This is a genomic window from Aliivibrio sifiae (assembly GCF_002954715.1).
GTDB lineage: Bacteria > Pseudomonadota > Gammaproteobacteria > Enterobacterales > Vibrionaceae > Aliivibrio > Aliivibrio sifiae.
Genome location: NZ_MSCP01000001.1, coordinates 2,354,620 through 2,412,290, shown reverse-complemented (window position 1 = coordinate 2,412,290; position 57,671 = coordinate 2,354,620). Strand labels below are relative to the sequence as shown.

Annotated in this window: 51 protein-coding genes (2 of these 51 only partly in view); 35 read left to right on the top strand and 16 right to left on the bottom strand. The window is 40.0% G+C overall.

What is annotated here, in order from left to right; genetic code table 11:
• The 8 genes from nsrR to metF all read left to right on the top strand — a co-directional run.
• A protein-coding gene (gene nsrR, locus BTO23_RS10820) for a nitric oxide-sensing transcriptional repressor NsrR (protein WP_061004794.1) crosses the window boundary here: on the top strand, nt 1–90 show its end. The gene continues 336 nt to the left of window position 1, outside the view; the window shows 90 of its 426 coding nt (coding positions 337–426); its start codon lies beyond the left edge, outside the window; its stop codon occupies nt 88–90.
• Nucleotides 91–177: 87 nt separating this feature from the next.
• On the top strand, nt 178–2,694 hold the full coding sequence (gene rnr / locus BTO23_RS10815) for a ribonuclease R (protein WP_061012895.1): 2,517 nt from the start codon (nt 178–180) through the stop codon (nt 2,692–2,694).
• 70 nt (nt 2,695–2,764) lie between these two features.
• On the top strand, nt 2,765–3,508 hold the full coding sequence (rlmB, locus tag BTO23_RS10810; RefSeq protein ID WP_061012893.1) for a 23S rRNA (guanosine(2251)-2'-O)-methyltransferase RlmB: 744 nt from the start codon (nt 2,765–2,767) through the stop codon (nt 3,506–3,508).
• A 233-nt stretch (nt 3,509–3,741) separates the two neighbouring features.
• The gene (rpsF, locus tag BTO23_RS10805) at nt 3,742–4,122 is read left to right on the top strand and encodes a 30S ribosomal protein S6 (RefSeq protein ID WP_045101091.1); all 381 of its coding nucleotides are present in this window, start codon (nt 3,742–3,744) and stop codon (nt 4,120–4,122) included.
• Nucleotides 4,123–4,130: 8 nt separating this feature from the next.
• Nucleotides 4,131–4,433, top strand: coding sequence for a primosomal replication protein N (priB, locus tag BTO23_RS10800; RefSeq protein ID WP_045101092.1), 303 nt, complete (start codon nt 4,131–4,133; stop codon nt 4,431–4,433).
• 15 nt (nt 4,434–4,448) lie between these two features.
• The gene (gene rpsR, locus BTO23_RS10795; protein WP_005421136.1) at nt 4,449–4,676 is read left to right on the top strand and encodes a 30S ribosomal protein S18; all 228 of its coding nucleotides are present in this window, start codon (nt 4,449–4,451) and stop codon (nt 4,674–4,676) included.
• Nucleotides 4,677–4,716: 40 nt separating this feature from the next.
• Nucleotides 4,717–5,166 (top strand): 50S ribosomal protein L9, encoded by a 450-nt coding sequence (gene rplI, locus BTO23_RS10790; protein WP_060992649.1) that lies wholly within the window; start codon nt 4,717–4,719, stop codon nt 5,164–5,166.
• Between the two features lie 294 nt (nt 5,167–5,460).
• The gene (gene metF / locus BTO23_RS10785; RefSeq protein WP_061012891.1) at nt 5,461–6,351 is read left to right on the top strand and encodes a methylenetetrahydrofolate reductase; all 891 of its coding nucleotides are present in this window, start codon (nt 5,461–5,463) and stop codon (nt 6,349–6,351) included.
• Between the two features lie 155 nt (nt 6,352–6,506).
• On the opposite strand, the gene ppc is transcribed toward metF, so the two are convergent.
• Together ppc and argE are read right to left on the bottom strand one after the other, a co-directional pair.
• On the bottom strand, nt 6,507–9,137 hold the full coding sequence (gene ppc, locus BTO23_RS10780; protein WP_060992647.1) for a phosphoenolpyruvate carboxylase: 2,631 nt from the start codon (nt 9,135–9,137) through the stop codon (nt 6,507–6,509).
• 178 nt (nt 9,138–9,315) lie between these two features.
• Entirely contained in the window at nt 9,316–10,452 is a 1,137-nt protein-coding gene (gene argE, locus BTO23_RS10775) for an acetylornithine deacetylase (protein ID WP_105063479.1), read from the bottom strand.
• A gap of 207 nt (nt 10,453–10,659) precedes the next feature.
• Between argE and argC the strand changes: the two genes are divergently transcribed.
• The 4 genes from argC to argH all read left to right on the top strand — a co-directional run bounded on the left by argC (nt 10,660) and on the right by argH (nt 15,919).
• Entirely contained in the window at nt 10,660–11,664 is a 1,005-nt protein-coding gene (argC, locus tag BTO23_RS10770; RefSeq protein ID WP_061004782.1) for an N-acetyl-gamma-glutamyl-phosphate reductase, read from the top strand.
• Nucleotides 11,665–11,679: 15 nt separating this feature from the next.
• Nucleotides 11,680–12,462 carry an acetylglutamate kinase gene (gene argB, locus BTO23_RS10765; RefSeq protein ID WP_060992644.1) on the top strand — a complete coding sequence of 261 codons (783 nt, stop codon included), beginning with the start codon at nt 11,680–11,682 and terminating at the stop codon, nt 12,460–12,462.
• 69 nt (nt 12,463–12,531) lie between these two features.
• Complete coding sequence (locus BTO23_RS10760) at nt 12,532–13,743, top strand: argininosuccinate synthase (RefSeq protein ID WP_061004777.1); 1,212 nt, start codon at nt 12,532–12,534, stop codon at nt 13,741–13,743.
• A 301-nt stretch (nt 13,744–14,044) separates the two neighbouring features.
• Nucleotides 14,045–15,919: an argininosuccinate lyase gene (gene argH / locus BTO23_RS10755; RefSeq protein ID WP_061004775.1), complete on the top strand. Its 1,875-nt coding sequence runs from the start codon at nt 14,045–14,047 to the stop codon at nt 15,917–15,919.
• A 149-nt stretch (nt 15,920–16,068) separates the two neighbouring features.
• Here argH and BTO23_RS10750 read toward each other — a convergent pair whose 3' ends face one another.
• The 3 genes from BTO23_RS10750 to BTO23_RS10740 form a co-directional block, all read right to left on the bottom strand.
• A complete protein-coding gene (locus tag BTO23_RS10750; protein ID WP_061004773.1) occupies nt 16,069–16,332 on the bottom strand; it encodes a DUF3624 domain-containing protein in 264 nt (87 codons plus the stop codon).
• Nucleotides 16,333–16,455: 123 nt separating this feature from the next.
• Nucleotides 16,456–17,922, bottom strand: coding sequence for a dihydrolipoyl dehydrogenase (locus BTO23_RS10745; RefSeq protein ID WP_105063478.1), 1,467 nt, complete (start codon nt 17,920–17,922; stop codon nt 16,456–16,458).
• Nucleotides 17,923–18,004: 82 nt separating this feature from the next.
• Nucleotides 18,005–18,733 (bottom strand): glutathione peroxidase, encoded by a 729-nt coding sequence (locus BTO23_RS10740; RefSeq protein ID WP_105063477.1) that lies wholly within the window; start codon nt 18,731–18,733, stop codon nt 18,005–18,007.
• 179 nt (nt 18,734–18,912) lie between these two features.
• On the opposite strand from BTO23_RS10740, the gene oxyR reads away from it, so the two are divergent.
• Nucleotides 18,913–19,809, top strand: a complete 897-nt coding sequence (gene oxyR, locus BTO23_RS10735) for a DNA-binding transcriptional regulator OxyR (RefSeq protein ID WP_061012887.1) — start codon at nt 18,913–18,915, stop codon at nt 19,807–19,809.
• Between the two features lie 76 nt (nt 19,810–19,885).
• On the opposite strand, the gene BTO23_RS10730 is transcribed toward oxyR, so the two are convergent.
• A complete protein-coding gene (locus BTO23_RS10730) occupies nt 19,886–22,384 on the bottom strand; it encodes a penicillin-binding protein 1A (RefSeq protein WP_060992638.1) in 2,499 nt (832 codons plus the stop codon).
• A 138-nt stretch (nt 22,385–22,522) separates the two neighbouring features.
• On the opposite strand from BTO23_RS10730, the gene pilM reads away from it, so the two are divergent.
• The 17 genes from pilM (at nt 22,523) to BTO23_RS10645 (ending at nt 39,473) form a co-directional block, all read left to right on the top strand.
• Nucleotides 22,523–23,521: a type IV pilus biogenesis protein PilM gene (gene pilM / locus BTO23_RS10725; RefSeq protein ID WP_105063476.1), complete on the top strand. Its 999-nt coding sequence runs from the start codon at nt 22,523–22,525 to the stop codon at nt 23,519–23,521.
• On the top strand, nt 23,506–24,072 hold the full coding sequence (locus BTO23_RS10720; RefSeq protein WP_060992636.1) for a PilN domain-containing protein: 567 nt from the start codon (nt 23,506–23,508) through the stop codon (nt 24,070–24,072). The genes pilM and BTO23_RS10720 overlap by 16 nt, the downstream gene beginning before the upstream one ends.
• Nucleotides 24,069–24,650: a type IV pilus inner membrane component PilO gene (locus tag BTO23_RS10715; RefSeq protein WP_060992635.1), complete on the top strand. Its 582-nt coding sequence runs from the start codon at nt 24,069–24,071 to the stop codon at nt 24,648–24,650. The genes BTO23_RS10720 and BTO23_RS10715 overlap by 4 nt, the downstream gene beginning before the upstream one ends.
• Nucleotides 24,643–25,161 carry a pilus assembly protein PilP gene (locus tag BTO23_RS10710; RefSeq protein WP_060992634.1) on the top strand — a complete coding sequence of 173 codons (519 nt, stop codon included), beginning with the start codon at nt 24,643–24,645 and terminating at the stop codon, nt 25,159–25,161. Before BTO23_RS10715 ends, BTO23_RS10710 begins: the two co-directional genes overlap by 8 nt.
• A 25-nt stretch (nt 25,162–25,186) precedes the next feature.
• Nucleotides 25,187–26,920 (top strand): type IV pilus secretin PilQ, encoded by a 1,734-nt coding sequence (locus BTO23_RS10705; RefSeq protein ID WP_105063475.1) that lies wholly within the window; start codon nt 25,187–25,189, stop codon nt 26,918–26,920.
• A gap of 224 nt (nt 26,921–27,144) precedes the next feature.
• Nucleotides 27,145–27,663, top strand: coding sequence for a shikimate kinase AroK (aroK, locus tag BTO23_RS10700; protein WP_012551169.1), 519 nt, complete (start codon nt 27,145–27,147; stop codon nt 27,661–27,663).
• 38 nt (nt 27,664–27,701) lie between these two features.
• Complete coding sequence (gene aroB, locus BTO23_RS10695; RefSeq protein ID WP_060992633.1) at nt 27,702–28,790, top strand: 3-dehydroquinate synthase; 1,089 nt, start codon at nt 27,702–27,704, stop codon at nt 28,788–28,790.
• Between the two features lie 3 nt (nt 28,791–28,793).
• Entirely contained in the window at nt 28,794–30,272 is a 1,479-nt protein-coding gene (locus tag BTO23_RS10690; RefSeq protein WP_105063474.1) for an SPOR domain-containing protein, read from the top strand.
• Between the two features lie 83 nt (nt 30,273–30,355).
• Nucleotides 30,356–31,186, top strand: a complete 831-nt coding sequence (gene dam, locus BTO23_RS10685) for an adenine-specific DNA-methyltransferase (RefSeq protein ID WP_060992631.1) — start codon at nt 30,356–30,358, stop codon at nt 31,184–31,186.
• A 154-nt stretch (nt 31,187–31,340) separates the two neighbouring features.
• Complete coding sequence (rpe, locus tag BTO23_RS10680) at nt 31,341–32,018, top strand: ribulose-phosphate 3-epimerase (protein ID WP_105063473.1); 678 nt, start codon at nt 31,341–31,343, stop codon at nt 32,016–32,018.
• A 5-nt stretch (nt 32,019–32,023) separates the two neighbouring features.
• A complete protein-coding gene (locus BTO23_RS10675) occupies nt 32,024–32,707 on the top strand; it encodes a phosphoglycolate phosphatase (RefSeq protein WP_060992629.1) in 684 nt (227 codons plus the stop codon).
• A 106-nt stretch (nt 32,708–32,813) separates the two neighbouring features.
• Nucleotides 32,814–33,830, top strand: a complete 1,017-nt coding sequence (gene trpS / locus BTO23_RS10670; RefSeq protein ID WP_060992628.1) for a tryptophan--tRNA ligase — start codon at nt 32,814–32,816, stop codon at nt 33,828–33,830.
• Between the two features lie 85 nt (nt 33,831–33,915).
• Nucleotides 33,916–34,494: an aminodeoxychorismate/anthranilate synthase component II gene (locus BTO23_RS10665; protein WP_105063472.1), complete on the top strand. Its 579-nt coding sequence runs from the start codon at nt 33,916–33,918 to the stop codon at nt 34,492–34,494.
• Nucleotides 34,495–34,802: 308 nt separating this feature from the next.
• On the top strand, nt 34,803–36,017 hold the full coding sequence (locus BTO23_RS10660) for an aspartate aminotransferase family protein (protein WP_061012883.1): 1,215 nt from the start codon (nt 34,803–34,805) through the stop codon (nt 36,015–36,017).
• Nucleotides 36,018–36,180: 163 nt separating this feature from the next.
• Nucleotides 36,181–37,197, top strand: coding sequence for an arginine N-succinyltransferase (gene astA / locus BTO23_RS10655; RefSeq protein WP_061004754.1), 1,017 nt, complete (start codon nt 36,181–36,183; stop codon nt 37,195–37,197).
• Between the two features lie 11 nt (nt 37,198–37,208).
• A complete protein-coding gene (gene astD, locus BTO23_RS10650; protein WP_105063471.1) occupies nt 37,209–38,666 on the top strand; it encodes a succinylglutamate-semialdehyde dehydrogenase in 1,458 nt (485 codons plus the stop codon).
• A 12-nt stretch (nt 38,667–38,678) separates the two neighbouring features.
• Nucleotides 38,679–39,473, top strand: a complete 795-nt coding sequence (locus BTO23_RS10645) for a DUF1338 domain-containing protein (RefSeq protein WP_060992623.1) — start codon at nt 38,679–38,681, stop codon at nt 39,471–39,473.
• 70 nt (nt 39,474–39,543) lie between these two features.
• Here BTO23_RS10645 and crp read toward each other — a convergent pair whose 3' ends face one another.
• Nucleotides 39,544–40,176, bottom strand: coding sequence for a cAMP-activated global transcriptional regulator CRP (gene crp, locus BTO23_RS10640; RefSeq protein WP_005421074.1), 633 nt, complete (start codon nt 40,174–40,176; stop codon nt 39,544–39,546).
• A gap of 245 nt (nt 40,177–40,421) precedes the next feature.
• Between crp and BTO23_RS10635 the strand changes: the two genes are divergently transcribed.
• Nucleotides 40,422–40,823, top strand: coding sequence for an OsmC family protein (locus tag BTO23_RS10635; RefSeq protein ID WP_060992622.1), 402 nt, complete (start codon nt 40,422–40,424; stop codon nt 40,821–40,823).
• 99 nt (nt 40,824–40,922) lie between these two features.
• On the opposite strand, the gene hslU is transcribed toward BTO23_RS10635, so the two are convergent.
• From hslU to priA, 5 genes are all read right to left on the bottom strand, one after another.
• Nucleotides 40,923–42,257, bottom strand: coding sequence for an ATP-dependent protease ATPase subunit HslU (gene hslU, locus BTO23_RS10630; RefSeq protein WP_061004748.1), 1,335 nt, complete (start codon nt 42,255–42,257; stop codon nt 40,923–40,925).
• 22 nt (nt 42,258–42,279) lie between these two features.
• Nucleotides 42,280–42,804, bottom strand: coding sequence for an ATP-dependent protease subunit HslV (gene hslV, locus BTO23_RS10625; RefSeq protein ID WP_060992620.1), 525 nt, complete (start codon nt 42,802–42,804; stop codon nt 42,280–42,282).
• Nucleotides 42,805–42,985: 181 nt separating this feature from the next.
• Nucleotides 42,986–43,561: an SPOR domain-containing protein gene (locus BTO23_RS10620; RefSeq protein ID WP_061004747.1), complete on the bottom strand. Its 576-nt coding sequence runs from the start codon at nt 43,559–43,561 to the stop codon at nt 42,986–42,988.
• A gap of 177 nt (nt 43,562–43,738) precedes the next feature.
• Nucleotides 43,739–44,746: a DNA-binding transcriptional regulator CytR gene (cytR, locus tag BTO23_RS10615; RefSeq protein ID WP_061004745.1), complete on the bottom strand. Its 1,008-nt coding sequence runs from the start codon at nt 44,744–44,746 to the stop codon at nt 43,739–43,741.
• Between the two features lie 195 nt (nt 44,747–44,941).
• Entirely contained in the window at nt 44,942–47,143 is a 2,202-nt protein-coding gene (gene priA, locus BTO23_RS10610; protein ID WP_170066715.1) for a primosomal protein N', read from the bottom strand.
• Nucleotides 47,144–47,381: 238 nt separating this feature from the next.
• Here priA and rpmE point away from each other — a divergent pair, with 238 nt between their 5' ends.
• Nucleotides 47,382–47,600, top strand: a complete 219-nt coding sequence (gene rpmE, locus BTO23_RS10605) for a 50S ribosomal protein L31 (protein WP_061004742.1) — start codon at nt 47,382–47,384, stop codon at nt 47,598–47,600.
• A gap of 234 nt (nt 47,601–47,834) precedes the next feature.
• Nucleotides 47,835–49,082 (top strand): malic enzyme-like NAD(P)-binding protein, encoded by a 1,248-nt coding sequence (locus BTO23_RS10600; protein ID WP_061012877.1) that lies wholly within the window; start codon nt 47,835–47,837, stop codon nt 49,080–49,082.
• 98 nt (nt 49,083–49,180) lie between these two features.
• Here BTO23_RS10600 and BTO23_RS10595 read toward each other — a convergent pair whose 3' ends face one another.
• The 4 genes from BTO23_RS10595 to metJ all read right to left on the bottom strand — a co-directional run bounded on the left by BTO23_RS10595 (nt 49,181) and on the right by metJ (nt 54,272).
• Nucleotides 49,181–50,005, bottom strand: coding sequence for a MalM family protein (locus BTO23_RS10595; protein WP_105063470.1), 825 nt, complete (start codon nt 50,003–50,005; stop codon nt 49,181–49,183).
• Nucleotides 50,006–50,077: 72 nt separating this feature from the next.
• A complete protein-coding gene (locus tag BTO23_RS10590) occupies nt 50,078–51,421 on the bottom strand; it encodes a carbohydrate porin (RefSeq protein ID WP_060992614.1) in 1,344 nt (447 codons plus the stop codon).
• Nucleotides 51,422–51,811: 390 nt separating this feature from the next.
• Nucleotides 51,812–53,833: an alpha-amylase family glycosyl hydrolase gene (locus tag BTO23_RS10585; protein WP_170066714.1), complete on the bottom strand. Its 2,022-nt coding sequence runs from the start codon at nt 53,831–53,833 to the stop codon at nt 51,812–51,814.
• Nucleotides 53,834–53,951: 118 nt separating this feature from the next.
• Complete coding sequence (gene metJ / locus BTO23_RS10580; RefSeq protein WP_005421050.1) at nt 53,952–54,272, bottom strand: met regulon transcriptional regulator MetJ; 321 nt, start codon at nt 54,270–54,272, stop codon at nt 53,952–53,954.
• 253 nt (nt 54,273–54,525) lie between these two features.
• On the opposite strand from metJ, the gene BTO23_RS10575 reads away from it, so the two are divergent.
• Entirely contained in the window at nt 54,526–55,692 is a 1,167-nt protein-coding gene (locus tag BTO23_RS10575) for an O-succinylhomoserine (thiol)-lyase (protein WP_061004732.1), read from the top strand.
• Nucleotides 55,692–57,671: the 5' portion of a bifunctional aspartate kinase/homoserine dehydrogenase II gene (locus BTO23_RS10570; protein ID WP_105063469.1), read on the top strand. 438 nt of this gene lie beyond the right edge of the window; the window shows 1,980 of its 2,418 coding nt (coding positions 1–1,980); it begins with the start codon at nt 55,692–55,694; the stop codon falls past the right edge of the window. Before BTO23_RS10575 ends, BTO23_RS10570 begins: the two co-directional genes overlap by 1 nt.

Below are 57,671 nucleotides of genomic sequence, written 5' to 3'. Positions count from 1 at the left end.
CAAGCATTTTTAGATGAGTTGGATAATTACAGCATTCAGGATATGTTAACTGACAACAGTGAATTACTGATTTTGTTACAACGAGTTTAGCTTGTAATTCCAGATCCTTTCCTATCTGTTGTTTCTATACTCAGGTACAATTACCTTATTATCTCCTCCGACTAAGCAGGTCAGCCTATGTCTAAGATTATTCAAAACGATCCTTTCAAAGATCGAGAAGCAGAAAAGTACGAGAATCCAATTCCAAGCCGTGAGTTCATTCTTGAATTTTTCCAAAAAGCAGAAGCGCCTTTAAATCGTAATGACTTATTCGAAGCCCTAGGTTTATCTGGTGAAGATAACTATGAAGGCTTACGTCGTCGTTTAAGAGCGATGGAGCGTGATGGACAATTAGTTTTCACTCGTCGCCAGTGTTATGCATTACCAGAGCGCATTGAAGTATTAAAAGGTGTGGTACTTGGGCACCGTGATGGTTTCGGTTGGATCCGTCCTGAAGGCAGTGTAGGTAAAGACAACGATGTACTTTTACCTTTCCACCAAATGAAAAAAGTTATTCATGGTGATGTGGTATTAGTTCAGCCAACAGGTACAGATAAACGAGGCCGTAAAGAGGGTCGCGTAGTACGTGTATTAGAGCCTCATAATGACGGGATTGTTGGTCGATTCTTTATTGAAGATGGCCTAGGTTTTGTTGTTCCTGATGATTCACGTATTAACCAAGACATTTTTATTCCTAATGAGCACAAAATGGGTGCTCGCATGGGTAATGTCGTTGTGATTAATATCACTGATCGTGGTGGCCGAGCTCGTGGTATGTCAGGTCAAGTTATTGAAGTTCTTGGTGAGAATATGGCGCCAGGAATGGAGATCGATATTGCACTGCGTACTCACAATATTCCTCATGTATGGCCTACAGCGGTTGACAAACAAGTTGAAGGCTTAGCAGAAGAAGTACCTGAAGAAGCAAAAGATGGTCGTGTCGATCTTCGTGAGTTGCCATTAGTTACGATTGATGGTGAAGATGCTCGAGATTTCGATGATGCGGTATTCTGTCAAGCGAAAACCTCTGGTGGTTGGCGTTTATGGGTTGCGATTGCTGATGTAAGTTATTATGTTCGCCCTGATAATGCATTAGACAAAGAAGCGATTCAGCGTGGTAACTCGGTTTACTTCCCTGCGCAAGTGGTACCAATGCTGCCAGAAGTATTATCGAATGGCTTATGTTCATTGAACCCACAAGTTGACCGTTTATGTATGGTGTGTGAGATGACAATCTCTGCATCAGGTAAACTGTCAGGCTTTAAGCATTACGAAGCGGTGATGAACTCACACGCTCGTCTTACTTACAACAAAGTAAGTGATATTCTTGATGGTGATGAAGAGCTAAGTCAACGTTACGAACCATTGGTTCCGCATCTTAAAGAATTGCATAACATGTATCAGGTGCTAAAAACAGCACGTGAAGCACGTGGTGCGATTGAATTTGAAACGATTGAAACCAAGTTTATCTTTAATGCTGATCGTAAGATCGACCGTATTGAACCTGTTATTCGTAATGACGCTCATAAGATCATCGAAGAGTGTATGATTTTAGCGAACATCGCGTCGGCTTCTTTTGTTGAAAAAGCCAAAGAGCCAGCACTGTATCGTGTGCATGAATCTCCTGGTGAAGAGCGTCTACAAGGTTTCCGCGATTTCTTAGGTGAGCTTGGTCTAAGCTTATCTGGTGGGTTAACCCCATCACCAACAGATTATGGTCAATTGGTACATTTGATTGCTGATCGCCCAGATAAAGAACTGATTCAAACGATGCTGTTGCGTTCAATGAAGCAAGCCGTTTACAACGCAGATAATCAAGGCCACTTCGGTCTAGCATTGAAGCGTTACGCTCACTTTACATCGCCAATTCGTCGTTACCCAGATCTATTGTTACACCGTGCAATTAAGTATTTAATTGCCAAAGAAAAAGGTCAGAATAACGATCGTTGGACACCAACAGGTGGTTACCATTATTCATTCGATGATATGGATGTATTTGGTGAGCAATGTTCAATGACAGAGCGCAGAGCAGATGATGCGACACGTGATGTTGCTGATTGGTTGAAATGTGAATACATGCAAGATCACATCGGTGAAGAGTTAGAAGGCGTGATTGCTAATGTCACCGGCTTTGGTTTCTTTGTTCGATTGAATGATCTACACATTGATGGTTTGGTTCATATCTCGTCTTTGGCAAATGATTATTACCAATTTGATGCTGCTGGTCAGAGATTAACAGGTGAAAGCTCAGGTCAGATTTTCCGTCTTGGAGATCAAGTTACAGTGAAAGTTGTCGCTGTTAACCTTGATGATCGTAATATTGACTTTGAATGTACCAGTTCGATGCGTAAAGCGCGTGGGCATGGTAAAACAGCCAAAGACAATGCGAAAAAACGCGATGGTAAAAAAGAGCCTCGTCGTGATCCAAGCTTTAAACCAAAAGCAAAAGGGGATAAATCTGAACCAAAAGGACGTGGTCAATTAGGCGATCGTAAATCCAAAGGCAAGGGTAAAGTAAAATCAAAAGCCCAAGCCATGGTTGAGCCAACAAAGCGTCCTGACGGTTCTGCTGAAGAGGTTAAGGCAAAGAGAAAGCCAAAACCAAAGCACAAGAAAAAAGTGCGAGCAAGAAAGCCTAAGCCAAAAGCTGAATAAGCAACGATTCGATAATGAGGTAGATTTACCTCATTAGAACTACTAATTTGTAATAGAAAGAAGCGATAACATGAGTAATGAATTTCTTTTTGGTATCCACGCAACCAAAGCTGTATTAGAGCGTGATCCTGCCCGTTTTATTGAAATATTCGTATTAAAAGGTCGTGAAGACGATCGTTTATTACCAATAATCAAAGAGTTGACTGATTTTGGGTTTAAAATCCAAGAACTTCCACGTAAAACGTTGGATGACAAAGCAAATGGTGCTAATCACCAAGGTATTATTGCTCGTGTTACTCCAGCTAAACAGCTTAATGAGCATGATTTAGATGACATCATGAATAAGACTGAGAACCCATTGTTCTTAGTGCTTGATGGTGTGACGGATCCTCACAACTTAGGTGCTTGTTTGCGTAATGCTGATGGCGCTGGTGTCGCTGCTGTTATCGTACCTAAAGATAAGTCAGCATCAATGACTGCAACGGTAAGTAAAGTAGCTTGTGGTGCCGCTGAAGTTGTTCCTTTAGTTCGTGTGACTAACCTTGCTCGTACGATGCGTGCTCTGCAAGAGAAAGGTGTATGGTTCGTTGGCACTGCAGGTGAAGCGACGCATGATGTTTATCAAGCTAAATTAACTGGTTCATTAGCGATTGTTATGGGAGCAGAAGGTGATGGCATGCGTCGTCTAACTCGCGAGACCTGTGATGACTTAATTAAAATCCCTATGGCAGGTTCTGTAACAAGTTTAAATGTTTCTGTAGCGTCAGGTGTCTGTTTGTTCGAAGCAGTACGTCAGCGCTCATTACAAGGCTAAATAGTCTATAAAAACAAGTGGCTAAGAGTGAAGGTAATGAGTATTTCATTGCCTTCTTTTTTTGAACTAAATTGAAGAAAATATTTTTGTGATTTAGGTATCTTTTTCTTGCCAATAACGCTGTTTTTCTATACTATCCGCCGTTCTTAATTCTCAGTCTTTTTTTTAGTTCCTTGCTTCCCTTGGATGACTGAGCCAATCGTGGAAGCTGAATAATCCGTAAGGAGCAACCAATGCGTCATTATGAAATCGTATTCATGGTGCATCCTGATCAAAGCGAGCAAGTTGCTGGCATGATCGAGCGTTACACAGGTTCAATCACAGAAGCTGGTGGTACTATCCACCGTCTAGAAGATTGGGGTCGTCGTCAAATGGCTTACCCAATCAACAAATTGCATAAAGCACACTACGTTCTTATGAACGTTGAGTCTGAGCAATCTGTTATTGATGAACTAGAAACTGCATTCCGTTACAACGATGCTGTTCTACGTAACATGATCATGCGTACTAAAGCTGCGATCACTGAGCCATCAGTAATGATGAAAGCTAAAGAAGAGCGTTCTGCTAAGCGTGAAGACGCTGCACCACGCGCTGAAGAAGCTGCTGCTGAGTAATTGATTTGATGACCAATCGATTGGAGTTGAGCGGTATTATCGCCAAGGCTCCGGTTCGAAGTCTTAGTCCTGCGGGCATACCTCACTGTCATTTTGTCATTGAGCATCGTTCGATTAAACAGGAAGCTGGCTTATCACGTGAAGTCTATTGCAGAATGAACGTGGTAGTTAGTGGACAAGGGTCTCAAGCTTTAACTGCAAACTTGGCTCAAAGCAGTAACGTTACGGTAGGTGGTTTTATCACTTATCAGACAGGCCGAAATGGCGTGGCGAGAGTAGTGTTACATGCTGAGCATATTAAATTAATTTAGATCTGGAGATAGCCCATGGCTCGTTTCTTCCGTCGTCGTAAATTCTGCCGTTTTACAGCAGAAGGCGTACAAGAGATTGACTACAAAGACGTAGCAACTCTAAAAAACTACATCACTGAAGCTGGTAAAATCGTACCTAGCCGTATCACTGGTACTCGTGCTAAATACCAACGTCAGCTAGCTCGCGCTATCAAGCGTTCTCGTTACCTTGCACTTCTACCGTACACAGATAAGCATCTGTAAGTCGATAGCGGTTTAAATAAGTTTATAGAGGACTAAGATAATGCAAGTTATTCTACTTGATAAAATCGGTAACCTAGGTAGCCTTGGCGACCAAGTTAACGTTAAAGCTGGTTACGCACGTAACTTCCTTATCCCACAAGGTAAGGCTGTTATGGCAACTAAAGCTAACGTAGAGATGTTTGAAACTCGTCGCGCTGAATTAGAAGCTAACGTTGCTAAGCAACTAGCTGCTGCAGAAGCTCGTGCTGAGTCTGTTAACGCTCTAGAAGTTACTATCGCATCAAAATCTGGTGACGAAGGTAAACTATTCGGTTCAATCGGTACTCGTGACATCGCTGACGCTGCTACAGCTGCTGGCGTTGCAATCGCGAAAAGCGAAGTTCGTCTTCCTGAAGGCGCTCTACGTACAACTGGTTCTTTCGAAGTTAGCATCCAACTTCACTCTGAAGTATTTGCTACATTGAAATTAGAAGTTGTTGCTGCTGAGTAATCAATAGCCAACTAATAATTTAAACGCCAGCCTTCGTGCTGGCGTTTTTTTTATCTATCACTTATCTAACTAACTACATTTCAGAACAGCATCACTCCCTTTTTAATTTTCTCATCTTCTTTATTTCATATTGAAAATAACTCAATTACTACTTGAGAAAAATTCATAATTAGATCCTTGACTTTGAACTCTATAACATACATTCTGTAGACATATAGACGTCTAAATTAACGTCTCACGGATGATAGATTTTTTGTAATACCCATTTTAGGTGTTACACAGGGAGAGAAAGATATGGCCTATTCACACGCAAGCCACCTAGAGTCACTGAACCAAAATATTGCTGAGCTAGATGGCAATATCAACGTATCTTTTGAGTTTTTCCCGCCAAGTTCGGAGAAGATGGAAGAAACATTGTGGAACTCTATTCACCGGTTAAAAACACTTAAACCTAAATTTGTATCGGTAACTTACGGTGCTAACTCTGGTGAGCGTGACCGTACCCATTCCATTATTAAAGAAATTAAAGAGCAAACCGGTCTTATTGCAGCTCCTCACCTAACTTGTATTGATGCAAGTCGCTCAGAGCTTATTGATATTGCCAATGATTATTGGGCAAATGGCATTAAGGATATTGTGGCTTTACGTGGTGATATTCCTGCTGGTGGTGGTACGCCTGATATGTATGCATCTGATCTGGTTGAATTGCTAAAATCTCAACATGATTTTGATATTTCAGTGGCTGCATTTCCTGAAGTTCATCCTGAAGCTAAAAGTGCGCAAGCGGATTTACTTAATCTAAAACGCAAAGTAGATGCCGGTGCTAACCGCGCGATTACCCAATTCTTCTTTGATGTTGAAAGTTACCTGCGTTTTCGTGACCGTTGTGTCTCTGCTGGCATTGATGTTGAAATTATTCCTGGAATTTTACCAGTATCAAACTTTAAGCAAGCTTCTCGTTTTGCCAAAATGAACAATGTAAAGATCCCAGGTTGGATGGCTCAACAGTTTGAGGGTTTGGATGATGACCCTGTGACTCGTCAAATGGTAGGTGCAAGTCATGCGATTGATATGACGCGTATTCTAAGTCGTGAAGGTGTGAAGGATTTTCATTTTTATACACTTAACCGTGCAGAACATACCTACGCACTGTGTCATACATTAGGTGTGCGCCCTAAAGGCTAAGATTTTTCTAAGTATGATTTATAAAAAACCGCTCACTGTAGCGGTTTTTTTATGTTTGTATCTATTTAAAAGATAAAAGATAAAAGATAAAAGATAAAAGAAAAGGCCACCGAAGTGACCTTTGAATTATAGGAAGGTTGTTTTAACGCTTATGGTTAGCCAGTGTTACGCATACCAGCTGCAATACCTGCAATTGTAACCATTAATGCTTCTTCAAGCTCTGGTGACGTCTCTTCTTGCTGACGAGTACGGAACAGAAGCTCAGCTTGTAGCATATTTAATGGATCAACATAGATATTACGTAATTTAATAGATTCAGAACCCCATGGGTCACGTTCCATTAAGTGATCGCTGTTCTCTACGTTCAATACCGCTTTAATATCCGCTTGTAATTGATTACGTAGACGCTCACCTAGAGGCCATAGAGACTTATCTGTTAAACGTTGGTCATAGTATTCAGACATCTGTGGATTACATTTAGTGTAAACCATTTCAAGCATGCCAAGGCGAGTAGAGAAGAATGGCCATTCACGACACATCTCTTCTAGTAGCTCTTGATGACCTTTATCTATTGAATATTGAATCGCTTCACCAGCGCCTAACCATGCAGGAAGAACTAAACGGTTTTGACTCCATGAGAAGATCCAAGGGATCGCACGTAAGCTTTCTACGCCGCCATTTGGATTACGTTTAGCTGGACGAGAGCCTAAAGGTAGTTTACCTAGCTCTAGTTCTGGTGTTGCCGCTCGGAAGTAAGGAACGAAGTCTTTTTCGCCACGAACGACATTACGGTAAGCTTCACATGAAACTTCAGACAGCACTTCCATCAGATCACGCCAATCTTGTTTTGGCTCTGGTGGCGGCAGAAGGTTAGCTTCAAGGATTGCACTTGCGTATAGGTTGAAGCTGTTTACTGCGACTTCAGGGAGACCCAATTTAAAGCGGATCATTTCACCTTGTTCTGTAACTCGTAGGCCACCTTTTAAACTTTTTGGTGGTTGAGATAGAAGAGCTGCGTGTGCAGGAGCACCACCACGGCCAATAGTACCGCCGCGACCGTGGAATAAAGTCAGTTCAATATTCTCTTTCTCACAGACTTCAACTAACGCTTCCATCGCGCTATATTGCGCCCAACCAGCAGACATAACACCCGCATCTTTAGCTGAATCGGAGTAACCGATCATCACCATTTGATGGTTCTGAATAAATCCACGATACCAATCAATAGAGAACAGCTGCTCCATTACTTCTTTAGAGCGGTTTAAATCGTCTAATGTTTCAAATAATGGGCACACATCCATACGGAATGGACAGCCTGCTTCTTGAAGAAGAAGATGAACTGCTAGTACATCAGAAGCCGTTCGAGCCATCGAGATGACATAAGAACCTAATGCTTCACGAGACTGTTCTGCGACGACTTTACACGTATCGATAACTTCTTGAACTTCAGGAGATGGCTCCCAGTTACGAGGAAGTAGAGGGCGTTTAGAGCTTAACTCGTTCACAAGGAAAGAGATCTTATCTTGTTCGCTCCACTGATCGTAATCACCAATACCTAAGTATTTAGTCAGTTCTGAAAGTACATTTGAGTGACGAGTACTTTCTTGTCGAATATCGAGACGAACTAAATGCACACCAAAAGCTTTTACACGACGAAGAGTATCTAATAGCGAGCCTTCTGCAATAATCCCCATCCCACAAGCATGTAGAGACTGATAACACGCATACAGTGGTGTCCACAGTTGGTCAGCATTCGTTAGAATTGTTTTATTTGATGAAGGTTCACCTTTCATTTGAGCATCTAAACTTTCAAGAGTATCACCAAGAAGAACTCGGAATTGCTTTAGAATTGCGCGATAAGGTTCGTGCTGATCCCCCGCTAATTCACGAACTTCATCAGTGCATTTCACCATAGAAAGTTCACTGATAAGTTCATTGATGTCTTTTAGATAAAGATCAGCGGCTTTCCAACGCGAAAGAAGCATTACTTCACGTGTGATTTTGTGTGTGACAAACGGATTTCCATCTCGGTCACCGCCCATCCAAGAGGACATATGCACAGGACGAGCATCAATTGGAAGGCCTTCACCTAAGTGACCTTCTAAACGTTGATCAAATTCACGTAAGAAGTCAGGGATACCTTGCCATAAAGAGTTTTCAACAACGGCAAAGCCCCATTTTGCTTCGTCTAATGGTGTTGGGCGCTCTTGACGGATAACATCAGAGTGCCAAGCTTGTGCAATTAGTTGCTCAAGGCGACGTTCCGTTTTATCACGTTCAGAGAAAGAGATATCACCAAGCTCAAGCTTTGATAAACATTCGTTGATTTTCACCAACTTGTTGATCATAGTGCGACGTGCTATTTCGGTTGGATGTGCCGTTAAAACAAGCTCAATATTTAACTCACGGACCGCTTGTGCTGTATCCAATTTGCTAACGTTATTTTGGCTTAATTTAGAGAATAGGGTGCTAATGGCATCAGGTTCACATACGTGTGCTTCACAATGACGTGAAATAGTATGGTATTGCTCTGCCATGTTAGTTAGGTTTAGGAATTGGCTGAATGCACGAGCAACAGGAGTCAGTTGCTCATTTGGAAGATTTTTTATTTCTTCAATAAGTGCATTTCGGTCATCGTCGCTTCCTGCGCGTGCTGTTTTAGACAGCTTACGAATGGTTTCAACTTTAGCTAATAGCTCTTCACCATGTGCGTCTCTAATTGTATTTCCAAGTAGATGACCCAACATGCTTACATTGCTTTTTAAAGCAGCGTACTTTTCATTCATACATACTTCCTATACTGTAATTTTGTTACATCCTAAGTTTTTTCTACAACCAATCTATCCGAATTTACGGCTCTTCGTCAAATATTGAAGAATAAACGGTGTCTTTTTAAACGATATATTGCCGTAGATCATCGAATCTCTATTTTGAGATTGACGAGTTTTGTAAATTTATTTCAGCTTAGAAACAGTGTTTATACATCAATTTACTTAATACATTGATCGTTGGGTCAATGAATGAAAATGCTAAGAATTCATCAGGTTGGTGAGCTTGTTCAATAGAACCAGGCCCTAATACTAAAGTCGGGCAAAGATCTTGTAGGAAAGGTGCTTCGGTACAATAGTTGACTGTTTCTACTTCTTGGCCACAAATTTCAGCTGTGCTAGTAACAATCGGGCTATCTGAGCTACATTCGTAACCTGGAATTGGTTCATGAAGTGGCGTGATATCAATACGTCCTGGCCACTTTGCTTTAACCTCTTTTAATGAATCACGTAGCATGTTATCTAATCCATCAAGGCTTATTCCTGGTAATGGCCGCACGTCATAATGAAGTTCACAACAACCACAGATACGGTTTGGGCTGTCGCCACCATGGATATGGCCAAGATTTAGGGTTGGGTAAGGAATGGAGAATCCAGGGTTATGGTATTCTTTAACCAGTTTATTTTTTAAGTTCATTAAAGCAAACATGATCTCATTCATGATTTCTAGTGCATTCACACCATGAGCAGGATCAGAAGAGTGACCTGACTTACCAGTAACACGAACAGCATTAGCAACATGACCTTTATGACCACGGATAGGCTTTAGGCTTGTAGGCTCCCCAATAATGCAATAATCAGGTTGAATTTGTGTATTTGAAGCAAAATGACGAGCACCTAGCATGGTCGTTTCTTCATCGCAGGTTGCCAGAATATACAGTGGTTTTGATTGGTCTTTCCAATTGATATCTTTGATTGCTTCTAAGATGAAAGCAAAAAAACCTTTCATATCAGCAGTGCCTAAGCCATAGAAACGATCATTAGCTTCGGTTAATGCATGAGGTTCGTAGTTCCAACGACCTTGATCGAACGGCACGGTATCAGTGTGACCAGCCAATAATAACCCACCTTCACCAGAACCTAACTTAGCCAGTAAGTTTAGTTTTCCTTTTTCAATTTCTTCAATTTCAACTTCACAGCCTAAGTCTTCACACCATTGAGCCAGTTTATGTATGACCTCGGCATTACCTTCATCCCAACTCGAGTCGGTTGAACTGATAGAAGAGGTTGAAATGAGTTGCTGGTAATAATCTTTAAATTCTGGAAATTTCATTTATTCATACATCCACTGTTGACAGAAAAGAGAGAACCCTGTAAAACACATATTAAATCACATAAAGTGAATAGAAATACAGTTTAGTTTAATTTTAATGAATAAACTAAATTTTAAAAAGGAAAAGCAGTATCTAATATACGTAACTCTCAAGTTACCCTGAATGGCTTTTTCCTTCAATAGTTGAAGAGATAAATGGACGTATTTATGTTGAAAACAACCATCATCGGAGCAAGTGGATACACAGGTGCAGAATTAGCACTGATGGTATTTAAGCACCCAAACCTTTCTTTATCAGGCTTATATGTTTCTGAGAATAGCCTAGATAAAGGAAAAGCAATCAGTGAATTGCATGGTTCATTAAAAGGAATTGTAGATGATGTCCTACAACCTTTAGTCAATGTGAATCAAGTGGCTAAAGAAAGCGATATTGTTTTACTCGCAACAGCTCATGAAGTTAGTCACGATTTAGCGTCTACTTTTTTAGAGAATGGTTGTGTTGTTTTTGACTTGTCAGGAGCATTCCGCGTTCAAAAAGAAGGCTTTTACTCTGAATTCTATGGTTTTGAACATAAATACGAAGGTTGGTTAGATAAAGCGGTTTATGGATTAGCTGAGTGGAATGAAGAAGCAATTGCAAAAGCACAGCTAATCGCAGTACCTGGATGTTATCCAACTGCGTCACAATTAGCATTGAAACCATTAGTTGAATCCAACTTATTGGATAAAAATCAATGGCCAGTGATCAATGCAACCAGTGGAGTGACTGGGGCGGGACGTAAAGCGAGTTTAACGAGCAGTTTCTGTGAAGTTAGCCTTCAGCCTTATGGGGTATTTAACCATCGTCATCAGCCTGAAATTGCGGCACATTTAGGATGTGATGTCATCTTTACTCCACATCTTGGTAATTTTAAACGTGGAATTTTAGCGACGATCACAACGAAGTTAGAGAAGGGCGTTACAGAAGAACAGATTAAAAAAGCGTTTGATGATGCTTATACACATACCCCTGCAGTTCGTTTACTCGAGAATGAAATGCCTAAATTACAATCGGTTGAGAAAACGCCTTTCTGCGATATTGGCTGGAAAGTACAGGGCGAACATCTGATTGTCGTCTCTGCGATTGATAATTTATTAAAAGGGGCATCAAGCCAAGCAATGCAGTGCATTAATATTCGTTTTCGTTTCCCTATATTAACCGCTTTAATATAGATCGTGGAGTACAGTATGAACCAACGTCCATTGGTGATTAAGTTAGGTGGTGCAGTATTGTCATCAACCGAAACGTTAACAGAATTATTTAAAACGGTTTCAAACTATCAACAACAAGCTCAGCGCTCATTAGTGATTGTACATGGTGGTGGCTATCTTGTTGATGAGTTGATGGCAAAGTTACAGCTTGAAACGGTTAAGAAAGAAGGGTTACGTGTCACACCAAAAGAGCAAATTGGTTATATCACAGGAGCGCTTGCGGGAACGGCAAATAAAATGCTGCAAGGTCAAGCAATGAAGAATGGTGTAAATGCGATGGGGTTAAGTCTGGCTGATGGTGGTTTATGTAAAATCACACAGCTTAATCCTGAACTAGGTAATGTTGGCTTGGCAACGGCAGGTGATGCAACAATATTAAATGCAGTACTAGCAACACAGGTAACTCCGATCATTAGTTCTATTGGTATTACTGCTGAAGGTGAATTAATGAATGTGAATGCAGATCAAGCGGCGGTTGCGGTTGCTACCGCACTAGATGCCGATTTAGTGTTGCTGTCTGATGTTGCGGGTGTATTGGATGGCGAAAAGCAATTAATAGCAAGCCTAGATTCAGAGCAAGCTGAGTTGTTGATCCAACAAGAAGTAATAACAGATGGCATGATCGTAAAAGTTCGCGCAGCTTTAGAAGCGGCACAAGAGCTAGGTCGAGCAATAGAGGTGGCGTCATGGCGTTCACCAGAAAAATTAGCTGAGTTGTTTATTGGGAACAGCATTGGCACCCAGTTTCAGCCTCAATAGGCAAAGATGTTACCCATTTTTATTTTATAGAATACAGTCGCCGCGAGTATGCGGATCAAGGAGAAAAGAATGAATAAGAAAGTAAAAGTAAACAAGGTTGTTGTTGCATACTCTGGTGGTCTAGATACGTCTGTGATTATTCCGTGGTTAAAAGAAAACTACAACTGTGAAGTTATTGCATTTGTTGCAGATGTTGGTCAAGGCGCTGAAGAGCTTGAAGGTATTGAAGAAAAAGCAATCGCATCGGGTGCAACTGAATGTTATGTTGCTGACTTAAAAGAAGAAATGGTGTCTGAATATATTTTCCCTACGCTTAAAACTGGCGCGCTTTATGAAGGGAAATACCTACTTGGTACATCAATGGCTCGTCCAATCATTGCTAAAGCACAAGTTGAAGTAGCGCGTAATGTTGGTGCTGATGCGCTTTGTCATGGCTGTACTGGTAAAGGTAATGACCAAATTCGTTTTGAAGGTGCTTTTGCTGCGCTAGCACCAGACTTACATGTTATTGCACCGTGGCGTGAGTGGGATTTAGTGAGCCGTGAAGAATGTCTTGATTATCTTGCTGAGCGTAATATCCCTTGTACCGCGTCGCTTACTAAGATCTATTCTCGTGATGCGAATGCATGGCACATTTCAACAGAAGGTGGTGTTCTAGAAGATACATGGAATGCGCCAAATGATGATTGTTGGGCATGGACTGTTGATCCAGAGCAAGCACCAAACGAGTCAGAAACGGTTTCAATTAAAGTAGAAAAAGGCGCTGTTGTTGCTGTTGATGGTAAAGCAATGACACCTTATGAAGTGGTTGTTTATCTAAATGAAAAAGGTATTAAACATGGCGTGGGTCGTATCGATATCGTAGAAAACCGTCTAGTTGGTATGAAATCTCGTGGTTGTTATGAAACTCCAGGAGGAACAATAATTAATGAAGCGCTGCGTGCTGTTGAGCAACTAGTACTAGATAAAGCTTCGTTTGAGTTCCGTGAAGAACTAGGGATCAAAGCTTCTCACCTTGTGTACGATGGTCGTTGGTTTACTCCTTTATGCAAATCAATCTTAGCGGCAACAGAAGAGCTAGCTCAAGATGTAAACGGTGAAGTCGTTATTAAGTTGTATAAAGGTCAAGCAACAGTAACTCAGAAGCGTTCAGATAATAGCCTATACTCAGAAGAGTTTGCTACTTTTGGTGCTGACGAAGTATATGACCAAAGTCATGCTGAAGGCTTTATTCGTCTTTATTCACTATCAAGCCGTATTCGTGCGCTAAACAGTAACTAGACTCAAGTAAATGACTAACAGGTATCAGTGGCTAACATATAATTAATAACAACTGTTAAACAATTTGATTTACACTAATCGAAGTTCATTTAATAATTAAATGAGCTTCGATTTTTTTTGTCCTGATGATTAGCAATAGAGTTAATAGGCTTCAATTGAATAAGTATGTAAAAATAATGAATTTAATTCTTTATTTTTATCTGGAATTGCCGTAAGTTTAAACCATCAAGAAAAATACTGAATTAAATCAGACTTAATATTTGTAAAAAGCAGTGAGCACTGTCCATTTAGGAGATACACCATGGCATTATGGGGCGGACGTTTTAGTCAGGCAGCAGACACAAGATTTAAACAGTTTAACGATTCACTTCGTATCGATTATCGCCTTGCGGAACAAGATATTGTCGGTTCTATTGCGTGGTCTAAATCACTGCTTTCAGTTAATGTTATTTCAGAGTTTGAGCAACAAAAACTTGAATTAGCATTGAATGAATTAAAGCTAGAAGTGATGGAGGATCCTGAGCAAATATTACTTTCTGATGCTGAAGATATTCATAGTTGGGTTGAAACTCAGCTTATTGGCAAAGTGGGTGATTTAGGTAAAAAATTACACACTGGTCGTTCTCGTAATGACCAAGTGGCGACGGATTTAAAGTTATGGTGCCGTCAACAAGGACATCAACTTCTTCGTACGCTTGATTTGCTTCTTAATCAATTGGTTAATGTAGCGAGTGAGCATCAAGCCACGGTACTTCCTGGTTATACCCATTTACAACGTGCACAACCTGTTACATTTGCGCACTGGTGTTTAGCGTATGTAGAAATGATTGAGCGTGACTATTCTCGTCTTGAAGATGCAATTAAGCGTTTAGATACTTGTCCATTGGGCTCTGGCGCTCTGGCGGGTACTGCTTATCCTATGGATCGTGAAAAATTGGCGCGTAATCTTGGTTTTCAACGTGCGACACGTAATAGTTTAGATTCGGTATCAGATCGTGATCATGTGATGGAACTGATGTCGATCGCCTCTATCTCTATGATTCATTTATCACGACTTGCTGAAGATATGATCTTCTATAATTCTGGCGAATCGAATTTTATTGAGTTGGCAGATACAGTGACTTCTGGTTCATCACTAATGCCTCAGAAAAAGAATCCAGATGCATTAGAACTTATTCGTGGTAAATGTGGCCGTGTATATGGTGCATTAGCTGGTATGATGATGACAGTAAAAGCATTGCCACTGGCGTATAACAAAGATATGCAAGAAGACAAAGAAGGCTTATTTGATGCTCTCGATAGTTGGTCCGATTGTATTGAGATGGCCGCACTTTGTTTTGAAGGCATTAAGATTAACAGTGAGCGTACGCTTGAAGCAGCAAAACAAGGTTATGCAAACTCAACAGAATTAGCTGATTATTTAGTTGCTAAAGGTATTCCATTCCGTGAGGCGCACCATATTGTTGGTGTTGCGGTAGTGGGCGCTATTGAAAAAGGCTGTGCTTTAGAAGAACTTTCAATTGCTGAGTTAAAGGCGTTTTCTAATGTGATTGAAGATGATGTTTATGCAATATTAACCATTGAATCCTGCCTTGCTAAACGTAATGCCCTTGGTGGTGTAGCTCCTGAGCAAGTGGCCTATGCTGTTGAACAAGCAGGTAAGCGCTTACAAGAACGTGATTCAACGGGTGTTAAAGTTCGTTCAGCACGTTTAACAGATTTAGATGCGTTAGAAGGAATGGTGGCATACTGGGCGGGACTTGGTGAGAACTTACCTCGTAATCGTAATGAGTTAGTGCGCGATATTGGTTCATTTGCTGTGTCAGAGCATCATGGAGAAGTAACTGGCTGTGCTTCCCTGTATGTGTATGATTCTGGTTTGGCCGAAATTCGTTCTTTAGGTGTAGAGGCGGGCTGGCAGAGCCAAGGTCAAGGAAAAGCGATAGTTCAACACTTGGTAGAAAAAGCGCGAGAGATGGCGATTAAAAAAGTGTTTGTGCTGACTCGTGTTCCCGAGTTCTTTATGAAGCAAGATTTTATTCCAACTTCTCGTTCATTATTACCAGAGAAAGTATTGAAAGATTGTGATCAGTGTCCTCGTCAACATGCGTGTGATGAAGTGGCGTTAGAGGTGAATCTTCAAGAACAAGTCATCATCAAGGCAAGTGTAGCGTAAAATTAAAATAATTATGCGATACACTTAGCTAATAAACCGAAATAAAAAGAAAAAGTGGTGAACTTTTTAATTAAGTACTAGTCTTATTAATACTGCTTTTTCTTAGAAAGATTCTAAGAGACCCCAATATCTTGATTGATATTGGGGTTTTATTTTTTATACGTCGTATTCTTTTTTGAAGGTTTTACGAAGCGATAATAACTCATCATCAATAGATGCAGAGCAAGTAAGCCTGTAAATGCCAAGCTAACCATGAAGGTTGCTATTGCCTCTATTTGGTAAGGAGTGGTTTGAAAAAACTCTAACCAAGTTAACCATCCTCCTATAGATAAGAACGTGAGTTGTTTCATGCAACGCTGACAGCGACCTAATTTTTGTTTGAAAATATCAGTTCGGCAAGATTGGCAAGCCATAGCGGTTCACTTAAAAGTAATTGGTTAGTACGGTTATTTTAACGAGTGACTCGTGAGATAGAAATAAAAAAGTCGATGTTTTCACATCGACTTTTATTTTATTACTTTTGTTCGTTATACAAATTAGCAGCCAGGGCCACAATCCATACAGTGTTTAATCATTTCAGGACCTAAATGTAATTTGGCATTTAAATCACGAAGAGCTGTTCGTACACCTTCTTCAATTACTGGATGATAGAAAGGCATATCTAGCATTTCTGAAATCGTCATTTTGTTTTGGTGAGCCCAAGCTAACAAGTGCGCTAAATGCTCAGCATTTGGCCCCATCATTTCTGCACCTAAAAAGCGACCAGTTCCTTGCTCTCCGTATACATGAAGAATACCTTTATTTCGTAGCATTACTCGTGAACGACCTTGATTTTCAAAAGACACTTCACCAGTTGCAAAGCAACCACATGTACCTAAGCGAGTGGTGATTTCTTTATATGTTTCACCAACCATTGCTATTTGTGGGTCAGAGAATACCGCTGAGATTTTTGAGCGGCGAAGGCCTGCTCGGATCTCAGGGAAGCGGCCTGCATTATCACCAGCAATACGAGCCTGATCAGCGGCTTCATGCAGCAATGGTAATTGGTTACTTGCATCGCCAGCAATAAAAATACTTGGTTGTGATGTTTGTAGTGTGTAGTGATCTGCGGTTGGTACGCCACGCTCATCAAGTTCAAGAGAGGTATTTTCTAAACCTAATTTATCAGTGTTTGGACGGCGACCTGTTGCAGCTAATACATACTCTACAACGTTTGTTTCTAGTTCACCTTGTTTGTTTATGAACTTAATCTCAACGCGATCTTCCCCAGATTCTGTCGTAATTCGTTTCATGCTTTCAATTTTCACATCAGCATCAAGATAGAATTCTTCATTAAATGCTTTATTCGCATAAGCCATCACTTCTGGGTCTGTCACTGGACCTACTTGACCACCTAAACCAAATAATTTGGTTTCCACACCTAAACGATGGAGAGATTGACCAAGTTCAAGACCAATAACGCCAGGACCAAATACAGCGACTGATTTTGGTAAATCATCCCAGTTAAACACATCATCATTAATGATCAGACGATCACCAAGTTCATTCCAAACTGCAGGGTAAGCAGGGCGAGATCCTGTTGCAATAACAATACGTTTAGCCGTTACGATAGTGTGGTCGTCTACTTGTAGTGTATTGTCATCCAAAAATTTAGCGTAACCAGAGATTTTATCTTCAACTGGTATTTCATCAACGCCTTCTAAAACAAACCCAACAAAACGGTCACGTTCAAATTTCACTCGGTCCATTACTTCACGACCGTTAATGATAATTTCACCTTGAGGGTGGATACCAAATTGAGGTGCTTTTTCTATTTGGTGTACGCTTTCTGCTGCTGCTATTAACAGCTTTGATGGCATACAACCAACGCGAGCACAAGTTGTACCGTAAGGGCCGCCTTCGATCATGACAACACTGTCAGTATGTGCTTTTGCTGCACGGTAAGAGCCTAAACCTGCTGTACCACCACCGATAACAGCTACATCAACATTGACTTGTTTCATAATTCATATCTCACGTAGATTTACTTTAGAAGAGGAGTTTGAAATAGTAGCCCACAATTTATGGGCTACTTATCATTAACGATTAAGCTAGGAAAGCTTCTAGTTCTTCGCTACCACCGATGTGTTTACCACCGATAAATACTTGAGGAACTGTAGTGCGACGAGTAATTGCTCGTAGACTTACTGTTGTAGCATCTTTGCCTAGTACGACTTCTTCGTAGTTCAGACCTTTATCGATTAGGTTTTGTTTCGCTTTCATACAGAAAGGACAACCAGGTTTTGTAAATACTGTAATTGACTCTTGTTCTTTGTGTTCAGGAGCAAGGTAGTTCAGCATTGTATCTGCATCAGAAACTTTGAACGGGTCACCCGGTACGTTTTCTTCGATGAACATTTTTTCAACTACGCCGTTTTTAACTAGCATGCTGTAACGCCATGAGCGCTTACCAAAACCAATGTCATTTTTCTCTACTAACATGCCCATACCGTCAGTGAAGTCACCATTACCATCTGGGATAAAGGTAATGTTTTCTGCTTCTTGATCTGCTTTCCATGCGTTCATTACAAACGTATCGTTTACAGAAACACAAACAATTTCATCAACGCCGTTCTCTTTAAATACAGAATAAAGCTCGTTGTAACGAGGCAGGTGGCTTGAAGAGCATGTAGGAGTAAATGCACCTGGAAGACTGAATACGATAACCGTTTTATCTTTGAATAGTTCTTCTGTTGTTACGTTAACCCAAGCGTCCCCTTTACGTGTTGGAAAAGTTACTTGAGGAACTGATTGACCTTCTTTAGATGTAAACATAATGATGTCCTTTAATTTTTAAATAATTTTGAATTTCTTTTCGGGGTCTGCCCGGTTGATGTAGCTATTATGCAAAAGCTCTCTTGATAGTTCTAATCGTTTGGTGTTATCGTTTCAATCGTTAGAATCTATCAAACTAGTTATCATAATGAGATTTAAAGCTTTCAGGAGTGTAATACATGAATATCCGAGATTTTGAGTACTTGGTCGCACTTGCTGAGCATAAGCACTTTCGTAAAGCTGCAGAATCCTGTTTTGTTAGTCAACCGACCTTAAGTGGGCAAATCAAGAAGTTAGAAGAAGAGGTTGGGTTAACCTTATTGGAGCGTACAAGTCGTAAAGTCTTATTTACTGAAGCGGGTTTACAATTAGTAGAGCAAGCTAAACGGATTTTGATTGAAGTTAAGTTATTTTCTGAATTGGCAAACCAACAAGGAAAGGAGATGACAGGGCCGTTACACCTTGGTTTTATACCAACAGTAGGGCCTTATGTATTGCCATGGATAGTTCCGACATTAAAAGCGCAATTTCCCGATTTGAATTTATATCTTCATGAAGCGCAGACTCATCAATTAGTTAAAATGTTAGAAGAGGGCAAGATTGATTGTATGATCTTAGCATCGGTTGATGAGACAAGTGCTTTTATTGAAGTTCCTGTCTATGATGAGCCAATGGTACTTGCTGTTCCTAAAGATCATAAATGGGCAGAAGAAGAGTCGATAGATATGTCGCGTCTTAATGGTGAATCGGTCTTAATGTTAGGTGATGGGCATTGTTTGCGAGATCAAGCACTTGGGTTTTGCTTTGCAGCAGGGGCAAAAGATGATGATCACTTTAAAGCGACTAGTTTAGAAACGTTGAGAAACATGGTTGCTGCGGGAGGGGGCATCACCTTAATGCCTTACTTGTCAGTACCTAAAGAGAAAGAGCGTGATGGTGTTTGTTATTTGCCTGCACAAACACCTGTACCACATCGTCAGATAGTTTTAGCTTATCGTCCAGGTTCGCCACTAAAAGTGCGTTATGAGGCTTTAGCAAAAGAGATTGAAACTAAAATGGCAGATGTTATTAACTAGATTTTTCATCAAAATATAAACATAAAAAAGGGACGCCAAATTAGCGTCCCTTTTTATTACTTATAAGATAACTGGTTTAGAATAGACTTTCGTCTTCTTCACCGTCACCATCGGCATCACCTGATGAGTAAATAGTGTCTTGGAAATCTTGTTTTACATACTCTGTTGGCTCTGTACCACCAGCAAAGTATTCCCACATACTTGTTTCATCATTCTTATTACTTAATAGGCCCGTTTCTCTGTCTATTTTTACTTTAATAATGTTAGCAGGCAATTTTAATTGCTCGTCTGGTACATCAGCTAAAGCTACTTTCATAAAGTTAACCCAAGAGTAGATCGCGGTTTTACCACCCGCTTCACCACCAAAGGGCATTTCTTCTTTCGTCATATTATCGTTCTTAGTGGTGTAACCTAAACGATGAGATGGGTTATCAAAACCAACCCAAGCTGTTGCTACTACATTAGGGCCGTAGCCGTTGTACCATGCATCAACAGAGTCGTTGGTTGTTCCTGTTTTACCACCGATATCACGACGTTTTAATACTTGAGCACGCCAGCCTGTACCATTCCAACCAGTTCCTTTGCTCCATATACCGCCCCCCCAGATATTGCTATACATCATCTGTTTCACTAAAAATGCATTCTGTGCTGAAATTACTTTTTTAGCGTAAGGAGAGTCTTCATCATTTTGGTGAGAACAATCACTTTGACAAATAGTCTTTGGTGTCGCTTTGTAAACTTCATCACCAAATGGACCGTTAATGTGGTCGATATAATAAGGCTCAACGTAATAACCGTTATTGGCAAATACAGAGAATCCTTGCGCCATTTGTACTGGAGTTAAACTACCAGCACCAAGAGCGATGGTTTCAGAGTGAGGAAGGTCATCTTTTTTAAAGCCAAAACGAGTAAGGTAATCAATGGTTTCATCTAAACCAACTTCACGTAAAACTCGTACTGCCATTACGTTTTTAGATTGAGCTAGACCAATACGTAAACGAGCAGGACCAACATAAGTAGGTGGTGAGTTTTTTGGTCTCCATGCTGTACCTTGACTAGCATCCCATGTATTAATCGGTGCGTCATTTACTAAGCTTGCTAGTGTTTTACCGTGGTATAACGCCGCAGAGTAAATAAACGGTTTAATGCTTGAACCAACTTGACGAACTGATTGAGTCGCGCGGTTAAATTTATTATGAACAAAGTTGAAGCCACCAACTAATGATGTAATTGCACCATCATTTGGATCCATTGCAACAAATGCGGTATTGGCTGCTGGTACTTGGCTTAATTTCCAAGTCGTTGTTGTGATATCGTCTTTTGTTTCTTCGCTTAATGGGCGCACATAAATTTGTTCACCAACAGTAAGAATATCAGATGCTCGGCGAGGTGCAGGACCTTGGCGTTTATCGGTTTTAAAGCGACGAGCCCATTTCAAGCCATCCCAAGGGATAGTTGCAATGCCATTGTTTTTGATATCAACGGTCACTGTTTTTCCTGAAACTTCAGTGACAACGGCAGGCATTAATTCACCATAAGAAGGTTCGTTTCTTAGGTGCTTCGTAATCGCTTCTTTATCAAGAGGTGTCGCTTTTGGTTCCCAAACGGTTTTAACTGCACCGCGGAAGCCATGACGTTCGTCATAAGCAAGCAGGTTGTCAATTGATGCCTTATTTGCTGCGGCTTGCATTTTTGAGTCAACAGTTGTGTAAATATTCATACCAGAAGTATAAGCGGCTTCTTCGCCGTATTTATTTACCATCCATGCACGAGCTATTTCAGCAATATAAGGTGCTTGAAGTTCAATTTCAGCACCATGATATTGAGATATAACCTTTTCAGCTCTTGCGTCATCAAACTCTTGTTTTGTGATGTAACCTTCATCAAGCATACGTGCTAGCACAACGTTTCGACGAGTGGTGGCACGGTCAACAGAGTAGATAGGGTTCATGGTTGAAGGCGCTTTTGGTAAGCCAGCAATAATCGCAACTTCACCAAGGGTTAATTGGCTAACCTCTTTACCAAAGTAAACATGTGCAGCAGCACCGACACCATAAGAACGATAACCTAAATATATTTTATTTAGATAAAGCTCCAGAATTTCTTGTTTAGTTAGCAATTGCTCGATATGAACGGCAATAAAGATTTCTTTAATCTTACGCATGATTTTCTTCTCATTAGATAAGAAGAAGTTACGTGCAAGTTGTTGAGTAATGGTACTTGCCCCTTGCTTTGCAGAGCCTGATGCTAAGACTGCAAAAGCAGCACGAGTGATGCCGATAGGATCAAATCCGTAGTGGCTATAAAAACGACTGTCTTCGGTCGCAATGATCGCTTCAAGTAAATGAGGTGGCATCTCTTCCAATTTTAAAGGAATACGACGTTTCTCACCGAATTGAGCGATTAGTTTTCCATCGCGGCTATATACCTGCATTGGCGTTTGTAGTTGAACATCTTTCAATGTAGCCACATCTGGTAATTCTGGTTTCACATATTGGTAAAAACCAAAAATTGTTGTGACCCCAAGAATAATGCAAACAAATGTAACTATGAGCAGTGCCTTTATGAACTTCACCTGATATTTCCCGTTTACTTTAATCTATATTGTCGTTTCTAACCCATAACTTAGTAGTATAAATATAACACAGCAAAAAATAACGCAAATAAACGCTTAATTTTGAGATATTTATTTATTACTTGGAGTTAAATCAAGATGATTTATCCCACCGTCACGGGTTTAGATATAGGGCATCATAGCATTAAAGCGGTATCTGTAAGGTTAAAAAAAGGTCAATTAGAATTAGTTGACTGTATTGAGATCTTATTATCAGATGCTGTTTTTTTAGATGCCAATACATTACATCTTGAAAAAATAAAGCCGTACTTATCTCGTTTAAAGAAAAAGCTAAAATTTAGTCAAAAGCGTGTGGCCTTTTCTATTCCAGATAGCAGTATCATTAGTAAAGTTATTCAAGTTGATAGTGGTTTGGATGCAAAGGAAACTGAGTTTTCCATTTCTCATACTTTTGAGCAGCAATCCTCGTTTTTGGTTGATGAGTTAAATATTGATTTTGTTGCCGTTCAACAGCGAGGGGTGAGTAGTTTAAAAACGACAACCTATCAAGTGTTTGCTGCACGTAAAGAGCTTGTTCAATCACGACAGGAGTGTTTTAAATCGGCTGGGTTGTCCCCTGTATTAGCAGATGTTCATTCTCACGCTTTATCTATTTTGTGGCAAAGAAGTACAACAACATTCCCAGATAAAAAAAATTGGATGTTGATTGATATCGGTCATCAACAAACTATCTTTTGCGTGACATCGCCAAATCAAAATTCATATACAAAGCATATTGTCTTTGGGGCGTTACAGCAGAATCAAGAAAGAAAAAATGAGCCATCATTAGTCATTGATTTTGGATCAGATTCTCAATTTATCGCTCAATTATCAGATCATATTCGTCGTCAAGTAACGCTATATTCTTCAATTCATAATCACAAGATTGAAGGTATTTGGATTACAGGGGGAGGTTCACTTCTACCGGGATTATCTGATTCATTAAGTTATGAATTGTCATTACCAGTTTTGGATCTGAATCTTGCCTCTTTATTTAAAACATCAAACCAAGCAGTAATGCCTGTTAGTGCGCAAGCGAATCAATATGCATCTGCTTTAGGTCTAGCTTTAAGAGGTGTTGAATGGCTTACCAAATAAATTTATTACCTTGGAGAGAGCAAGAAAGAGCAAAATACCAACGTCGATTTATATTAATGCTTTGTTTTGGTGTTGTTTTCTCCGTGACTGTTCAATGGGGAATCGCACAATATTTAGAGCAACAAAGTTCAGTACAAGTGCAGAGAAATCGTTCTTTAGAAAGCCATATTGGATGGTTAAATAATGAATTAAAAGAGTTAAACGAAATAGGTAAGCAACATGATTCTATTTTAACTCGTCTGGATGTTGTTGAAGAGCTGCAACAGAATCGAAATACCACGACGCAATTATTAAATGTATTACCAGACATGATTATGGAAGGTATTTATTTAAATAAAGTGCGCATGCATAAAAAACAAGTTGAGATTAAAGGCTTTAGTGATAGCAATGCTCGTCTTGCCACCATGCTAGATAAATTAGAAAACTCACCACTCATTTCATCTGTAGAGATGCATTCTATAGTTTCTGGGCAAAAGATCTTTGGTCATGACGTTAGTAGTTTCGATGTGTCATTTAGACTTCTTTCTTTGGAGAAGGAGAAGAAATCATGACGGATTGGAGAGAGTTAGATCTTGATGAAATAACAGAATGGCCATTGATACCACAACTATTAATGATTTTATTGCTTTGTGTTTTCGTACAAGCGGCTGGATATTGGTTTTGGTTGCAACCAATAATGGAAGGTACAGAGCAGTTAAAGAGAGATGAAATTAGCCTAAAAACGACAGTGAAGTATAAATACAACCAAGTCGCGGCGATGCCAGAAATGGAAAATCAGTTGAATGAACTCAATTTACGTTATGAGTTTTTGGCTCAACAATTACCAGCACAAAAAGAATTAGCAAGTATGCTTTCTGGTATTAATCAGGTTGGTATTCAAAATAAATTAACCTTCACTCGGATTGATTGGGGCGAAAAGCAGAATCAGGAATTTCTTTATAAATTGCCATTAAATATTGAGTTAACAGGTCAATACCATGATATCGGTTCGTTTTCAGAAGCGATTGCTGATTTGCCTCGTATCGTTAGCTTGGAAAATATAGATATTCAACGAGTGAGTAGGGAGAGTAGTACCTTACACTTTCGTGTCATGGCTTATACCTACCAGTTTAGGGGGAAGCATGAATAGTCGATTTTTAATATTGGTTGTTGGTGCCTTGGTGATGGTTGGGTGTAAGGCAAATAAAGACCCGCTAGATGCTTTCTATGTTGAAGCAAAACAACAGGGGCAAAGCGATGTAGATAAACTCTCTCGTGTTCTTCCTTTTGAAGTTGAAGCGTATTCCCAAGTGGATGGGCGCTCTCCTTTTGTTTTACCTAAACAACCAGAAATAGCGACTCAACCAGTAAAGAAAAAAACGTGCTGGCAGCCAAAATATAGGAAGAAGACAGGAGCGTTAGAGCGCTATTCACTTAAACGATTACGATTAAAAGGTGTCATGGGCGCCGATTCAGACATTACTGCATTAGTACAAACGCCAAAAGGAAGCGTTGTAAAAGTGCGTAAAGGACAATATATGGGAAGTAACAATGGGCAGGTTATTGATATTAAATCAAGGCAAATCACATTAAAAGAGACCTTACCTGATGGTATGGGTTGCTGGCAAAAAAGATACGTGAAATTGGCGTTGAAACATTAATTTTAAAAAGGATTGGGAAAATCTCATGTTGCTAGGACGCAAGAAAATCATCAAGCAGTTTGGTCTTCGACTATGTGCGCTTATTGTGCTCTCTTTTACTCATTTAACAGTCTCTGCTGAAGAAGTAACTTCAAATCAACTGATGAATGTTAACTTTCAATTAAGTCAGAAAAAGGAAGGAGTGATCACGGTTGATCTTGCTTCTGCTGCTGCTACGGTTGATTTAAAAAAAGAGGCTGATAAATTAATTATTGAATTGCATGATACAAAAGTCAGCGATGATAAATTAGTTATTTTAGATGTTGAGGATTTTGCAACATTAGTCTCTAGAATTGAAACGTTTAGAGAGCCAAATAGTACGGTTCTCTCCGTCGACATCAAGGGTGATTATCAATACGATTACTTTTTAAAAGATCGCTCACTGCAAGTGGTTATTTCATCACCACCGGAACGAGATAAAAACACTCAAATTAGTAATGAAAATGACGATAGTAAACCGATCTCTATTAACTTCCAAGATATCCCTGTTCGACACGTATTGCAGCTGATCGCTGATTATAATGACTTTAACTTAGTTGTTGCTGATACCGTGAAGGGTAATCTGACATTGCGTTTAGATGGCGTTCCTTGGCAGCAAGTCTTAGATATTATCTTACAAGTAAAAGGGTTAGATAAGAGAGTGGAAGGCAATGTAGTATTGATTGCGCCTAAATCAGAACTTGATGCACAAGAACAACAAGTTTTAGAACAAGCTCAAATGGCATCAGAGCTGGCCGCGCTTTCTTCTGAAATCCTTTCTATTAAGTATGCAAAAGCATCTGATATTGCTGAATTACTCGTTGGTGAAGGCGAGATTACCATGCTCTCAAGCCGAGGTAGCATTACGGTAGATGAACGAACAAACTCATTGCTGCTGCGTGATCTTCCTGAAAATATAATCGTCATTAAAGATATTATTGATACGCTTGACGTTCCTATTAAACAAGTTCAAATTGAAGCTAGAATAGTGACGGTTAATGAAGGTAACCTTGATGAATTAGGAGTTCGTTGGGGGATTACCAATACTAATGGCAGTACTACTGTTGGCGGCTCAATTGAGAGTAATTTAGCTGCCGTCGGTTTGTATGATGGTGGTTCTGGTACTAGCGGTGGTGGCCTTCCCGTGGATGATTTTTTAAATGTAAACTTAGGATTAGCAAACCCTGCAGCTTCTAGCATTGCTTTTCAGGTTGCAAAATTAGGATCAAATTTATTATTAGATTTAGAGCTTTCCGCATTACAAGCTGAATCTAAAGCTGAAATCATTTCAAGTCCTCGTTTAATTACAACTAATAAGAAACCTGCCTATATAGAGCAAGGGACTGAAATTCCTTATCTAGAAGCCTCTTCTAGTGGGGCAACGTCTGTTTCATTTAAGAAAGCAGTATTAAGCTTGATGGTTACGCCACAAATAACGCCTGATAATCGTTTAGTTCTCGATTTGACGGTAACACAAGATAGGCCTGGACAAGTGGTTAAAACGGGCACTGGAGAAGCGGTAGCGATTGATACCCAACGTATTGGTACACAAGTATTAGTTGATAATGGTGAAACTGTCGTTCTTGGTGGTATTTATCAACATTCACTATCAAATAGTGTAGAAAAAGTACCGCTATTAGGCGACTTACCCCTACTTGGCGTGTTATTTCGTCGCAGCTCAGAAAATATAGGTAAAAAAGAATTATTAATCTTCGTTACCCCAAAAGTTGTTATACAGTAATGAGATAGCGTTACCTAAGCGGTAAAAATATGTTGAAAATAGTACTTGAAAAAAATAATTATGCTGAACTTTTCATCTAGCTATTGCAATCACTAGCTATTAACTGAGATAATTTTTGGTCTGATCACGAAATATCTGTGAGGAATATGGTGCCACAGGAGAATGTCTATTGAAGAGACTACTGTTGGCAATGTCGTTAATGAACTTTGCATAATTTCTAAAAAATGGCTGAAAAACGAAATATTTTCCTTGTTGGCCCAATGGGCGCCGGCAAAAGTACAATTGGTAGACACTTAGCACAGCAACTTCACATGGAGTTTCTTGATTCTGATACGGTAATTGAAGAACGCACAGGCGCTGATATCGCTTGGGTATTCGACGTTGAAGGTGAGGAAGGTTTCCGCATACGTGAAGAAGGTGTAATTAACGATTTAACTCAAGAGCAAGGCATTGTACTTGCGACGGGTGGTGGCTCTGTAATTAGTAAAGAGAGTCGTAATCGTTTATCTGCTCGTGGTGTCGTTGTATATCTTGAAACTACAATTGAGAAGCAATTAGCTCGCACACAACGCGATAAAAAACGCCCGTTGCTTCAAACTGATGAACCTCGAGAAGTGCTAGAAGCACTAGCGAAAGAGCGTAATGCACTTTATGAAGAAGTGTCTGATTACGTTGTTCGTACTGATGATCAAAGTGCAAAAGTAGTTGCAAATCAAATCATCCAAATGCTTGAAGAGCGTTAATTCAAGTTATTTAATAAGACAGATACTGGGAACGAATCATGGAAACGATTCATGTAGATTTAGCAGAACGTAGCTATCCCATCTCTATCGGCGCCGAGTTGTTTTGCAACCCGGCGCATTTTTCATCTGTAATACCTGCCAAAAAACGTGTTGTCGTTATTAGTAATGTAACGGTTGCTCCGTTATATGCTCAGCAAGTTATCGACACTTTACATACGTTTGAATGCCAAGTATCACTGCTGGAATTAGACGATGGTGAGCAATATAAAAATTTAGATACCTTCAATAATATTCTTACTTTCCTGCTTGAAGAAAATCACAGTCGCGATGTGGTCATTGTTGCTTTGGGTGGTGGAGTTGTTGGTGATGTCGTAGGGTTTGCTTCTGCGTGTTATCAACGTGGTGTTGATTTTATTCAAATACCGACCACACTTCTTTCTCAAGTCGATTCATCTGTTGGTGGAAAAACCGCAATTAATCATCCTCTTGGTAAGAATATGGTAGGGGCTTTTTATCAACCAAAAGCTGTTATTATTGATATTAATTGCCTAAAAACATTACCTGAGCGTGAATTCGCAGCGGGTATGGCAGAGGTGATTAAATACGGAATTATTATTGACCGTGACTTTTTTGATTGGCTTGATGAAAACATGGATAAGCTATATGCACTCGATCATGATGCATTGGTGTATGCCATTTCACGTTGCTGTCAAATTAAGGCTGATGTCGTTGCGAAAGATGAAAAAGAATCAGGAATGCGTGCACTCTTGAACCTAGGTCATACTTTTGGTCATGCGATTGAAGCTGAAATGGGTTACGGTAATTGGCTTCACGGTGAGGCTGTTTCTGCTGGTACAGTAATGGCTGCGGTTACGGCTCAGAAAGAAGGTTTAATTTCGCAAGATGATGTAGAGCGTATTTGTGCCCTATTGGAAAAAGCGAAATTACCTCTGAAAGCACCAAAAGAAATGACAGTAGATGCATTTATGAAGCACATGATGCGTGACAAGAAAGTATTGTCAGGTAAGTTACGCTTAGTTCTACCAACATCAATTGGAAGTTCGGAAGTTGTCACTGGTGTGTCTGAAGATGTACTTGCTGAAGTAATTGAGCAATGTAAGGCATAAGATATGAGTATTGGTCATGATTTAACTGTATTGGAATTAGAAAGCCAAATTGATGTGTTATCACGCGTTCAATTTGTGTCTCGTTTTGGTTCTAATTTAGTGCATGTAGAAGGAGTCAAAGGCTCTGGGAAATCATGGCTTGCTCAACGCTATCTTGAAAAGTGGTGTGATGATGCAAATCAGGCTCTGCTTATGTGTCATCCAAATCAATCAATACAGCAACAACGCGGTATTATCTTAAAACAAGTTGTACGAGATCCTCTATTCAATGAATTTGATACTGTAGTAGACAGTATTGGACGCATGTTAGCTGGAGAAAAGTGTAATTTAGTCTTAGTGATTGATGACGCTCATTTATTGCCTCCTGAATTACTTAGTGAATTATGGCTTTTAGTTCAAAAAGCACAATCGACACCTAGCTGGCAAATTAATGTTTTGCTCTTTTCTGAAGCGAATAAGTTGGCATCTGCATTATCTCGTGTTTCTTACGGGCAAGAGAATAAGCCAATTGATATCGATATCGCCCCATTAAGCGAAGAAGAAGCAGCGACGTTTTCTGAAATGCTAGTGGTTCGTTTTGCATCAAGCAGAGAAGACAAAGTTAGGATCCGTAACTTGGTGGGTAAAACAAAGCGTCTACCTGCGGAGTTGATTGCCTTAGGTGAAAAGAAAGTGGAGCGTCGAGTTATCATTCGCTCTGTAACGCATTCTCCTGTTGGTATTTTAGCGTTAGCTTCTCTTTTATTATTGGGCTCAGCAGGAGGATATTGGTGGTTAAATCAATCATCAACAGTGCCAACCTTTACTTCGGTCGATACGACTTTAGAAAATGATTCAAAGTTAGCTCTTGATATGGATGAGAGAATTGACAGCGCAATAAGTCATCTTGAACCAGAAGATGATTCTCATACTATTCCGCCAGATGTTATTGATACCCCTGTGATTGCAGAGACAAGTGCAGAGGAAGGAAAGCGGGTTATCGTGCCTTCAGAGCTAGTGGACTCATTAGTTAGTGACTCTGCTGCATCTACTCAGGGTGAGCAAGAAGAACCAACTAAAATCGAAAATGAAGACTCAATAACAGCATCAAATGTGATGCGTAAGGCTGAAGGAAATAACGCGAAAGATAAAGCTCAAGATAACTCTGTTTCTAAAAGTGAATCGGTATCAACAATAACGTTTACTTTAGCAAATGAAGAATTGAAGGCTATTTCTGATAAGCGTTATATTTTACAGTTAGCGGCGCTAACGAATGAAGAAGCGGTTCAAGAGTTCTTGGATGAACATAAGATTGAAAAATCAGCTCGCATTTATCAAGCACTTCGAAATGGGTCTATTTGGTATATTGTTACCTTTGGTGATTATGCATCCATTTCATCGGCGCGTGGTGCTGTGCAGACTTTGCCAAGTTCAGTACAGACACTAGGACCTTGGGCTAAATCTTTAGTACAAGTTCACCGTGAGATTGATTCCGTAAAATAAGAGATAAGATAAACAGACCCTAGTAAAAAAATAGGGTACAATCCCCCGCTTTCTGAACTAAGGTAAAAAGGCGTAAAAGACGTATGAAAAAGCATCGCGCATTTCTCAAGTGGGCTGGCGGTAAATATAGCCTAGTAGAGGAAATTCAACGCCATCTTCCCGATGCTAGAAAACTGATCGAACCGTTTGTTGGTGCTGGCTCAGTATTTTTAAATACAAATTACGATCATTATCTTCTTGCCGATATTAATCCTGATTTAATTAATCTCTATAATCACCTTAAAGATGAACCAGAGCGCTTTGTTGAAGACGCTCGTGCATTGTTTCAACCTGAATATAACCAAAAAGAAGTGTATTTAGATCTGCGTATTGAGTTTAATCAATGTACAGATACCTATCGTCGCTCACTGCTTTTTTTATATATGAATCGTCATGGTTTTAATGGCTTATGTCGTTATAACAAAAAAGGCGGTTTTAATGTGCCTTTTGGTTCATATAAAAAGCCATACTTCCCAGAAAAAGAGATGTACTTTTTTGCTGAAAAAGCAAAGAAAGCTACGTTTGTGTGTGAAGGGTATTTAGAGACCTTTAAACGCGCTCGTAAAGGTTGTGTGATTTACTGTGATCCGCCTTATGCGCCATTATCAACAACAGCAAACTTTACCTCATACGCAGGAAATGGCTTCTCTTTAGATGATCAGGCTGCCCTTGCTGATGTTGCTGAGAAAGCGGCGTTTGAACGAGATATACCAGTATTAATCTCTAATCATGACACGATATTAACTCGTCGTTTGTACCATGGTGCCACTTTAAATTCGATTAAGGTAAAGCGTACCATTAGTCGAAATGGAGCTGGACGAAATAAAGTCGATGAACTCATGGCTTTGTTTTATGCGCCCAAATGTACTGAGTAAATAGAACACCACTCTTCAAAAATCCGCTCGAAAGGTTAAGAGAGCTTAAGACAGGTTTAAAATTATCAGGTAGAATTGCGCGGTCGAGTTAATCGATTGCGCTATATCGTTATAACCGTATTTAGATAATAAAATAATTAACCTGAGGCTCAACATGAAAGATTTTTTGATCGCACCATCTATTCTCTCTGCTGATTTTGCACGTCTTGGTGAAGACGTTGAAAAAGTATTAGCGTCAGGTGCTGATGTCGTTCACTTCGATGTAATGGATAACCATTATGTACCAAACCTAACGTTTGGTGCGCCAATCTGTAAAGCACTGCGTGACTACGGTATTACCGCTCCGATCGATGTTCATTTAATGGTGAAACCTGTTGATAGTATTGTTCCTGAGTTTGCAAAAGCAGGTGCAACAATGATCACTTTCCATGTTGAAGCATCAGAACATGTAGATCGTACTCTTCAGTTGATTAAAGAACACGGCTGTAAAGCGGGTGTTGTTCTTAATCCTGCGACGCCATTAACTTGCCTTGATTACATTCTAGATAAAGTAGACATGATTCTACTTATGTCTGTGAACCCAGGCTTTGGTGGTCAATCATTTATTCCTAGCACGTTAGGTAAATTACGCGCAGTTCGTAAACTCATCGATGAGTCAGGCTATGATATTCGTCTTGAAATCGATGGCGGTGTAAAAGTCGATAATATTCGTGAAATCGCAGAAGCGGGTGCAGATATGTTTGTTGCGGGTTCTGCTATTTTCAATCAACCAAACTACAAAGAAGTGATTGATGAAATGCGTGCAGAATTAGCAAAAGTGAAAGGTAACTAAGATTCATGTTTGAAAATATCAAACTGATCGCCTTTGATTTGGATGGGACGCTTCTTGATAGCGTTCCAGACTTAGCTCGTGCGGTTGACCTTGCTATGCAAGATGTTGGTTATCCAAGAGTAACGCTAGAACAAGCGTCTCATTGGATTGGAAATGGCGCTGACGTTCTAGTTTCTCGCGCACTAAGCCAAAGTGTTACGGTGCAAGCAGGACTTGCCCCTGAATTAATTAAACAGGCTCGTGCTCGTTTAGATCATCACTACCATGATGGTGGCCATGAATTAAGTCACTTATACCCAAATGTGAAAGCGACACTAGAAACGCTTTATCAGCAAGGATACACCTTAGCTTTAGTGACGAATAAACCTGCGCAATTTGTTCCTGAATTACTTGAACAACATCAGCTTGCTCATCTTTTTGTTGATGTGATCGGTGGCGATACCTTTGTTGAGAAAAAACCGAATCCATTTGCACTTAACTGGTTACTTGATAAGCACCAATTAGCACCTTCTGAAATGTTGATGGTGGGTGACTCAAGAAATGATATTCAAGCGGCTCAAGCGGCTGGTTGCCGTAGCTTCGGTTTAACTTATGGCTATAACCATGGGGAGCCCATCGCAGATAGTCAGCCTGATGTGGTAAGCGATGAATTTAATCATTTATTAGCCGTGATGAGTGTGGCAAGATAGTATTCATTGATAAGTACAAATAAAGACTATCAATACAATAGAATAACCATTAAATGATCCCCTAGTGGATCATTTAATTTTTACAGTTAAACAAGGAATCATAACCATGAGCAAGCCCATCGTATTAAGTGGTGTTCAACCATCAGGTGAACTAAGTATCGGTAACTACTTGGGTGCTCTACGTCAATGGCAACAGATGCAAGACGATTATGATTGTCAGTACTGTGTAGTAGACCTTCACGCAATTACGGTTCGTCAAGATCCTAAAGCGCTGCATGAAGCAACTCTCGATGCACTGGCAATTTGTCTAGCGGTTGGTGTTGATCCAAAGAAGAGCACGCTATTTGTTCAGTCGCACGTACCAGAGCATGCTCAACTTGGTTGGCTTCTTAACTGTTACACTCAAATGGGTGAATTGAATCGTATGACTCAATTCAAAGATAAATCAAAGCGTTATGCAAATGACATTAACGTAGGTTTATTTGATTACCCAGTATTAATGGCGGCAGATATTCTGCTTTATGGCGCACATCAAGTCCCTGTTGGTAGCGATCAAAAGCAACATTTAGAACTAGCGCGTGATATTGCTAATCGTTTTAACAATATCTACAGCCCTGAAGCGCCATTATTTACCGTACCAGAACCGTACATTCCACAAGTGAATGCGCGTGTAATGAGCTTGCAAGACGCGACGAAGAAGATGTCTAAATCAGACGATAACCGTAAGAACGTTATTACGCTGCTAGAAGATCCTAAGTCGATTCTTAAGAAGATTAATAAAGCACAAACAGATGCAGAAATGCCACCGCGTATTGCTCATGATTGGGAAAATAAAGCAGGTATCTCAAACTTAATGGGTCTGTACTCTGCGGCATCAGGTAAAACGTTTGAAGAGATCGAAGCGCAATACCAAGGTGTTGAAATGTACGGTCCATTCAAGAAAGACGTTGGTGAAGCGATTGTTACCATGCTTGAGCCTATCCAATCTGAATACAAGCGTATTCGTGAAGACCGTGCTTACATGGATTCAGTAATGAAAGCGGGTGCAGAGAAAGCGTCTGAGCGTGCAGCAGTTACGTTGAAAAAAGCGTTTGAAGCGGTTGGTTTTGTTACTCGCCCGTAGTCTTTAGCTCTGATAAAATAGATTGCTCGTAGGGTTTCTCTGCGAGCAATTTTTATTTCTTATTCATCTTTTTAAGTAGTTCTTTATGCTGTTAATGATCGACAATTATGATTCATTTACCTATAACCTATATCAGTACTTCTGTGAATTAGGTGCAGAGGTAAAAGTGGTTCGTAATGATGACATTGACATTGCAGGTATTGAGGCACTTAATCCATCTCATTTAGTTATCTCTCCTGGTCCTTGTACTCCTAACGAGGCTGGTATTTCTTTGCAAGCTATTGAATATTTTGCAGGGAAATTACCAATCCTTGGTGTGTGTTTAGGTCATCAAGCTATTGCTCAAGTCTTTGGTGGTGACGTGATACGTGCTAAAAAAGTGATGCATGGTAAAACCTCGCCAATTATCCATACCAATCAGAGCGTATTTAAAGGACTGAATAACCCTCTTACCGTCACTCGTTACCACTCATTAGTGGTTAAAGCTGATACATTACCTTCATGCTTTGAAGTCACAGCGTGGACAGAAAATGAAGCGGGAGAAATGGATGAGATCATGGGGTTTTGCCATAAAACGCTGTCGATTGAAGCGGTACAATTTCATCCTGAATCGATAATGACAGAGCAAGGCCACGATATCCTCGCTAATTTTATTAATAAATAATTAATATTTCTCCTGTTAACTAGAGCGATCTAGTTCACTCTTCTTACTTTTTCTTTTGTCTTTTTTTCTGCTTATTTATATGAAGATTTATGCATAAGCCTTGTGTCTTCTATTCTTATAAAATCGTTTACTTCTCTACTCACCTGCTATAGCGTTATTCTATAACTATTCGAATAAACTGACTTATCAGTCAATACGATATAGAAAACGGAACTTTTTTAGTTCAAAAAAAGAATTTTGTGCTATTGAAAAGGTTAATGGTTTGTAAATATTATGCTGAAAAACGGCATACGCAGAAGGAAAGTGTGATGACGACCAATTCACAAGTCGAACGTAAAGATTTTAATGATGTAATGGTACCTTGTTATAACCCGATGGAAGTGATTCCAGTTAAAGGGCAAGGTGCGCGAGTGTGGGATCAAGCGGGTAAAGAATACGTTGATTTTGCCGGTGGTATTGCAGTGAGCTGTCTTGGTCATTGTCACCCAGTAATGGTTACTGCACTACAAGAGCAATCTCAGAAACTATGGCATTTAAGTAATGTTATGACCAATGAGCCTGCAATTCGTTTAGCGAAAAAGCTAACAGAAGTCTCGTTTGCTGAAAAAGTATTTTTTGCTAACTCAGGTGCAGAAGCAAATGAAGCAGCATTAAAGCTTGCTCGTCGTTGGGCAGTTGATGTTCACGGCGCAGAGAAAAGTGAAATTATCGCATTTAAACAAGGCTTCCATGGTCGAACTTTCTTTACTGTAACGGTTGGCGGCCAAGCGGCGTATTCTGATGGTTTTGGTCCTAAGCCGGGTGATATTTCTCACCTTGAATACAATAATCTTGCAGAGCTTGAAGCGCATATGTCAGAAAAAACGTGTGCAATTATGATGGAGCCACTGCAAGGCGAGGGTGGGTTGATTTCGCCAACGTCTGAATTTGTAGAAGGCGTTAGAGCACTATGTGATAAATACAACGCGCTGCTTATTTTTGATGAAGTACAGACAGGTAATGGCCGCACTGGTGACTTTTATGCCTACCAAGGTTTAGGTGTTACGCCTGATATTCTAAGTACTGCAAAATCATTGGGTGGTGGTTTTCCTATCGGCGCAATGTTAACAACGACAGAATTGGCTCGGCATTTAAAAGTAGGTACTCATGGCTCAACTTATGGTGGTAACCCGTTAGCATGTGCCATCGCTGAAGCCGTTGTGGAAGAGGTATCAAAACCTGAAACATTGGCAGGTGTAAAAGAGCGTGAGCAATGGTTCCGTGATGGACTAGAAGCGTTAAATACAAAATATGATATGTTTGCCGAAATCCGTGGTAAAGGCCTATTACTTGGCGCAGCATTAAACGAAGCATGGCAAGGTCGCGCTCGTGATGTTCTTGTTGCGGCTGGAGAGCAGGGTTTAATGGTCCTTGTTGCTGGTGTCAATGTTGTTCGTTTTACTCCATCTCTTGTTATTACAAAAGAAGACGTAGCTCTAGGGTTTGAACGTCTAGATAAAGCACTTTCATCGTTAGAAAAATAGATTCAAATTGGAATTTGGGCAGCTCAGGAGTTTGAGTTGCCCTCTTTTTATCTATCTAAAAATCAACGTAATACTCTACCGTGTTAATTCCAATAGATAGCCTTGAAGTTATATTTATTGAACTTAGCACAGCCAATGAAACATCGCATCGGAGGGAATATTGATGCTTGTTATTCGTCCTATCACTCAGGAAGATTATCCTGCACTTCATCAGTGTGCAGTAGAATCTGGTCATGGTTTTACTTCGCTACCAGTGAATGAAGAGCAGTTACGAAATCGAATAGAGCATTCTATTGGTAGCTTTCAAAAAGAGGTTCAAGTCCCTGGAACTGAAGGTTACTTAATGGTTGGTGAAGATTCAGTTTCTGGTGAGGTTACCGGTACGACAGGAATTGAAGCTGCGGTTGGTTTAGATTCACCTTTTTATAATTATCACATCAGTAAAGTCGTTCATTTCTCACGTAAGCTCAATGTTAATAATGTCGTGAAGGTACTGACTTTTGGTAGTAACTATACTGGTAGTACTGAAATTTGTACTTTATTTTTACGTCCGGAATTTCGTGAAGGTCTTAATGGACGTTTAATGTCTAAAGCGCGTTTTTTAATGATGGCTGAGCATCCTCATCGCTTTTCTGACACCATTTTTGCTGAGATGCGTGGAGTGTCAGATAAAGAAGGAGAGTCGCCATTTTGGAAGTGGCTGCAGAAGCACTTTTTTTCTATCGACTTCACCGAAGCTGATTATCTAACAGGTATTGGTTACAAAGGTTTTATTGCTGATCTTATGCCTAAATTACCTATTTACGTTAGCTTGTTAAGTAAAGAAGCACAGGAAGTTATCGGTAAGGTTCATGACAACACTAAGCCTGCATTAAAGCTATTAGAAAATGAAGGCTTTCGGTGTCGTGGTTATGTCGATATTTTTGATGCAGGCCCAACCGTTGAGTGTGATCTACGCAGTATTGAATCGGTGCGAAATTCATTCAAAGCCAAAGTGATTATCACGGAGCATAACAGCTCACAGCAGTATTTAATTTCAAATACATCGTTTGAGAATTTCAGAGCAACAGCAACCACTGCCGCTTATGATAAAGCGACTGATACCGTTCATTTAACACAAGAAGCGGCAACGGCACTGCAAGTAGATGTTGATGATTACGTACGTTTATTAGCTCAATAGAGGATAAGGATATGACACATTGGATTGCAGGGGATTGGGTTTCAGGTAATGGTGAAACAATACAATCAGTAAGCCCGTACAATAGTAAAGTGGTGTGGAAAGGAGATAGTGCAACCAAAGATCAGGTTGAGTCAGCGGTCAATGCGGCACGTCATGCCTTTATTGAGTGGAAAAAACAGTCTTTTGAAGTACGCCAAGCCGTTGTTGAGCGTTTTGCTGAATTAGTGAAAGAGAATGCTGATCTGATAGCAGAAGTGATAGCGAAAGAAACAGGTAAACCATTTTGGGAAACTAAAACAGAAGCGGGCGCCATGGTTGGTAAAATTGCCATTTCGATTCGTGCTTATCATGAAAGAACGCCTTATAAAGAGCGTGAAGCGGCGGGAAATAAAATAGTGCTAAGACATCGTCCATTAGGTGTTATGGCTGTCTTTGGGCCATACAACTTCCCTGGGCACCTTCCTAATGGTCATATTGTTCCTGCATTGCTTGCTGGTAATACTGTTGTGCTAAAACCATCAGAGCAGACGCCATGGACCAGTGAAGTGATCATGAAACTATGGCAACAAGCAGGTTTGCCAAATGGTGTGATTAATCTAGTACAAGGTGCTCGTGCAACAGGTGAAGCGCTAGCGGGAGCTAAAGGTATTGATGGCCTGTTATTTACCGGTAGTGCGAATACTGGACATATCTTACATCGTCAATTTTCAGGAGACACAGGGAAAATGCTGGCTCTAGAAATGGGCGGTAATAATCCGATGGTTATTTCAAAAGATTTTGGAGATCAAGAAGCGGCAGTTTATACGATTATTCAATCGGCATTTATTAGTGCGGGTCAACGTTGTACGTGTGCTCGTCGCTTATATGTTCCTATTGGAAAAGCAGGCGATGAATTGTTAGCTCGCCTTGTTGAAGTAGCAAAAAGTATCGTTGTTGACCAACCGTTTGCTGATAATGCTCCGTTTATGGGCTCGCAAATATCAGTCGCAGCGGCAGAATTTATTCTAAACGCCCAGAAGAATTTACAAGCGTTGGGTGGAGAGTCTTTACTCGAAGCCAAAAGCTTAGGTCATGCCTTTGTTTCTCCCGGTATCATTGATGCGACTAAGGTTGTTGAATTGCCGGATGAAGAATACTTTGGACCATTACTACAAGTGGTGCGTTATGAGACATTAGAAGAAGCCGTAGAGCTTGCTAATGATACTCGTTATGGATTATCGGCAGGTCTTGTTTCAACTGATGACAGTGAGTGGGAATATTTTGTAGAGCATATTCGTGCAGGTATTGTAAATCGTAACCGTCAACTGACTGGAGCAAGTGGTGACGCGCCATTTGGTGGTCCTGGTGCATCAGGAAACATGAAACCAAGTGCGTATTACGCTGCTGATTATTGTGCATACCCAATGGCATCAATGGAAGGCGATGCGTGTGAAATTCCAGCTCAACTCTCTCCGGGTTTAACTCTATAAGAGGCGATAAACATGAATAATGTAAACTCTTTATTTTCGTCATTATGGCAAGATTATATTACTCGTTTATCCCCATCGGCAGGAAGGGTTCATCAGTTATTATCTAATGGCGATGAATTGATTAACGATCACATTGCATTACGTACGTTTAATTTACCTAAGGTTGGCTTGCAAACGTTAGCCGCCCCATTTTTAGCAATAGGGTATAAAGCGTGTGAGACGTATGATTTTGAAGCGAAAAAACTCAAAGCACAGCATTTTGAGCATCCAGATCCTAATGCACCACTCGTTTTTATTAGTGAATTATTAGTAGAAGAGTTATCAGCTGAAACACAGGACATTATTCATGGTTTGGTTGAACAGGTACCAGCCCACTATTTTGCCACCAGTGATTTTCTTTCTTCCGGTAGGCCTTGGACATTAAGTTTCGAAGACTATCAAGTATTAGCAAAAGAAAGTGAATACGCTTCTTGGTTAGCAGCTCATGGCTATGGTGCTAATCACTTTACTGTTTATGTTAATCAGCTTGAAGCGTTTGCTGAAGTGGTTGATGTGAACCAACACTTACGTGATGCTGGTTTTGCAATGAACGAAGTGGGTGGTGAAGTGAAAGGCTCTCCTGAAGTTTACTTAGAGCAGTCATCAACCATGGCAGATAAAGTGACAGTGAATTTTACGGAAGGTGAGTTTGACATCCCTGGTGGATTTTATGAATTTGCTAAGCGCTATACGCTACCCAATGGCAAGATATATACAGGATTTGTCGCGGCATCTGCTGATAAGATTTTTGAAAGCACAGACAGTTAATTCTAAAATTTAGGCATAAAAAAACGCAGCCAATAAGCTGCGTTTTTATTTATTTATGGTAAGCGTTAAATTAACGAGTACCGTAAACTACAATTGTTTTACCGTGTGCTGAAATCAAGTTTTGCTCTTCAAGCATCTTCAAGATACGGCCAACAGTTTCACGTGAACAACCTACAATTTGACCGATCTCTTGACGAGTGATCTTAATTTGCATGCCATCTGGGTGAGTCATAGCATCTGGTTGTTTAGCTAGATTCAGTAGAGTCTGAGCGATACGGCCGGTTACGTCTAAGAATGCTAAATCACCTACTTTTTGGCTAGTGATTTGTAGACGTGTTGCCATTTGAGCTGAAAGACGCATCAGAATATCTGGGTTTACTTGAATAAGTTGACGGAATTTCTTGAATGAAATTTCCGCTACTTCACAAGGGCTTTTTGCACGAACCCATGCTGAACGTTCTTGACCTTCTTCAAACAAGCCAAGTTCACCGATGAAATCACCTTGGTTAAGGTAAGAAAGGATCATTTCCTTTCCTTCTTCATCTTTGATAAGTACAGCAACAGAACCTTTTACGATGTAGTAAAGAGTCTCAGCTTTTTCACCAGCGTGAATCAAAGTACTTTTTGATGGGTACTTATGAATGTGACAATGAGATAAGAACCACTCTAATGTTGGATCTGTCTGAGGTTTACCTAGAACCATACTTTATACTTCCTCTGCGTTTGCCAAGTAGGCGATGTCCATTTTAAAATAACTGAGCCAAATATCAGTTTGGCCTATACAATATGGTTATCGGAACAAGGCTGCATGTTCGTTGAGATAATTGATAAAATCATACCCTGTTTCGCAACCGATTTCTTGACTTTGATCGTATGAATAGTGCGACCAAGGGCACAGTTTCGTGAAATGGATCACGAGTTTTCCTTTTATGTAGTAAAGAGGCTTTTATGAATGCTGAAGTTAAATGGATTGATGGATTTACTTTCTTAGGTCAATCTCAATCAGGTCACTCTGTTGTTATGGATGGTAATGGGGGAGAAAAAGCCCCAAGCCCGATGGAATTAGTGTTAATGGCCGCTGGAGGATGCAGTTCTGTTGATGTTGTTGATGGCCTGAAATCAGCAAATCAAGCGGTACTTGGTTGTGTTGCTAAGTTATCAAGTGATCGTCGTGAAACTGCGCCGAAGTTGTTTACCCATATTAATATTCATTTTGAAGTGAGTGGAGATAATCTCGATCCTAAAGTGGTTGAGCGAGTTACTGCTGATTCATTACAGAAATATTGTTCGGTGTGTTTAATGCTAGGTGAAGGCATTGAGATGACGCATTCTTGGGAAGTGATTGCTTAGCTCTCTTTTCCAAAGAAAAAGCCTCACACATTTTGATGTATGAGGCTTTATTTTTTAACTAGTAATAATGAACGGATAATTACTAGTATTAGTCGTCAATTATAGAATAAAGCGACTTAGATCTTCGTCAGCGACCAGATCTCCTAAACGAGAGGTAACGTAATCAGCATCTACGGTTAGGCTCTCACCATCTTTTTCAGATGCGTCGTAAGAGATCTCCTCCATTAGACGTTCCATCACTGTATGTAGACGACGTGCACCAATGTTTTCTGTGCTTTCGTTTACTTGGAATGCTGATTCTGCAATACGAGTAATGCCATCTTCAGTAAACTCAAGATTAACATTTTCTGTCGCTAATAAAGCGATGTATTGTTCTGTTAACGATGCATTTGGTTCCGTAAGAATACGTTTAAAGTCATTCGCAGTTAATGCTTCAAGCTCAACTCGAATTGGTAAGCGACCTTGTAATTCAGGGATAAGATCCGATGGCTTAGCCATTTGGAATGCACCTGAAGTGATAAATAACATATGATCTGTTTTTACCATACCGTGCTTAGTACTTACTGTACTGCCTTCAACTAGTGGGAGCAGATCACGTTGTACACCTTCACGAGATACATCACCAGACTGCGAGTTTGAGCCTTTACAGATTTTATCAATCTCATCAATAAAGACGATACCGTGGTTTTCTACGTTGAAAATAGCTTGTTCTTTTAACTCTTCAGGGTTAACTAATTTAGCGCCTTCTTCTTCAGCTAGGGCTTTAAGCGCATCTTTGATTTTCATCTTACGCTTTTTAGTTGTTTCACCACCTGATAGGTTTTGGAACATACCTTGAAGTTGGTTTGTCATCTCTTCCATACCAGGAGGAGCCATGATTTCAACGCCAACTTGAGGAGCTGCAACATCGACTTCGATTTCTTTATCGTCTAGTTTTCCTTCACGTAATTTTTTACGGAAAGATTGGCGAGTACCAGAGTCGTTATCGCCTTCTTCATTTTTACCCCATGCATCACGTGCTGGTGGTAATAAGATATCGAGGATACGATCTTCAGCTTGCTCTTCAGCACGGAATTTCACTTTTTCTACTGCTTGCTGATGAGTCATTTTGATAGCAACATCAGTCAAATCACGAATGATGCTATCAACTTCTTTGCCAACATAACCCACTTCAGTGAACTTAGTCGCTTCAACTTTAATAAAAGGGGCGTTAGCTAATTTTGCTAAACGACGGGCAATTTCAGTTTTACCTACGCCAGTAGGCCCAATCATTAAGATATTTTTTGGTGTTACTTCTGCACGCAACTCAGGGTTAAGTTGCATACGACGCCAGCGGTTACGTAAGGCAATCGCTACTGAACGCTTTGCTTTATCTTGACCAATAATATGGCTATCTAGTTCGTGTACTATTTCACGAGGAGTCATCTCAGACATGGGTATTCCTTATTATCTGTCGTTAAACGTTCAATTCTTCAACGGTATGATTATGGTTAGTGTAGACGTCAATATCACCAGCAATAGTTAATGCTTTAGTTGCGATTTCACGTGCATCTAATTCTGTGTTCTCTAATAATGCTGTTGCTGCAGAACGGGCGAAATAGCCACCAGAACCAATGGTAAGAAGGTCATTATCGGCATTAATTAAATCACCAGTACCGCTAATGATTAGAGACGTTGTTTTATCAGCAACAATTAACATTGCCTCAAGACGGCGTAAAGCGCGATCGCTACGCCATTCTTTAGCGAGTTCAACGGCAGCTTTGGTTAAATTGCCTTGGTGCATTTCTAATTTTCGTTCACACAGGTCAAACAGAATGAATGCATCAGCAGTGCTACCAGCAAAGCCAACTAGAACGGAATCATTGTAGAGGCGACGTACTTTTTTTACGTTACCTTTTGCGATCATATCACCTTGAGATGCTTGGCCATCGCCAGCAACCACGACTTTGCCTTCACGGCGTACAGAAACTATTGTAGTCACGAGTAAAACCTCTTATTCGATGATGTAATTTAGTGAGACTCTTACATTAATCCTTATGATTATTACTATTGTAATGGGGGGGATGATGTTGGTTTTCAAGATGAGTAGAATAGAAAAAGGAGCACTTGATGTGCTCCTTTTGGGAAATGTGTGATGTTATTACGATTTTTTATGCTGAGCTTTACTGATCTTTCCAGATAGCGCATGGCTCTATTTTAGCTCGTTGTAATTTATGGCGATCTTTTTCAGCATCACGTTTAAATTTATACGGACCTAAAACTACTTTAAACCAGCTGCTTCCTTCTGCATGCCTAACCGTTGAAGTTAGCCCTTGGAACGCAATGTTCATTTTACGTTCTTCGGCTTGTGAGCGATTTTTATAAGCGCCACATTGCATGATATAAGGGATTTCAGAAACTTTAAGTTCTTTTTGTTCAACTTCAATTTCTTTATTTGGTAGTTCATCCATATAGCTCCATTGCTCTTCTGGCATTGGAGGTATCTCTTCCGTGTTAGATTTCTTTTTAGCTTTAACTGGAACAACTTCGGTCACCGTTGATTTTGTCTCAGGTGTAGGAGAGTCATTTAGAAAGTAAAGGGCATAACCAAACACAGCGACTAAGAGAGCTGCAACAGCAACTGCTTTCCATGGTGTAGCACCATTAGATACAGGTTGTTTAGCCCCTTTTTTCTTGGCTGGTTTCTTTGTCGCTTTCTTAGGAGATCGTCCACGTTTTACATAATCTTTATTGGCCACAGTACTTTTACTTTATACAGAATTACAGAGAGAATACGTTATGGTAATCAGTTGTATGAACGCATACCAGTACTTGTGTAAAAAAGTACGCAAAAAGTCACTATTTAGACAGATTCATCGTCTTATAAGAATGACTTTTGTGTGTTGATTCTTTTTATGTTGGTTTAATGCTTTGCTTTATCGGCTTTTCGGTGGCGCAGTACTTCCTCTAAGTACTAAAGAGGATTCAAGTAAGCGAGAGCCAGAACGAACATCATGCCCTTTTAGTAAATCTAAAAGCATAAGCATAGATTGACGACCAATCTCATAGCGAGGCTGTGAAATAGTTGTTAGTGGTGGATCGCAATATTGTGAGAATTCAATGTCATCAAAACCCATGATAGAAATATCTTGGGGAACACGGAAGCCCATTTGTTTTGCTTTTTGAATTGCTCCAATTGCCATAATATCATTATGACAAAAGACGGCCGTAGGTGGAGACGAAAGCGAAAGTAGTTGAGCAATTGCAGTTGCTCCGGCTTCAAAAGTGAAGTTACCGTAATGCACATATGAATTGTTCATTGTAATGCCTGCACGACGTAACGCTTGTTGATAACCTTGATGTCTAAATTGACACAGTGCAGAGTCTTCAGGCCCTGATAGTTCAGCAATTCTATTATGGCCTAATTTAGTTAGGTAATTTACCGCTTCAAATGCTGCCGTTAGGTTATCGATATGAACGGTTGGTAATTCGAGTTCTGGTGCATATTCACAAGCCATCACAAGAGGAGGTAAGTTCTTTTGCTCTTGGCGACTGGCATTAAAAGGAAGATCAGAACCGAGCAAAACCATGCCATCGACTTGTTTGGTATAAACAAGGTTTACAAAAGATTGTTCGCGTTTTTTCTGTTGGCTACTATCACCCACTAAAATAACATAACCATTTTCAACAGCGGTATCTTCAATACCTCGTAAAATATCACTGAAGTAAGGGTCACAGATATCAGGAACAATCGTTACAATGGTCTTTGATTCATTACGACGTAATGTACGCGTTAATGTTGTTGGAGAATAACCAGTTTCTACGATGGCGCCTTCTACGCGTTTACGGGTTGATAATGATACTTTTTCTGGCGTCATTAGTGCTCGTGATACGGTAGCTGTTGATACACCTGCCGATAAAGCAACGTCCTTCATTGTCGCCATATATATTCCTCTCCCAACTGTCTTTAAATCTAAAGTAAACGATTGCTCTAATTATTTGAAGAGATATTTTATGTGTAAAATAAAGATTTAAATACGGCGCGTTTAACAAAAATTACATCTGGATTGTGAACTGACTCACATCAGGGTCGATTGTTTTCTATTTAAAGAATAAACTTCCACCAACAAAGCCTTACTTTAACTAAGGTCTTGTGGTTCTATATCTAAAGTCCAACGTACTTTTTTTGCCAATGGTAATAATTCAATTGCTGTTTTAGCCCCACGTAACATTGATTGCATTACGGTTCTATTTGGTGCTTGAAAAAGTAACTGCCAACGATATTTTCCTGCACGCCTTGCCAGAGGTGCAGGAATTGGCCCTAGAACTGGCGTTGCATCGTGAAATTGTGGATGACTTTCTAAAATATCACGAACTTGTCGTAAGAACTGTTCTACATTCTCATTATTATTTGCTTCTGCTCTAAACAGAGATAAGTGAGTGTAGGGCGGCAATTGTGCAAATTTTCGTTCTTGTAAAGCGTACTCAGCAAAGTGCCCATAGCCCTGATGTAATAGGCTTTGTAATAAAGAGTGTTCAGGGTGGTGGGTTTGTAAGATAACTTCACCAGGTTTGCTTGCTCGACCGGCACGCCCAGCAACTTGAATAAATAGTTGTGCTAGTCGCTCAGGGGCTCGAAAGTCACTGCTAAATAATGAGCTATCTACATCAATTAACCCAACGAGTGTAACATTAGGAAAGTGGTGACCTTTTGCTAGCATTTGAGTACCAATGAGTATTTGATATTCGTTATTTTTGATGGCTTCTAAATAGCTCTCTAAGCTGCCTTTTCTGCGAGTGCTGTCTCTATCAATACGAACGGTTTTGTACTCAGGGAATAGATTCATGAGTTGTGTTTCAAGCTGCTCTGTACCGACCCCAACTGAAATTAATTGAGTTGAACCACACCCTTGGCATTGATGAATAATTGGTTGTTGTGAGCCACAATGATGACAACGAATCTCGTTGCTATGTTGATGAAAAGTATAGAAGGCATCACAACGCTTACATTCAGCCATCCAACCACATTCATGGCACATCAGAGCAGGGGAAAAGCCTCGACGATTTAAAAATAGCATTACCTGATTTCCTTCAGATAAATGCTTTCTCATTTGAGCTATTAGAGGTGCTGATAATCCACTATTTAGATATAGACCTTTTACATCTAAGACACCATGACGAGCGGGGATTGCAGTACCAGCCCGTTTCGTTAATGTTAAGTGATGATACTTACCTACTTTGGCATTATGGATCGTCTCTAGTGCAGGAGTCGCAGAGCCTAAAATAATTGGTATGTTATCTAAGTTCGCACGCATCACTGCTAAATCACGGGCATGGTATCTCATGCTGTCTTGTTGTTTATAAGAAGCATCATGCTCTTCATCTACAATGATGATCCCGAGATCATGGAAAGGTGTGAAGAGAGCAGAGCGAGTACCAATAATGATACCTGCGTGGTTATCTCGAGCAGCTAGCCATGCATTTAAGCGCTCAGTATCATTGAGTGCTGAGTGGATCATATTTACAGGCACATTAAAGCGACGCTTAAACCGATTAATCGTTTGTGGGGTTAAGCCTATCTCAGGAACTAAGATCAGTGCTTGGCGACCCGCTTTTAAGATAGGTTCTAATAATTGGAGATAAACTTCTGTCTTTCCAGAGCCCGTAACACCATCCAATAAATAACAACCGAACTCAGGATTAGAGTTAACGGTTGCAATTGCAATTGCTTGTTCTTCATTGAGTTGAGGTTTTTCTTGGGTTATTTCGACATTGCGGTGCCAATTGGTTGGTTTAGGTGCAAGAGATATCTCTTCAATCCATCCTTTATCTGCAACGGCTTTTAAGGTGGCAGCGGTGATCTCATCTTCTAACATTTGCTCATGGCTACATTGCTGATGGCGCACTAAATTAAGAGCTTTGGCTTGTTTTGGTGCCCGAGTGAGCTTATTGAGATCTTGGTTTTTTCCTAGCTCAGTAATTTGCCATGCTTTAAGTGCGGCAAAACTAGCTTCTCTTCCTTTACGTAGCCATGCAGGCATTGCATTAGCTAAGGTATCACCTAATGGATATTGGTAATAAGTGCTGCTCCAATTAAGTAACTTATAGAGATGTGCTGGCCATAATGAAGCATTATCAAGAACAGCATCAATCCCTTTTAATTTTTCACGAGAAAATTCAGATTCATTACTTAGTTTTACGACAATACCAATTAAACGCTGACGACCAAAAGGCACTTTTACACGGCCACCAATGGCAGGTGTTTGACCTGGTTTGATTATGTAATCAAACGTACGATCAAGAGGAACAGGCAGTGCAACATGTGCGATTGAATACGGCATGACTAACATCAGTAAGGAATAATATGAGGAATAGTCTACTCTTAGATAAGAATATCGCAACGGAGTAAAATAATCGGTGAAAAAAGTAACAGATTAGTTGATTGATCGCTTCAGATTCATTACTATACGCGACCTTAAGTAAGTGTAATCTATTTACGCTTATTATTTTTGTTAAACTACGTGTGGTGTTCGGCTTAGATTCGGATAGCGACACGGCCTAAATTATAAGGTTTTCCCCATGAAAGTAGGTATCCACCCAGAATACAAAGCTGTTCAAGCTACTTGTTCTTGCGGTAACGAGTTCGAATTCAGCTCTGCACTAGGCAAAGAAACAATCCACCTAGACGTATGTGACAAATGTCACCCGTTCTACACTGGTAAGCAACGTATCGTTGATACTGGCGGCCGTGTTGATCGTTTCAACAAACGTTTCGGTGCAATTGGTTCTAAGAAATAATTACCAATTTCCGATAAAAGAGGAGTCCTATAGGGCTCCTTTTTTTATGCTTAAAATTCAGAGAAACATCACTTTCTTGTTTTAAATAAAGGAATAATATCCTTCATTAAAGGCCACATTTTTGTTGGTAGGATCTGTAAGTGAGGACTATGAAGTTTGAGCTAGATCAACTATTATACTATTCACTGTTTTGAAACAATCCTCTTATAATTATTAGCATTCAGGAAAACCGCCATGTCTGAAGATTTTCGCGAACAAGCTCTCCATTATCACGCTTATCCAACTCCGGGTAAAATTGAAATTGCACTGACTAAGCCTGCAAACACCGCAGAAGATCTAGCACTGGCGTACAGTCCTGGTGTTGCTGAGCCAGTACGTGAAATCGCCAAAAATCCAGATGATGTTTATAAGTACACATCTAAAGGTAACATGGTTGCTGTTATTTCAAACGGCACTGCCATTCTTGGTTTAGGTAATCTAGGTCCTTTAGCTTCAAAACCTGTGATGGAAGGTAAATCATTACTTTTTAAACGCTTTGCTGGCCTAGATTCTATTGATATCGAAGTAAAGCATCGCACTATCGATGAATTTGTTGATACGGTTGCGAATATTGCTGACACGTTTGGTGGTATTAACCTAGAAGATATCAAAGCCCCTGATTGTTTTGAGATTGAGCGACGTCTAATTGAGCGTTGTGATGTACCTGTTTTCCATGATGATCAGCATGGTACTGCTATTGTAACTGCTGCTGGTATGTTGAATGCGATTGAGCTACAAGGCAAAAAGTTAGAAGATGCAATCATTGTATGTCTTGGTGCTGGTGCGGCAGCGGTTGCATGCATGGAGCAACTGATTAAGTGTGGTGCAATGCGTGAGAAGATCTATATGTTGGATCGTAAAGGCGTAATTCACACTCGTCGTGATGATATTAATGAATATAAACAACGTTTTGCTAATAACACCGATAAGCGTACGCTTGAAGATGTTATTGAAGGTGCAGATTTATTCTTAGGGGTATCAGGTCCGAACCTATTACCACCAGAAGCTCTAAAATTAATGGCTGATAAGCCAGTTGTATTTGCATGTTCAAACCCTGATCCAGAAATCAAGCCAGAGCTTGCACATGAAGTGCGTGATGATTTGATCATGGGTACGGGTCGTTCTGATTACCCGAACCAAGTAAACAATGTACTTTGTTTCCCATTCATTTTCCGTGGTGCTTTGGATGTTCGTGCAAGCGTGATTAACGATGAAATGAAATTAGCAGCAGTTGAAGCTATTCGTCAGTTAACAAAAGAACCAGTACCAGCTGAAGTATTAAAAGCAGCAGGTGTTGATGCACTAGAATTTGGTAAAGGTTACATCATTCCTAAACCAATGGATCCTCGCTTACTTCCTCGTGTAGCTAAAGCAGTAGCACAAGCAGCGGTTGATTCTGGCGTAGCTCGAATTGAAATGCCTGAGAACTATATGGAAGCGTAAGTCGCTTTTTATTTTTTTAGAGCATAAAAAAGGCTTCCTACATCATTGATGAGGAAGCTTTTTTATTGAGGGTTAGTTATTGAAGTTAATAGTAGTTATTATTTTTTATTTTCTAATGCTTTAACAAAAACAGTTTCAGCGTCTTTAATTCCTAATGCTTTTGCTTCTTCCAATAAGGCAAGAGCTTTCGTTATATCGTTTGTATTTACAGCTTCAATAATAGCGTTTTTGTAAAACGTTTGGGTCTCTGGTTGAGCTAATGGAGTAATAGGTTTTACTTGTTTTTTTGGTACCTTATAGGCCTGTAGAGACAGTGTTTTTACTGATAGTTTTAGTTTTCCAAAGCGCTTATAGGTATAAGTAGGATCGGTCACCATTGGCATTGCTTCACCTAGCTCTTCAGCTCTTATCCTTGCTGGGTGCTTTATTTTTATTGATTGGCCTAAATAAGCCTCTGATGAATAAATAATAAAATAAGGTGTTTTCGAAGCATCAAGGTCAAAATTTAATTGAAATTGAGTACGAGTAAAAGCATCAGACGTTTTAATATCAAATTGATCTAAACTTGTCGTACTAACAATATTGAATTGGTCATCAAGAGCAATTAGTTTCGGAGCAACTACCGAATCGTTGATCATTAAACTAGAAAGACGTAATTGCACTTTTCCTGAACGTTCTGATAATTTAAAAGCATTAAAATAACTATTTCCATCAGAGAAATGACCAATAGGAGAATCAGCATCTAATTGAAAATCGATCTCTTCAGTACTGTTAAGTTGTATCCACGGGAATTGAGTAAAGTCACTGCAACACACTTCTGAAGAGGCTATAGGAACGATTGGTTCTTGAATGGCTTTAGTTGAAGAACATGCGGTTAAAGAAAGCCCGACAAGTAAGCTAAGTAATAATTTTTTGGTGTTCATCAAGACTCTCCATGATTTCGATAAATAAACGCAAAAAGGCAGCCGATGTGGCTGCCTTTAATTTTAAAGTAATTAGAACCAGATTTCAGTGTGAACACCGATAATTGTTTCAGACTTACCATCTTTAATGCCAATTTGTTTAGCACTTGCTTCATCGTCAGCAGTAATGTAGCTCACATATGGTTTGATTTGTGGACGACCAAAGTAATCAGCGTTAACAGTAAATGCGGCAGCTAATTCAACGTTAATAATATCACTCTTCAGATCATCACCAGTGCGTCCCCAGTAACCTTCAGCACCTTCTTCGTGAGCATAAGACCCAGTCGCTTCTAAGCGTAGATTATCATTTACTTTGTATGATGGACGCGCTGCAACAATGTAGCGTTTCAGATCTTTAGCACCAAATAACTCATCCAATGCAGCAAAGTATGTTACTTCAGAACCCATTTGCCAGTTTTCAGAGATGTTAACTACACCACCAGAAGTGAAGAAAATTGATTCAGCATTGTCATCACCACCTGACCAGCTACCAAAGTTTACACCACGGTTTTGAGCTGCGCCTTTACCGTAAGCGATAGCGGTTTGTGACCAACCATCTAAGCCGTAGTAGCTAGAGTTTAATGTGATAGAAGCACCGATACCATCATCGTCAGTTACGTTAGCTTGAGTAATGTATTTGAAATCAAAATCTAAGCTACCAAACCCAACATCAACACCGTAATAGTATAAGTCATGAGATGTTAGTGTTTGTCGCCCGTCTGCTCCTGGACCGTTATTAATATCACCATCTGTATCAGCTGCAACAATAGCAAAACCTGCTGTGTTACCTGCGATCTTAGTTTGGATACCAGCACCAACACCTGATGATTGTTTCCAGAACTCACCAGATAGAGCACTTGCAGAACGGTTTAGATAACGTTGACCACCCCAGATAGAAGTGTCCTCGCCTAAGTATGATAGCCCGCCAATCTCAACAAAAGTTTCTTTGATTTCAAATTGTGCTGTTGTGTTGTCTTTTTGGCTACCTGGAGATGAATAAGCGTAAGAGTTACCATTGCCGTATTCAGAACGTACAACAAAGTCAGACCAAACACCATTTGCATGCTCGGTGTGTTTTTTGATTACGAATTCAACTTGGTTAGTACTTTTTCCGTGAGTACCTGCTGTTTTGTAATCTGGTTTACCAAATTCAGTATCTACTGTTTCGCCATCAACCATACGGAAGTTCATCGACGCGTAACCGTGTACTTCCCAACCATCTGCAATTACATCAGTACCATTAACTTTTTCAACTTTAGGTGCGGCTTCATCACCAGAGATAACATCTAATGCAACTTCTGTTTCAGCGAATGCTGCACCTGAAAGTAATGCTGTAGAAACAGCGGCAGCAAGCAAAGTGTATTTATTCATTTTCATCTTAAAATCCTATTTCCTTTTTAAAGGATATTTTGATTTGAAAATATTTACTCAACTAAGGCAGTGTAGGGAAGTAAAGTAAACATCGTCGTCGTTATTGAACGAGAGACAGATTAAAAATAAATCACGATATGTAACTCCTCCTTCTTTTATAAAAGTGAGGGCGTAGGCTGAGGGATGAGGGAATTAGGTAACAGGTCTTCTGTTGATAACTATCACACTTGGTAGGAGGGATTAGATTTATTTATGAGAGAAGAGTCACGTAGGAAGATATTTTGAAATTGGAAATAATGCAAAAATGGAGAAAAGAGAGAAAATTAGAAATAATCAGAAATGTGATCTAGCTAATAATAGACCTCATTAGCTAGAGTTAGTTCAGTTTTTATTCGCTTACTTACACTTAGAAACCATCATTGATTTCGGTTTTCCTTGAGGAGTAAATTCTAAACTCCATACATAATTTCCGTCCTTAGGAAGATAGATAGCTGTATCCTGTCCGTAACCACCATTAATTAAGGAATTACTTTGCCCTAACTTAGGAGATAAGCCATCGGCAGTATATTGCGAAGCCCAATCTTTAGTTGCGTATTGCATTTTATAAGGCCCACGCTTTTCATTTGCTACCACTTGATAAACATTATTTCCTTTATATTGGTAAGCACGTTGTGCTTTATGACTCCAGCGAGAATCGGAGAAATCACCTACGAGATATAACGTCTCTTTTATTGGGGCATTAGTATCAGGTATCGTCGGATTATCACATTGAGCCATAAAACCACTGCCATACAGAGCGATTTCTTTTTCTGTCGCTTTAGGACCTGCTGCATTTGGTTCTTCTATTTTTAAAAATCGGCTTTCAAAGTTAGATAACGGAATGTTATATATCCCTTCAATGGGGCTGAATTTTTGGTTAGTTAGTAAATCGACTAAATTACCTTTTGATCCTATCTGTTCAGCTTCAAGATAAAGGGTTTGGCTTCGCTCTTGAGTGCTAACCATAAATATAATTGCATTATTCTCTGTTTGTTTATGGTCTACATATATCGCCTTATTAGCGATAATATTGGTTCGAACACCTTCAGATAACGCCGGATTTTCAATACGTAAATTCATTAACTTAGTGACGTAATTCTTTAAGTTGAGTTGGGCAGGGGTTAGTGTTGTGGTTAGTCCATCAATTTTGGCAGATGAGCGGGCGATATGGTCATCACATAATCCTTTAGTAGCACAGATATCTTTATTTTCTTTATTAGAGAAACCATCAACTTGATCGCCAATTTCATCTCCGTAATAAAGAGTGATAGGACCGGTATAAGCTGCTTGAAATGAAAGGGCTGCTTTATGACGTAACCAATAATTACTGTCATTTGGTTCTGCAATATCACCGCGCTGCAATAAATCACCAAAACGAACGACATCATGATTTCCTAACATTAGGTTTGGTGTTGCATGAGAAGGGTAAAGTTCATGCATTTCCATCCCTTCATTCAACCATTCTCCCCCTTTATTTCCAACGTTACTCTCATTGACCGCAAAAGTTTCAGTCACTCGGAAGCGCAAAGGAAAATCGAATGCAGAGCATAATGCAGGGTTCCCTTCTTCTCCATAACCTGTCTCTGTAATGTAGTTTTCGTTATTCCATATCTCTGCCACCATGTAACCGAGAGGGTTTACTTGTTCGCCTTTATTATTCGTATATGTTGTGTTTTTTGATGCGCTATCAACGGATTTTCTGATGTTTATCCAAGATTCAGTTGGGACTTGGTAAGCTTGATCTAATCGCCAGCCATCAATCTTTAATTCTGATATCCAATAAGCGGCGACTTCAGAGTAAAAGTCTTCGCTCTCAGGGTAATTTACTGGGTTATTGTTGCCACTCGGTAATAAGCCAGATGGTGATGGCTTAATGAGTCCTTCTTTATGATGACCAAATACACCATCAAATAAGACATAGATCCCGCGTTTATGTGCTTCTTCTACTAATTCTTTTGCCTTTTCTAATGTGCCAAAGCGAGGATCAATTTTGAAAAAGTCAGTCGCGAAATAGCCGGTTGCATCCAACTTATCAGCCCAATAGTCTTGACCTTCAATTGGTGCAGATTCAAAAATAGGCGTCATCCAAATAGCATTCATACCTAGTGATTGAATGTAATCTAATGAATCAATTATTCCTTGTAGATCACCATTATGATGGCTTGGTCCATAACCGGTGCCATGACCAATGCTACTATCACCATTAACAAAGCTTTCCACCATGATTTGATAGATGCGTAAATGGTTGCTTTCTTCCATCATTTGAGGGTTGCATTGATATGCAGGGGTCGTTTGTGTTGTTTCTGAGGTTGAGCTGCATGCGCTCAATATAGAAGTAATAGCGAGTGCTATTGCTGTTTTTGCTATCTTATTTTTCACAGTAAGTCCTTTATAATTATAAGTAGGGCACTGTGATTATTTAATAAGCAAATAGAAATGTAATCCTCCTAATTTGTTTAAAATAAGGAGGAGACAGCAGGAGGAGATAAAGAGTTACTTATTCTTCATCAAATGCTTCGAATTCAATGCCCATTGCGGTCATTAATGCTTTAGCTTCTGCTGGAATATCATCAGGGCGATCTTTACGTAAGTCTTCATCTGTAGGTAAAGGTTGGCCTGTGTAAGCATGAAGAAACGCTTCACATAATAATTCACTGTTTGTTGCGTGACGTAGGTTACTTACTTGGCGACGAGTACGCTCATCTGTAAGGATTTGTAGTACCTTCGTTGGAATTGACACGGTAATTTTTTTTACCTGTTCACTTTTTTTACCATGCTCGGCATAAGGACTTAAATAGTCACCATTCCAATCAGCCATTGCTCACCTTCGTTCTGAATTATTGTTGTTTAAAATAGGATAGGCTAATTCTAGCGATATTTACGGCTATAAGCAAAGATATATAGACGTCTAGAAGTATTGACGTCTCATTTTGTGATGGTAGAGTAGAAGAATATAACTTATGGATTAGATTATATCAGTCATCTTGAATGGAGGAGCAGAAAATTACTGCTTTATATCTCATTCAGGTAATTGGTATCAGACCACTGCCTAGCAGTTTGGAAGGGAAATTATGAGCGAGAGAAAACCTGCAACTATTGCTGTTCGTACTGGCATTGAAACCGATTCACAACATAATGCGGTTGTGCCACCTATCTACTTATCTACCAATTACAGTTTTCCTGAATTTGGTGATGTTCCTAAGTATGATTATGCTCGCTCAGGAAACCCGACTCGAACCCAGCTTGAAACTACTCTGTCTGATTTAGAGTGTGGTGCTGGCGCTGTTGTTACAAACTGCGGAACGGCTGCGCTTAATCTTATGGTATCTGCACTGCTTGGTCCTAATGATCTTATTGTGGCACCTCATGATTGTTATGGGGGGACTTATCGCCTATTTAATACTCGAGCGAATAAAGGAGATTTTCAAACTTTATTTGTTGATCAATCAAATACTGAAGCGCTTGATGCCGCTCTTGCAAAAAAACCAAAACTTATCCTACTAGAAACGCCATCAAACCCACTCGTACGTGTTGTTGATATCGCTGCAATCTGTCAGAAAGCGGCAAAGGTTGGTGCTTTGGTTGCTGTTGATAACACTTTCCTTTCTCCTGTATTACAACAACCTCTTACATTAGGGGCTGATTTTGTTCTTCATTCAACGACAAAATACATTAATGGGCATTCAGATGTTGTTGGCGGTGTATTAATTGCTAAAACGCAGCAGCATGCTGATGATTTTGCATGGTGGGGCAACTGTATTGGGGCAACAGGAACCGCATTTGATAGTTACTTAACTTTACGTGGTATTCGTACGCTTGGCGCGCGTATGCGTGTGCATGAAGAAAATGCAATCGAAGTCTTAAAATGTCTTCAAGAGCAAGAGTTAGTCGGTACAATTTATCACCCAAGCCTACCTGAACACCCTGGACACGAGATAGCAAAACGCCAACAAACGGGATTTGGTGCAATGTTAAGCTTTGAATTAAATGGCTCATTAGAACAGTTAAAAGTATTCGTAAAAGCACTAAAGTATTTTTCTTTGGCAGAATCACTTGGTGGTGTTGAAAGCTTAATTGCCCATCCAGGAACCATGACTCATCGAGCAATGTCGGATGAAGCTCAAGCGGAAGCGGGATTAGTGCCAACATTATTACGTATATCTGTTGGTTTAGAAGACAGTCGTGATTTGATTGCCGACCTTCAACAGGCCTTTATTGTGGCAGCAGGGGAAAAATAATGACCGTATTAGTACAACGTCAGTTACATAAGTTTGGAGGAAGTAGTCTTGCTGATCCTGAATGCTACCGCCGTGTCGCTACTATCCTAAAGGAATATTCTAGCGATAATGATTTGGTGGTGGTCTCTGCTGCAGGTAATACAACCAATCGAATTTTAGAGTGGATAGACAGTTTATCTAAAGATGGCCGCTTAGCTCATGACGTGTTGGAGTCTCTACGTCAATATCAACAAGGTTTGATTTCAGAACTTTTAACCCCTGAAAATGCAGAATCGTTACTTGATACTCTGCATAAAGAGTTGATTGCTATTGGAAAGCTGCATGCACCTTTAACAGAGATCCAACAAACTGATATTCTTGGCCATGGTGAAGTATGGTCATCTCGATTACTTTCTGCTTATTTGAATCAACTTGACTTGCAAGCGGCGCCTTTAGATTCGCGTTCTTTTTTAAGGGCTGAACGAGCTGCTCAGCCAGAAGTTGATCGCGCACTATCATGGCCTTTATTTAAAGAACAACTCGCGCAGCACCCACATGGTCGAATTGTTATTACTGGCTTTATGGCTCGCAATCAATCTGGTGAAACAGTATTGCTGGGTCGTAATGGTTCTGATTACTCAGCTACTATTATTGGGGCGTTGGCTGAAGTATCTCGAGTGACGATTTGGAGTGATGTTGCTGGCGTATTTAGCGCAGATCCACGTAAAGTAGAAGATGCTTGTTTATTGCCGCTACTTCGTTTGGATGAAGCCAGTGAATTGGCTCGTTTAGCTGCCCCTGTATTGCACAGCAGAACATTACAACCTGTTGCTCAAAGCGCACTTGATTTAAGTTTGCGTTGTAGTTATCAACCTGAATCTGGTTCTACTCGTATTGAGCGAGTATTAGCTTCTGGTCGTGGCGCGAAGATCGTTACGTCATTAGAAGATGTGTATTTAATTCAATTAGGTTTTGGTCGTGGGCAAGATTTTGGTCGAGCGAAACAAGAAGTACTTTCTTTACTTACTCGTTCTCAATTACAGCCTTTAGCACTAGAAGCACAAGATGATCAGTACACACTTTTATTAGCGTATACCTCTGAAGTCGTTAATGAAGCATTAGATGTCCTACAAAATTCTGCGGTACATGCTGAAATTAAATTGAAAGAAGGTTATTCAATGGTGGCGGCCGTTGGTGCTGGCGTTACAGGTAATGCCATTCATAGTCATGGCTTCTACCACCAATTAAAAAACTGCCCATTAGAGTTTGTATGTGAATCAGAGTCAGGATTAAGCTTGGTTGCCATTTTGCGTAAAGTAGACACCGCTTTGATTATTAATGCCATTCATACTCATCTATTTCAAGCTCAAAAAAGAGTGGGACTTGTTTTGTGCGGCCATGGGAACATAGGCTCTCAATGGTTATCCCTTTTTACTGAGCAAAAACGTAATCTAGAGAAACGTCATGGTATGCAATTCTCATTAATCGGTGTCGTTGACCGCCATCGCCACTGGTTAGATTTTAATGGGTTAGACAGCGCATTAATTGTTGATAAATTTGATGATGAAGCGCTAGCCTATCAAGACTTTGATTGGATAGAAAAAATTGGTGCTATTCAAGGTTATGATGATGTTGTCATTTTAGATGTAACGGCAAGTCCTGAATTGTCACAGCAGTACACTAAAATTGCGGAGCAAGGTATACATTTAATCTCAGCGAATAAGGTGGCAGGTTCAGCACCAAGCCATGAGTACCAAACTGTACTTGATGCGTTTATAAAAACAGGTCGTCATTGGTTATATAATGCGACTGTTGGTGCAGGGTTGCCAATTAACCACACCGTAAGAGATTTACGAGAAAGTGGCGATGAAATAGTTGCATTATCGGGTATATTTTCAGGTACTTTATCGTGGTTGTTCCAACAATATAATGGTGATGTTCCATTTACCGAACTAGTTGATCTAGCCTGGCAGCAAGGGTTAACTGAACCAGATCCAAGG

What these genes read in the sequence shown, in the direction of transcription:
- BTO23_RS10740 (WP_105063477.1), bottom strand. Translation starts at nt 18,733, where the DNA reads ATGTTTACATCTAAAGAAGGTCAATCAGTTCCTCAAGTAACTTTTCCA.
- ppc (WP_060992647.1), bottom strand. Translation starts at nt 9,137, where the DNA reads ATGAATGAAAAGTACGCTGCTTTAAAAAGCAATGTAAGCATGTTGGGT.
- BTO23_RS10595 (WP_105063470.1), bottom strand. Translation starts at nt 50,005, where the DNA reads ATGAACACCAAAAAATTATTACTTAGCTTACTTGTCGGGCTTTCTTTA.
- argH (WP_061004775.1), top strand. Translation starts at nt 14,045, where the DNA reads ATGGCATTATGGGGCGGACGTTTTAGTCAGGCAGCAGACACAAGATTT.
- rpmE (WP_061004742.1), top strand. Translation starts at nt 47,382, where the DNA reads ATGAAAGTAGGTATCCACCCAGAATACAAAGCTGTTCAAGCTACTTGT.
- BTO23_RS10590 (WP_060992614.1), bottom strand. Translation starts at nt 51,421, where the DNA reads ATGAAAATGAATAAATACACTTTGCTTGCTGCCGCTGTTTCTACAGCA.
- BTO23_RS10710 (WP_060992634.1), top strand. Translation starts at nt 24,643, where the DNA reads ATGAATAGTCGATTTTTAATATTGGTTGTTGGTGCCTTGGTGATGGTT.
- BTO23_RS10720 (WP_060992636.1), top strand. Translation starts at nt 23,506, where the DNA reads ATGGCTTACCAAATAAATTTATTACCTTGGAGAGAGCAAGAAAGAGCA.
- argC (WP_061004782.1), top strand. Translation starts at nt 10,660, where the DNA reads ATGTTGAAAACAACCATCATCGGAGCAAGTGGATACACAGGTGCAGAA.
- BTO23_RS10660 (WP_061012883.1), top strand. Translation starts at nt 34,803, where the DNA reads ATGACGACCAATTCACAAGTCGAACGTAAAGATTTTAATGATGTAATG.
- argB (WP_060992644.1), top strand. Translation starts at nt 11,680, where the DNA reads ATGAACCAACGTCCATTGGTGATTAAGTTAGGTGGTGCAGTATTGTCA.
- trpS (WP_060992628.1), top strand. Translation starts at nt 32,814, where the DNA reads ATGAGCAAGCCCATCGTATTAAGTGGTGTTCAACCATCAGGTGAACTA.
- BTO23_RS10690 (WP_105063474.1), top strand. Translation starts at nt 28,794, where the DNA reads ATGAGTATTGGTCATGATTTAACTGTATTGGAATTAGAAAGCCAAATT.
- BTO23_RS10600 (WP_061012877.1), top strand. Translation starts at nt 47,835, where the DNA reads ATGTCTGAAGATTTTCGCGAACAAGCTCTCCATTATCACGCTTATCCA.
- aroK (WP_012551169.1), top strand. Translation starts at nt 27,145, where the DNA reads ATGGCTGAAAAACGAAATATTTTCCTTGTTGGCCCAATGGGCGCCGGC.
- dam (WP_060992631.1), top strand. Translation starts at nt 30,356, where the DNA reads ATGAAAAAGCATCGCGCATTTCTCAAGTGGGCTGGCGGTAAATATAGC.
- astA (WP_061004754.1), top strand. Translation starts at nt 36,181, where the DNA reads ATGCTTGTTATTCGTCCTATCACTCAGGAAGATTATCCTGCACTTCAT.
- hslU (WP_061004748.1), bottom strand. Translation starts at nt 42,257, where the DNA reads ATGTCTGAGATGACTCCTCGTGAAATAGTACACGAACTAGATAGCCAT.
- priB (WP_045101092.1), top strand. Translation starts at nt 4,131, where the DNA reads ATGACCAATCGATTGGAGTTGAGCGGTATTATCGCCAAGGCTCCGGTT.
- BTO23_RS10760 (WP_061004777.1), top strand. Translation starts at nt 12,532, where the DNA reads ATGAATAAGAAAGTAAAAGTAAACAAGGTTGTTGTTGCATACTCTGGT.
- BTO23_RS10575 (WP_061004732.1), top strand. Translation starts at nt 54,526, where the DNA reads ATGAGCGAGAGAAAACCTGCAACTATTGCTGTTCGTACTGGCATTGAA.
- BTO23_RS10675 (WP_060992629.1), top strand. Translation starts at nt 32,024, where the DNA reads ATGTTTGAAAATATCAAACTGATCGCCTTTGATTTGGATGGGACGCTT.
- aroB (WP_060992633.1), top strand. Translation starts at nt 27,702, where the DNA reads ATGGAAACGATTCATGTAGATTTAGCAGAACGTAGCTATCCCATCTCT.
- pilM (WP_105063476.1), top strand. Translation starts at nt 22,523, where the DNA reads ATGATTTATCCCACCGTCACGGGTTTAGATATAGGGCATCATAGCATT.
- crp (WP_005421074.1), bottom strand. Translation starts at nt 40,176, where the DNA reads ATGGTTCTAGGTAAACCTCAGACAGATCCAACATTAGAGTGGTTCTTA.
- rpe (WP_105063473.1), top strand. Translation starts at nt 31,341, where the DNA reads ATGAAAGATTTTTTGATCGCACCATCTATTCTCTCTGCTGATTTTGCA.
- metJ (WP_005421050.1), bottom strand. Translation starts at nt 54,272, where the DNA reads ATGGCTGATTGGAATGGTGACTATTTAAGTCCTTATGCCGAGCATGGT.
- rnr (WP_061012895.1), top strand. Translation starts at nt 178, where the DNA reads ATGTCTAAGATTATTCAAAACGATCCTTTCAAAGATCGAGAAGCAGAA.
- argE (WP_105063479.1), bottom strand. Translation starts at nt 10,452, where the DNA reads ATGAAATTTCCAGAATTTAAAGATTATTACCAGCAACTCATTTCAACC.
- BTO23_RS10745 (WP_105063478.1), bottom strand. Translation starts at nt 17,922, where the DNA reads ATGAAACAAGTCAATGTTGATGTAGCTGTTATCGGTGGTGGTACAGCA.
- rlmB (WP_061012893.1), top strand. Translation starts at nt 2,765, where the DNA reads ATGAGTAATGAATTTCTTTTTGGTATCCACGCAACCAAAGCTGTATTA.
- rplI (WP_060992649.1), top strand. Translation starts at nt 4,717, where the DNA reads ATGCAAGTTATTCTACTTGATAAAATCGGTAACCTAGGTAGCCTTGGC.
- priA (WP_170066715.1), bottom strand. Translation starts at nt 47,143, where the DNA reads ATGCCGTATTCAATCGCACATGTTGCACTGCCTGTTCCTCTTGATCGT.
- BTO23_RS10715 (WP_060992635.1), top strand. Translation starts at nt 24,069, where the DNA reads ATGACGGATTGGAGAGAGTTAGATCTTGATGAAATAACAGAATGGCCA.
- BTO23_RS10645 (WP_060992623.1), top strand. Translation starts at nt 38,679, where the DNA reads ATGAATAATGTAAACTCTTTATTTTCGTCATTATGGCAAGATTATATT.
- BTO23_RS10705 (WP_105063475.1), top strand. Translation starts at nt 25,187, where the DNA reads ATGTTGCTAGGACGCAAGAAAATCATCAAGCAGTTTGGTCTTCGACTA.
- oxyR (WP_061012887.1), top strand. Translation starts at nt 18,913, where the DNA reads ATGAATATCCGAGATTTTGAGTACTTGGTCGCACTTGCTGAGCATAAG.
- BTO23_RS10750 (WP_061004773.1), bottom strand. Translation starts at nt 16,332, where the DNA reads ATGGCTTGCCAATCTTGCCGAACTGATATTTTCAAACAAAAATTAGGT.
- astD (WP_105063471.1), top strand. Translation starts at nt 37,209, where the DNA reads ATGACACATTGGATTGCAGGGGATTGGGTTTCAGGTAATGGTGAAACA.
- rpsF (WP_045101091.1), top strand. Translation starts at nt 3,742, where the DNA reads ATGCGTCATTATGAAATCGTATTCATGGTGCATCCTGATCAAAGCGAG.
- BTO23_RS10635 (WP_060992622.1), top strand. Translation starts at nt 40,422, where the DNA reads ATGAATGCTGAAGTTAAATGGATTGATGGATTTACTTTCTTAGGTCAA.
- BTO23_RS10665 (WP_105063472.1), top strand. Translation starts at nt 33,916, where the DNA reads ATGCTGTTAATGATCGACAATTATGATTCATTTACCTATAACCTATAT.
- metF (WP_061012891.1), top strand. Translation starts at nt 5,461, where the DNA reads ATGGCCTATTCACACGCAAGCCACCTAGAGTCACTGAACCAAAATATT.
- rpsR (WP_005421136.1), top strand. Translation starts at nt 4,449, where the DNA reads ATGGCTCGTTTCTTCCGTCGTCGTAAATTCTGCCGTTTTACAGCAGAA.
- cytR (WP_061004745.1), bottom strand. Translation starts at nt 44,746, where the DNA reads ATGGCGACAATGAAGGACGTTGCTTTATCGGCAGGTGTATCAACAGCT.